Here is a 43,127-nt window from a genome sequence, read left to right as displayed (position 1 = left end):
AAATGAAGCTACAATAAAAAAATATATTCAAGAACAAGAAAAACATGATATAGCACTAGATAAATTGAGTGTGAAAGAATATGAGGATCCCTTTAGGGATAATAGCAAGTAATACAAATGCCTCTTTAAGAGGCTAGTGACGAGTCAAAAGCAATAAGGCTTGAACAAAGTGAAAGCCAGTGTCTTTAGGCGCTGGCTAGTTATTTGGGCTTATAGCCCTGGACCAAACCACCCGTTTGACGGGGGTGGTTATGATTTCCAAAATGTGAGATGGGAATACAAAAAAGAAGCCATAGGCTTCAATTTTTAATCTGGACTTAAGCTTCTTTTTGAGCAAGTAAATCACGGATTTGAACAAGTAATTCTTCTTGAGTAGGACCAGCGATAACTTCTTCCTCTTCTTCAACTTTACGGTAGCTCATAGCTTTGTTTGCAGCTTTGACAACGAAGAATAGCGTAGTACCAACAATTAAGAAGTTGATAACTGCAGCGAGAAAGCTTCCGTATTTAACACCATTCCATGCTAATTGAGCAATGTTTGAAACACCAGCAGCTTTTAATACTGGGTTTAAAATAAGTGGTGTAATCACATCAGCAACTAAAGAGTCAATGATAGTTTTGAATGCAGCACCAATAACAACGGCTACAGCTAAATCTAAAACATTGCCTTTAAACAAAAATTCTTTCAATTCTTTGATCATTTGAATTCCCCTTTTCATATTTAACTTATCATAACATAAGTTTAATGAAATTGACAACCAATTTAACTGTGTTTTTAAAATTTACAAAAATTCTTTCAAATGGTATAATAAAAATAATATTATAATGGGATTTTTGTGGGGAGGTGACGATTTGGCAATTGACAAAGAAATGATTTCCCAAATAAAAAATAGTCTCAATATTGTTGATATTATAGGAGAAGTTGTCAGTCTTTCACGTTCTGGTAAGCATTATTTAGGGTTATGCCCTTTTCACAAAGAAAAGACCCCTTCATTTAATGTAATAGAAGATAGACAATTTTTTCATTGCTTTGGCTGTGGTAAGTCAGGTGATGTCTTTAAATTTATTGAAGAGTATCGGCAGGTTCCCTTTTTAGAAAGTGTTGAGATCTTAGCAGATAGAGCAGGGATTGTTGTTGATATTGCACCTCAAAGGCAAGAGTATAGCCCTCGAATCTCTGCACATCAGAAACTAATTGCAATTCATGAAGATGCCTTAAAGTTTTATCATGCTGTACTAATGACAACCACTGTTGGACAAGAAGCTCGACAATACCTTTATCAAAGAGGGATGACCGATGAGCTTTTGGAGCATTTTAATATTGGGCTTGCTCCTGATGAGAGCAATTTCCTTTTTCAAAGTTTGTCAAAAAAATATAGTGAAGAAGAATTAGCTGCTTCGGGCTTATTTAATTTATCAGAGAAGTCCAATACGATTTATGACGCTTTTCGAAACCGTATTATGTTTCCTTTAACAGATGACAGAGGAAATACGATTGCTTTTTCAGGTCGCATATGGTCAAAAAAAGATCAAGAAGCACCAGTCGCCAAGTATAAGAATTCAAGAGCAACCGTTCTGTTTAATAAGTCTCTTGAATTTTACCATTTAGATAAAGCAAAACCAGTCATCGCAAAAACACATGAAGTATTTTTGATGGAAGGATTCATGGATGTTATAGCAGCTTATCGAGCTGGGTTTGAAAATGCGATAGCTTCGATGGGAACAGCATTAACAATTGAGCATGTTAACCGTCTTAAGAAAATAACGAAAAAGGTTGTTATTACTTATGATGGGGATAGTGCGGGACAAAATGCCATTGCTAAATCTTTGGAACTGTTAAGAGACTTTCAAGTTGAAATTGTCAGGATTCCAAATCAAATGGATCCAGATGAATTTATCCAACGCCATTCTGAAAAAGATCTAGCTGATTTGCTGAGTCATTCTAGAATTAGTAGTACTGAATTTTTTATTGATTATCTGTTACCTGAAAATATGGATAATTTGCAGTCACAAATCGCATACGTGGAAAAGATTGCAAAGATCATTGCTGTAGATCCATCTATCACAGCACAAAATTCCTACATTAATCGGGTATCTGATTTGCTTCCTGATTTTGATTATTTTCAAGTGGAACAGTCTGTAAATAGCTATCGCATTCAGAAAAGACAAGAGCGACAAGGTCAACTGTTGACTAATGAACCGACTGTGGTTTCACTTCCCATCAGTAAAAGTATCACAGCACTTGTTCGAACGGAGAATCAAATCTTACATCGCATGATGCATCATGATTATTTATTAAATGAATTCAGAACAAAAGAGGATTTCTATTTTGACACACCTAGCTTAGAGGAGATTTATCAGCTCCTAAAAAGAAATGGTGAAATAAGTCCTTTTGATTTATCGCAATTTTCAGAGGAAGTCAATCAAGCATATTATCGTGTTTTAGAAGAGAATCTTCCAGAAGAAGTTGCGCCCAGTGAAATGGACGATTTAATGATGAAGCGCCAGCGATTGCTTAGTGAAAGAGATATTCACAAACAAGGAAAACAAGTTAGAGAGTCTAGCAATAAGGGTGATCACAAATTAGCCTTAGAAGTCTTGGAAAATCTAATAGCACAAAAACGAAACATGGAATAGAGGAAAAAATGGCTAAAGAAAACGATATAACAACTTTTAGTGTTCAAGTTGCAGATTTTATTCGTAATCATAAAAAAGAGGGATCTGCAGTTGATGACGAAATTACAGAAAAACTAGTAATTCCCTTCGTTTTAGATGCTGATCAAATTGATGATTTATTAGAACGCCTTACAGATGGCGGTATATCTATTACAGATAAAGAAGGCAATCCTTCATCAAAATATATTGTTGAAGAGCCAAAGCCGGAAGAATTAACAGATGAACAGTTAATTGGAAGTAATTCAGCTAAAGTTAATGACCCAGTTCGTATGTACTTGAAAGAAATTGGGGTTGTTCCACTTTTAACAAGTGAAGAAGAAAAAGAATTAGCTGTGGCTGTTGACCAAGGTGATTTAGAAGCTAAACAACGTCTTGCTGAGGCTAATTTACGTTTGGTAGTGTCAATTGCAAAACGTTATGTAGGCCGTGGTATGCAATTCTTGGATTTAATTCAAGAAGGTAATATGGGACTTATGAAGGCTGTTGATAAGTTTGACTACTCTAAAGGATTTAAATTTTCAACTTATGCCACTTGGTGGATTCGCCAAGCCATTACACGTGCAATTGCTGACCAGGCAAGAACGATTCGTATACCGGTCCACATGGTTGAAACAATCAATAAATTAGTCCGTGAGCAACGTAACCTCTTGCAAGAATTAGGTCAAGATCCAACACCAGAGCAGATAGCTGAACGTATGGAAATGACACCTGACAAAGTGCGTGAAATCTTGAAAATTGCTCAGGAGCCGGTATCTCTTGAAACACCAATTGGTGAAGAAGATGATAGTCACCTTGGAGATTTTATTGAAGATGAAGTAATTGAAAATCCTGTAGATTACACAACTCGTGTTGTATTACGTGAACAATTAGATGAGGTATTAGATACCCTAACTGACCGTGAAGAAAATGTTTTACGTTTACGCTTTGGTTTAGACGATGGTAAAATGCGTACATTGGAAGATGTTGGTAAAGTTTTCAATGTCACAAGAGAACGTATCCGTCAAATCGAAGCAAAAGCCTTACGAAAACTACGCCACCCAAGCAGAAGCAAACAATTAAGAGACTTTATTGAGGATTAAAAAGATCCGGAGGACCTTTTTAACGGCGAGCTAGAAATAAAAAACGAGCCTTAGTGTCTAGTGTGGTGTTCTAACTGCTCCCTTGAAACAAAAAAGGAGCGCAGGTCCGAGGGATCTTTTTAATGGCGAGTCATAAACTAATAGTCGTTTTATTATCACTTTTAGTGATAGTGCCAACGATGATGACAACTAAACTATAATAATTGAAGAAGGTCAAATGACCTTCTTCAATTATTGCTAATATAGATAGTATAAAAGGAGTGGAATTTGCTATGGCAGATGACAAAAAATATACTGATGAACAAGTCGCAAAGATCAAAGATCGTATTTTAGAAGCTTTAGAAATGGTAATTGACCCAGAATTAGGGATTGATATTGTTAATCTTGGCTTGATTTATGAAATTCATTTTGAAGATAATGGTCATACTCAAATTGATATGACTTTGACAACAATGGGGTGTCCCTTGGCAGATCTACTAACTGATCAAATTCATGATGTTATGAAGGATGTGCCAGAAGTTACTAAAGTAGAAGTGAAACTTGTTTGGTATCCTGCATGGTCAGTTGAAAAAATGAGTCGCTATGCTCGAATTGCGCTAGGAATACGATAAAAAGGATAAAAGGGATGAAAAATCCCTTTTTTTATTGTAAAATGAGGTATAATGAAAAAGTTTGTAATCAATCATCAAGTCAAAGGAGAAAATAAATGATTTTAATTACAGGTAGTAATGGACAACTCGGGACAGAGCTTCGTTATTTATTAGACGAAAGAAATGAAGAGTATGTTGCTGTTGATGTCGCTGAGATGGATATTACAAATCCCCAAAAAGTAGATGATGTTTTCTCACAAGTGAAACCTACTTTAGTTTATCATTGCGCAGCTTATACAGCTGTTGATGCTGCAGAGGATGAAGGAAAAAAACTCAACCAATTAATTAATGTTGATGGAACAAAAAATATTGCAAAAGCTTGTCAAAATCATAATGCTACTTTAGTTTATATTTCAACTGACTATGTTTTTGATGGCGAAAAACCTGTTGGGGAAGAGTGGTTAGAAACTGATGTTCCTGATCCTAAAACAGAATATGGAAGAACAAAACGATTAGGTGAAGAAGCAGTTGAAAGATATGCTGATAAATTCTATATCATTAGAACTGCTTGGGTATTTGGGAACTATGGTAAAAATTTCGTTTTCACAATGCAAGATTTAGCAAAAAAACATCCAAAATTGACTGTTGTAAATGATCAGCATGGTCGACCGACTTGGACGCGTACATTAGCTGAATTCATGACTTACTTAGCTGAGAATAATAAAGACTTTGGGTATTACCATTTATCAAATGATGCTAACGAAGATACAACTTGGTATGATTTCGCTAAAGAAATTTTAAAAGACACTGATGTTGAAGTTTCTCCTGTGGACTCATCAGCATTTCCGGCAAAGGCAAAACGCCCTCTTAATTCCACAATGAATTTAGATAAAGCAAAAGCAACTGGATTTGTGATACCAACCTGGCAGGATGCCTTGAAAGAGTTTTATAAACAAGAAAAAAAATAACAATTACCTTAAGCTAAAGTGCTCTACTTTGGCTTTTTTTCTATTGTTAAAGTTTAGCTATTGCTTGTCTTTTATGCTATAATAAACATTGATATTATTTAGAATGGGGCATTGTGGCATGCAAAATGTTTTTATTATTGGAAGTCGTGGATTACCTGCAAAATACGGGGGCTTTGAGACTTTTGTTGATCAGTTAATCACACATCAAATAACAAATGACATTAAATACCATGTCGCTTGCTTGAGCGATTCTAAGCATCAGGAGCATTTTGATTATAAAGGGGCAGATTGTTTCTATATCAAAGCTCCTAAACTAGGGCCAGCACGTGTTATTGCTTATGATATGATGGCTATTACGTATGCCTTATCATATATAGACAAGCATCAGATTGAAAAACCTATTTTTTATTTGTTGGGCAATACCATAGGTGGCTTTATGGGTCCGTTAGTAAAAAAAATTCGCGATCGTAATGGGGTTTTCTATATTAATCCTGACGGTCTTGAATGGAAAAGGTCAAAATGGCCATTACCAGTAAGATGGTATTTGAAGTATGCTGAAAAGCAAATGACGCGATTAGCAGATTTAGTGATTTCAGACAATAGTGGTATTGAAAAGTATATTAATGATAGCTATTCATGGGCTAAAACTAAATTTATTGCTTATGGGACAGATACGACATCTTCTGAATTAGTCTTTGAAGATGAGCTTGTGCGAGATTACTTTTATCAGTTTGATTTTAATGAAAAAGGCTATTATCTTGTTCTTGGTCGCTTTGTTCCTGAAAATAATTACGAAACCATTATTAAAGAATTTATGGCTTCACATACTGAACGTGACTTGATTATCATTTGTAATAATGAAGGTAGTGCCTATTATGATACCTTAATCAAAAAAACTGGCTGTAATAAAGACGAGCGTGTTAAATTCATTGGTACACAATATGACAGACAACTTGTTAATTATATCAGGGAAAATGCATTTGCCTATATTCATGGTCATGAGGTTGGTGGAACCAACCCTGGCTTATTAGAGGCGCTAGCTCACACAAATCTCAATTTGGTATTAGGAGTCGACTTTAATAAATCAGTTGCTAGAACCAGTGCACTTTATTGGACAAAAAAGGCAAACGATTTATCACAATTAATTGATAGTGTTGATGACAGATCTAACTATGATTCACTTGGACAAGAAGCAAAAAAAGTGATTCAAGAGCATTATACATGGGAAAAAATAGTAGGGGAATACGAGGCTTTATTTTTAGATGAAAATTAATATTCTAATGTCTACATACAATGGGGAGAAGTATTTAGCGCAACAAATCGAAAGTATTCAAAAGCAAACTATTACTGACTGGAAGCTATTGATAAGAGATGATGGCTCAACAGATAACACCCCTCAAATTATCAAGGAATTTGTAGACAAAGATTCTCGAATTATCTTCATTAATGAGAATAATAGAGAAAATTTTGGGGTTATCAAAAACTTTTACACGTTAGTTAAGTATGAAGTGGCGGATTTTTATTTTTTTAGTGACCAAGATGATTATTGGTTACCTAATAAGTTGGAAGTCACCTTGAACGAAGCAAGTAACTATGATCCTCAATTACCTTTACTAGTGTATACCGATTTATCTATTGTTGATGGTGATTTACATGTTATTCGTGACAGTATGATTAGATTTCAATCCTATCAAGCAAATACAAGTTTAGTATCAGAACTAACTGAAAATACTGTAACTGGTGGAACAGCCCTTATTAATGATAGCTTAGCTAAGCTATGGACAGTTTTCGATGATTTATTGATGCATGATTGGTATTTGGCTTTAATTGCAGCAGCTAAGGGGAATTTAGTTTACCTGGATACACCAACTGAGTTGTATCGTCAGCATGAAAATAACGTTCTTGGTGCAAGGACTTGGACTAAACGTATGAAAAGTTGGACTAGTCCAAGCAAATCTTTAAAAAAGTATTGGTGGCTTATCACTTCCAGCCAACAACAAGCAAGACATTTGCTTGAATTAGATTTAAATCACCATAATAGAGAATTGGTGGCTTCATATGTTTCATTAGTTGATCAGACATTAAGCAAACGACTAGCGTTAATCAAAAAATTTGGTTACCGAAAAAATAGAGCGTTTCATACATTTGTATTTAGAACACTAATTATTACAAAATTAGGTTATAGGAGAAAGTAAGTGAATTTGTTAAGCAAAGAAAATAGAATTTTATTACGAGAAATGATTAAAACTGATTTTAAACTTCGTTATCAGGGGAGTCTAATTGGTCATTTATGGTCGATATTAAAACCGATGTTATTATTTACAATAATGTATTTAGTATTTGTGCGCTTTTTACGATTTGATGATGGGACACCACATTATGCGATTGGACTGTTAATTGGTATGGTCACTTGGAATTTCTTTACAGAAGCAACAAATATGGGGATGATGTCAATTGTATCTCGTGGGGATCTTCTGAGAAAACTAAATTTTTCTAAAGAAATAATAGTTTTTTCATCTGTTGCAGGAGCAACAATTAACTATTCAATTAATCTTTTAGTTGTTTTTATATTTGCGCTAGTAAATGGTGTTCATATAACAGTTGGTTGGTTAATTATTATCCCATTGGTTTTTGAATTACTTTTGCTATCTACTGGGATTGCTTTTATTTTAGCGACATCCTTTGTTAAGTATCGTGACATAGGTCCTATATGGGAGGTTGTATTACAAGCAGGTATGTATGCTACACCGATTATCTACTCGCTAACTTTTATAATTCAACGTGGTCAAATTACGGTGGCAAAAGTAATGATGCTTAATCCGTTAGCGCAAATCATTCAAGATTTACGTCATTTTATAATTTTTCCAGGTGCAATGCGTGGGTGGGATTTGATTGGTAATAAGACTATTGCTGTAATACCATATATTATTCCGATTTTAATATTTGTTTTCGGGTACATTATTTTTAATAAAAATTCTAAAAAGTTTGCGGAGATTCTTTAATGTCAGATAAAAAAATAGTTGTAAAAGTTGATCATGTTAGTAAATATTTTAAGCTTCCAACTGAGAGTACTCAAAGCCTTCGTACAGCATTAGTTAATCGCTTTAAAGGAATTAAGGGTTACAAGGAACAACAAGTTTTAAAAGATATTGATTTTGAGGTCGAGGAAGGAGATTTCTTTGGTATAGTTGGACGAAATGGTTCAGGAAAATCTACCTTACTTAAAATTATTTCCCAAATCTATGTTCCTGAAAAAGGGAGTGTAACTGTTGATGGGAAAATGGTTTCTTTTATTGAATTAGGAGTAGGCTTTAATCCAGAACTAACAGGTTGTGAAAATGTCTATATGAATGGCGCAATGCTAGGTTTTAATACTGAAGAAATTGATGCAATGTATGATGATATTGTAAATTTTGCAGAATTACATGATTTCATGAATCAAAAGTTAAAAAACTATTCAAGTGGTATGCAAGTTAGATTGGCTTTTTCAGTAGCAATCAAAGCTCAAGGAGATGTTTTAATTCTGGATGAAGTGCTTGCTGTTGGTGATGAAGCTTTCCAACGTAAATGTAATGATTATTTTGTAGAACGAAAAAAAAGTGGCAAAACAACCATTCTTGTTACTCATGATATGGGGGCAGTCAAGAAATATTGCAATAAGGCTATTTTAATTGAAGAAGGATTAATTAAAGCAGCAGGACATCCGGATGAAGTAGCTAATCAATACAGTTTTGATAATGTTATTGTAGCCGGAAAATCATTTGAAAATAAGGATGAAGCTGTTAGTCAGATGATTCAAGATTTTGATGCTAAACTTCTTACACCAGCTCAAATTAGTCCAGATCAAAATATTATCATTGAATTTACTTACAATGTTCTAAAGAATATTGACACGCATATTGCATTATCATTCTTGGACATGGATACAAATTTTGGTGTATATAATGATAATTCTATTGATTTACATACTACAGGAGCTGGTGAAAAAGTGGTTCAATTTACATGTAAATTGAACTATCTAAATCATGCTAAATTGAAATTAACTGCTACTGTTCGCGATTCAGAAAAACATGCTTTAGCTTTTTCTCCAGCAGCCACTGCTCCAATCATTGTCATTAATAGAAAAGTAGACACATCACTCGAAAGTGAGTGGGATGCTAATACAGGAATGCTGAAACGTAGTAGTTCTTGGAAGTAGTTAGTTGGTAACGTTATGAAAAATATTCTATTTATTTCACCAACAGGGACACTTGAAAATGGTGCAGAGATTGCTATTACTAATTTAATGGGTTATTTGAATGAAACAGGCTATAAGGTGTTTAATGTGTTTCCAAAGAATGCTGATGCGACATATCCTGCCTACCTTGAACGTATGGAACAGTTTAATGTTAAGAGTTTTTCTTTGGAAACTCTTAACTGGTGGTGGGAAGAATCACCAGGTGTATTACATGGGAATCATGAAAAACGTTCTATTTTTTATTTGTATAATATAAAACAAATTCGACAAATTATCGTTGAACAAAAGATAGATGTGGTAATTAGCAATACGGTTAATGTTTTTCAGGGGGCTATAGCAGCAGCAGCAGAAAAGACTCCCCACTTGTGGTTGATTCATGAGAATCCAGCAGAAGAATTTGAATATTATAAGGAAAAATTCCAATTTATAGTTTCTCAGTCGAATAAAGTATTTGCAGCTTCAAAAAAATTGAGTGAATCACTAAATAATAGTTTTTCCCCTCTAGAGCCCGTTCAATCATTTATTCCTTATTCAAAGATTAATGACTTTTCTTTACAGCATTCCAACACTAGACGTATTGTTTCAATTGGAAAAATAAATGAAAATAAAAATCAAATGGAACTCTTAATGGCTTATTATCAATTGAATCGTCCAGAGATTCCTTTGATTTTTATTGGAGGTTGGGAAGAAGAAACAAAGTTTGCAATGGATAGCTTTATCCGAGAACATAGTTTGAATTCTGTTCAATTTTTAGGTAACCAGAGAGAACCTTGGCAATATGTTACAGATGCTGATATTTGTGTTTTAAATTCTAAAATGGAAGTATTTAGTCTTTCACTAGTTGAGTCAATTTTGAATGGTATTCCAACAATTTTTTCGAGTAACCCGGGCTACCTTTCAGTTTCTGATTTCTTTGGGTTGTCTTCCTGTTACTCACTTGGAAATGTGGATGAGTTAACGAGTTATATGAGTTGTTTATTAGATAATTTTACAGTTGAAAAAGAAAACTCACTTCAAGTGGCAGTTAAAGCTCGAAAAAGATATCAGCTTGATTTGGTATATAAATCAATTATTGATGAGATAGAGAATGTGGACAAACCTAAATCAAATTTGGATGCAATTAGTTTTCTTTTGGGAGATACAGTTAATGAGGAGATACTTTATCACATTAATCGTAAACAAATAACAATTTATTTTGAGACAAAGTTAAAGACTTTTTGTAACACAAACAGCCAAATATTTGATTTAGATAAAGAGGGTGAAATTACATTTCTAATGCCAAAAGATACTCAAAGAGTTAGAATTGACTTAGGAGAGGATACGGGTATTTATAATAATCTTAAGCTAGTAGCTTTAGAGAAATGTACAGAAATTTTACCTAGGTGGACTAATGGAGTTATTTATCAAGATAACTATGTTTTTTTGAAAACTGATCCACAAATTATTTATGATGTTCGACATTGGAATAGTCAAGAACTATTGTTCAAATATCGTAGTTTGGATATCAATAATTTTGCTAACAATGAAGAAGATGAGAAAAATTTACTTGATATAGTAGAACAAGTACAAAGTCGATTTTTTAGATTTGAGCAATTGAATAATGAAAAACTAGAACTTGAAGAAGCTCTAAAAGCGACAATAGACAGGTACCATTCTGTCATCAGTTCAAGACGTTGGAAAATACTAACAAAAATTATAAATGCCATTAGGAGAAAAACATGAAACGTTTATTATTATATGTTCATTTTAATAAAAATAATAAAATCAGTGATTATATTTATTATCAATTAGAACAAATGAGACCACTTTTTTCAAAAGTTGTCTTTATTTCCAATAGTCAATTATCATCAGTTGAAGTTGATAGTCTTAAAGAAAAACAATTAATTGATTCATTTATTCAACGTGAAAATGTTGGCTATGATTTTGCAGCATGGCATGATGGTATGTGTGCAATTGGATATGATGAAGTTAAATCATTCGATTCTGTTACTTGTATGAATGATACTTGTTTTGGCCCTATTTGGGATATCCAACCATATTATACACAATTTGAAGAAGACTCTACTGTTGATTTTTGGGGAATGACGAACCATAATAAGGTTGATCAAAGAGAAATATTTATTCATGAACATTTACAATCATACTTTATGTCATTTAAAAGAAATTTAGTCGCTTCTGATGTTTTTCAAAACTTTTGGAAGGAAATTGAATCCTATTCTGATGTTCAAAAGGTCATTGACAATTATGAAACCCAGTATACTAAATTATTTACTGATGCGGGTTTTAAATATAGAACAATATTAGATACTGTTCCTATCTCTGATCAATTTTTCCATTCTAATTTTACTATCCATTATCCACACGTTCTTTTAGATAATAAAGTACCATTCATTAAAATAAAAACATTTGATTTATCTCAACATCTATCACCATACTTGCTGAAAGCCCTAGAAGAAAAGTCAAACTATCCCATTAATCTCATTCTTGATCATATGACTGATGTCAGTCAGCCAACTCCAGCTTATTTAATTGATCGAAAGGTATTAACAAAAGTACCTGAAGCTTATTCAAATACTAAAAAAGTTGCTGTTCATTTACATACCTATTATGTTGATCTATTAGAAGAATTTTTGGAACAATTTGAGCACTTTAACTTTAAGTACGATCTGTTTTTAACAACAGATTCACACGAAAAAAAAGTAGAAATTAATAAGATACTTTCATATAAAGGAAAAGTAGCAACTATTTATATCACAGGAAATAAAGGCCGAGATATTATTCCAATGTTGAAATTAAAAGAAATTTTGATGGGATATGACTACGTTGGTCATTTTCATACAAAAAAATCTCCTGAGTACCCACATTGGGTTGGAGATTCATGGAGAAATGAATTATATCAAATGCTAATTCATCAAGCTGATAATATTCTTTCCAATTTTGAGTTAAATCAAAAGCTCGGGATAGTTATCGCTGATATTCCATCATTCTTTAGATATACGAAAATAGTTGATCCATGGAATGAAAATAGGTTTGCTGAGGGTATGAATTCATTATGGAAGAAAATGAATCTTCAACGAGAATTAGATTTTACTAAGTTTGATACTTTTATAATGAGCTATGGAACTTTTATATGGTTTAAAGTTGAAGCTTTAAAACCTCTACTCAATCTTGATATTTCAGAGGAAGAAATTCCATCAGAACCATTACCTCAGCATACAATACTACATTCTATTGAAAGAATTCTTATCTATATGGCTTGGGCAAATGATTACGACTATAGAATATCAAAAAATGATATATATATTACACCATTTGTTGATAATAAAGTATTAAATATTAGACCAGATCTAATGCCAAATACTTATGTCAATTTTGATCATATTGGTGGGATTAAGGGAGCATTGAAATATCTATATCGAGGACCAGGAAGTGCAATAAAATATATAGTAAAGAGAGTGTTTTTTAAAAATAAATGAAAAAAATAGATACTAATAAAATTCTTATTTCTACGTTGATTAAATATAGCTTCACAGTGATTTTATTGCTAATGGTTTTGTTTTCAACTTCGAATAGTAAGGTGTTTTATATAGGTTTAATTGAACTTGGTTTAATTTTTATTATTAGTGAGTTAATATTAGCAGTTAATTTCTATATTGCTAATATTCTCAATGTTATATTATTATTTTTATTCAATATTGAATTAATTATACAAATCTTGGGGAGAACGTATTTGACTAGCAATATGCTTTCAAACCTTGATTCTTTAGAAGCGCTGAAAGGGCATGCGGTATTATATGTTTTTTCAGCTCTCATCACTATAGTTTTTAGCTTGTTACCAGTTGGAAAATATTGTCAAAAATTTAAATATTTAATCTTGACATTTTTTTTACTGCTTTCATTAGAAATTGGTATGATTGTCAATAAAAAAGTAGATACAACACCATTGTTGAATTACTATTCTATTTCAAATAATTATTTTAAAAGGTTCGTCATGTTAGAGAGAATAAAAAAGCATGATATTGTTTCAGTGAATGAAGAATTCAGAAATTTAGATATTACGAATGCTATTAATAAACCTGAAGAACTTTCTGAAAAACCCAATATTATCTTAATTTTTACAGAAGGTCTTTCCGAAAGTATCTTACATGATAAACGAAATTTGATGACCAATCTAGCAAAATACGAAAAAAATAGTATTTCCTTTAGTAATTATTATAATCATACTTTTGCGACATACTTAGGTATAAGAGGACAGTTATATTCGGGATACCAAGCAACAAATTATGAAAAAAATAAATTAATTTCTCTACAAGATATTTTAGCAAATCAAAACTATGATACAACATTTCTGAATACAGAACCCAATAATAAGGACTTTACGAATTATCTAAATGGTATGAATTTTAGAAATGTTATTTCACCTAATAATGTGAGTTCAACAGTTTCAGATAAAAATGCTTATGAGTTTCTTTTTCAAACAATTGAAAAAAAATCCAATCAAAGTAATCCTTTTTTCATAAGTATGTATACATTTGGTACACATTTAAGTCTAGATTCAGAGGATGAACATTTTAAAGATGGTAAGAGTGCTATCTTAAATAAATTTTATAATTTAGATATTCAGTTTAACAATTTTATGAATAAGTTCAATAATTCTAGAATATCTGATAATACAATACTAATTTTCACGACTGATCATGCGACTTATGTTGACAATGATTATATAAAAGCCTTTGGTGCGGACCGTCTCGTTGGCAATTTAGATAAAGTACCATTTTTTATTTATTATAAAGGAGTTAAACCAGAAGTTCGAGATGTTAATGGCCGTAATTCGTTATCTCTAGTTCCTACCATTCTTGATTTTGTTGATATTTCAGAAGAAAATTATTTTTTAGGGGATAGTTTGTTTAATACTCAAAGCAAAAGTAAATTAGATACTGTATTTTCTTCAGAGGGAACTTTTTATTCTACAAAAAATTCCAAAATAGATGTATTGAATCAGAATGATAAGATTAAAGTATCTAACTTAATTGAAAAATATTATCATTTAAAATTAAAAAATAGTAAATGATTATTTGCTATAACGAAAGATTGAATCATGCTTTAAAATTAAAAATGAGATTAGATTGTATAGTTTTGTTAGTTATTGCAAACTCTTCTCAATTAACATATAATAATTAACTGAATAAAAGATTTCTGAAGATTTTAAATTAATCCAATACGTTAATCGAAATATTTTTGTGATTGACCTATTATATTGCTATTCTGAGTAATTTTAATTTTTATTATAACGACTTAGATGAGTAATTTTTAGAACGGTTGACTGTTTTTAATGGAATGTATTAGCTTGGAAATATTTAGTTCTATTAATGCTTGTAAAAAAGGGAGAATATTATGTCTAGGATATTAGTCACAGGTGGAGCTGGGTTTATTGGATCACATACTTGTTTAGAATTATTAGAAAATGGTCATCAAGTTATTGTTGTTGATAATCTTAGTAATGGTCATCAGAAAAGTTTAGATAAGGTACAATCCTTGACTGAGAAAAAACTAACGTTTTATAACGCAGATATTCGAGATTATGAAGTACTAGAGAAAATATTTGAGAAAGAAAAAATAGATGGCGTCATTCACTTTGCAGGATTAAAGGCAGTGGGAGAATCTACTCAAATCCCCTTAACTTATTATGATAATAATGTTTGTGGAACGATTTCTCTTTTAAAGGTGATGCAGAAATTTCATTGTTACAATATTATTTTTAGCTCTTCAGCCACTGTATATGGGGATCCAGAGGTAGTTCCCATCAAGGAAAATTTCCCATTATCTGTAACAAATCCTTATGGACGGACTAAGTTAGTTCTTGAGGACATTTTTAGAGATTTATATAAATCTAATTCAAAATGGACAATTGTTTTATTGCGTTATTTTAATCCTATTGGAGCACATGCTTCAGGAGAGTTAGGTGAGGATCCCTCAGGTATCCCAAATAATCTACTTCCATATATAACCCAAGTGGCTGTTGGAAAATTAGAGGCTGTACAAGTCTTCGGTAATGATTACGAAACCTCAGATGGAACAGGAGTTCGTGATTATATTCATATCGTTGATTTAGCGAAGGGTCATGTAGCTGCACTACAAAAATTTATGTCCTCAGGTGGACTGTACACCTATAATTTAGGTACTGGACAGGGTTATTCTGTTTTAGAAATAATTGAAAATATGTCGAAGATAGTGGGTAAAGATATTCCTTACACAATAGCACCGCGTAGACCAGGAGATATTTCAATATGCTTTGCTGACGTTTCTAGAGCAAAAAACGAATTGGGTTGGGAAGCAAAATATGATATTGGGCGCATGTGTCGTGATGCCTGGAGATGGCAAAGTCAACATCCAAATGGCTTTAACGATTAAGAAAGGAATATATGTTAGAAAAACAACACACCTTTGTCATTTGTGCTTATGGAGAAAGTTCTTTTTTAGAAGACTGTATGCAATCTCTTAAAGCTCAAACATTAAAAACAAAGATAATCTGTTATACATCTACCCCTAATAATCTAATTAAGGGGGTATGTCAAAAATATAATATCCCACTATATTCAAAAGAAGGAGGAGGCATTGGTAAAGACTGGAATAATGCTTTAAGCTTTGTAGATACACAATATGTGACAATAGCGCATCAAGATGATATCTATTTGCCTGATTTTTCTAAATTAACAATGGAAGCTTTTGAAAAAAATAGAGATACAGCTATTACTTATACAGATTACGCAGAATATCGTAACAACAAAGCCGATGCATACACTACTAATTTGAAAATAAAACGCAATATGCTTAAAACATTAAGCCTCATGCCAGGATCAAAATTTTGGAGAAATCGGATATTGGCATTTGGGAATGCTATTTCATGTCCAGCAGTAACCTATAATTTGGCAAAACTTCCTGAATTTAGTTTTAAAGAATCTTTTAGAACTAATTTAGACTGGTATGCTTGGTATGATATTAGTAGTCGATTTAATGGAAGATTTGAGTATGTTGCAGATATTTTAATGTATCACCGTATCCATGATGAATCAGAAACATCAGCAACTATTTCAGAAAATGTTAGAAGTAAAGAAGATTTAGAGATGTATCTATTGTTTTGGCCAAAGTGGATAGCTAGATTATTAATGGTACAATATGAGAAGAGTCAAAAATCAAACTTTGAATAGGAAAAAAATGAAAAATAATACCCTAATAATAATACCAGCATATAATGAAGAAGAGTCAATTGAAAAGGTTGTTTCAAATCTTGAATTGAATTATTCATGCTATGACTATGTCATTATTAATGACGGGTCATCTGATAAGACTTCAGAAATTTGTCATCAGTATGGTTTTAATATTATTGATTTACCTGAAAACTTAGGCTTAACAGCTGCTGTACAGACTGGCTTTAAATATGCGATGAAGTATCAATACGAAAAAGCAGTGCAATTTGATGGAGATGGACAGCATTTACCGGAGTATATAGCTGATTTAAGTCGTACAATTGACGAAGGTTATGATTGTGCTATTGGGTCTCGATTTGTGACTGAAAAAAGGCCTAATTCTTTGAGGATGTTTGGTAATATTTTGTTGAGTTCACTTATTAAATTGACAACAGGTCAAAGTTTAGCGGATCCAACTTCAGGTATGCGAATGTTTAATAAATCTTTAATTCAACATTTTGCGAAAAATATCAATTTCACTCCAGAACCTGATACAATATCTTTTTTAATTCGCAAAGGTTTGAAAGTAAAAGAAGTTCAAGTGAAAATGCAAGATCGTGAAGCAGGTCAATCTTATTTAACCCTATCACGGTCTATAACTTATATGATTCACATGTTTGTTTCTATTATTGTTATTCAAAACTTTAGAAAGGAGAAGTAAGATGACAGTTGGAATTCAGTTAATTCTTGCTTTAGTTTCTATAGCGACAGCATTTGTAATATTACGAAGCATACGAAAGTCTAACTTACAAATTGAAGAAAGTTTCTTTTGGTTATTATTTTCCTTAGTGTTACTCATTTTTGCAATATTACCTAATCTTATTATTATTTTAGCAGAAGCAGTAGGCTTTCAATCTCCGGCAAATTTTGTATTTTTGATAATTATCTTTATGCTAGTTGTTAACCAATACCGTTTAACAAAAAAAGTTTCAAAAAATGAAGTGAAATTAAAAAATCTTATTCAATATATTGCATTATTTAATAAGGAAAATGAGAAAAATGATGACTAAAATAAGTAACTATCAAAGAACATTTTTTTGGAATATGATGGGAAGTCTTTCAAGTGCTGTAATTTCAGTTGTACTCTTGATAGTAGTAACTCGGTTTTTACCCTCATTAGATTCAGATCGTTATGTTTTTGCTTACTCGCTTGCCAATTTATTGGTAGTGATTGGCTTATTTCAAGTTAGGAATTTTCAAGCAACTGATATTGGAGAAAAATATTCATTTACTGAATATTTTTTCTCTCGTATAGTTTCTTGTGCTTTGATGATAATTGCTGTTATTATTTATTTGGTTTTAAGTCATTACGATTCAGATAAAGTGCAGGTAATTTTTTATGTGACTCTCTATCGTTTATCGGACGCTATATCGGATCTTTTTCAAGGATTATTTCAACAACATGAAAGATTAGATATCGCTGGGAAATCACTCACATTTCGAAATAGTATTATTTTTCTTATCTTTGCACTGACTGTTACTTTTAGTAAAGATCTTCTACTAGGTCTTAAACTATTATGTCTCAGTTCATATTTATTTATTGTTTTATATGACTTTGGTTATTCTCTTACCTTTGAAACTATAAAGATTTCTAATTTACTTAAGAAAAATACAGTAATGAATGCTTTTCAATTAATGCGAGAAAGTCTTCCCTTGTTTATTAATGGTTTTTTAATTATTTATATTTATAATCAAGCCAAATATTCCCTTGAAACAATGACCAATATTGGAAAAATTGCCCAAGGGTCACAGACAATTTTTAATATTCTATTTATGCCAGCTTTCGTTATGAATTTAATGATGCTCTTTTTTAGACCTGTTATCACGGAGATGGCAATAGCAATTACAAAAAAACATAACAAAGTATTGATAACATTACAAAAGCGACTCTTTATAAATCTTTTTATTTTGAGTCTTTTAATCCTACTTGTTAGCTTTGTATTGGGGATTCCTTTTTTAAATTTATTATATGGTGTAGAGTTGGAGAACTATCACATTTCATTTATGTTAATTATGTTAGCTGGATCGATAGGGAGTTTTGCAACAGCTATTGATAATATTATGACTGCCATGAGACAACAAAAATTATTATTATTTCCTTATTTTGGCGCATTTATTTTTTCACTGCTCGTTACCAATTATTTGGTTACACAGTTACAAATATTTGGCGCTTCACTAAGTTTTGTTTTGACAATGTTAGTGTGGTTAATATTGTCGCTTGTCACTTTCCAATTGGTAAAAAGGAGAAATAATGCAATTATTTAATAATTTTTTTAAAACGAAAGATCCCTTACATACAAAGGTATTAGGTATTTTAGCGACCTTATTATTTATTTTAGGTATTTCTTCTGTCTTTGTTAGACAACCAACTAGCTGGTATGATGAAGAGATTCACTATGTTCGTAGCATACAGATTGCCAATGGTGATATTTTAAGAACTATTAAGGGAAATCCAACTAAATACGGTGGTAATATTTCGGTGCATCAAAATGAGTTTGTGGATCAGGCGTTCAGAAATAAGTTGTTTGATAAAAAGATCCAGTCTATTGACCTAAATTGGGAAGATAATTATAATCGTCTAAGTTATACTGAAAAAATGGTTTATAGGATAAGTGTGACGGCAGTTAACTATATGCCTTTCCAATATTTTCCTTTTGTAAGTGTCGCTTATCTTAATCACTATCTCAAATTTAATGTTGCTACTGAATTTATAGCAATGAAAATCGCTGGTTTTCTTGTTTCCTTCACTCTTATCTTACTAGCTGTCAGAAAATTACCATTTGGGAAAATGACTTTATTGTTAATAACATTAGCACCTCCCTATTTTTTGAGTATTTCGAGTATTACTGCTGACAGTTTTGTATTCGGAATTATTCCTCTCTTTTTAGCTTATACATTTGCTATTTTTTATCAAGTTATTAACGGTGAAAGAATTTCTAATAAAGAATTAGCAATCTATAGTTGTGTTGCTTTAGCATTAACGCTAGCTAAGCCACCGGCATGTTTGCTAGTTTCACTCATTTTATTTATAATATTTTTTGGCTATAGAAGTAAATCAGTTTCTATTAAACAGATAATCTATTTGCTATTTCTTATTCTTTCATTGGCCTTTATTACTTTGTTATGGCTTTATATTGTTAGAGATGTAGATGGGCGTGCTTATTTTGGTGTCGTAGCAGACACAGGTAAACAGATTTCATTTATTCAGCATCAACCTTTTAGAGCATTTCGTATCTTCTTTAAGGAAATATCGAATTATAATTTTTTAAGTATGCAACTTGGCTATGCAGATCAACCATATTATATGTTATTGCCAATTTTACCATCATTTTTTTATCTAGTCGCTATTTTTACAAGTATCTTTATTGGAGAAGAAAGTTTACAAGAAAGTTGCAAAAAAATACCAGTTTTTTTATTTAATAGCTATAAAATTATCCTATTTTTGATTATTCTGTTAATAACTTTTGCTATACTTTACTTACAATTTAACCCTGTTGCTTCAGACACTATTGGTGGGGTTCAACCAAGGTATTTTTTACCATATTGGATGCTTGTTGTCTCTATTTTCCCTACAAAAATAACTTTGAGTAAATCTTATGTAATAGGGACTGTACTTGCAGGTTGCGTTCCAATTCTTTATTATATTATTTTTATGTTTTATCAATTATAAGGATTATCATCATGAAAAAATCATCCCAATCTAAGCCGTATTTTCTCTTTGCTGGAGCAATTTTGACAAGTTTTATAGTTGCACATACAACTTCAGTGAGTGCTGATACTTCATATAGTACAACTCAGCCATTAGTCGCGTCTAATTCAACGTCACAAGTACAATTAGCAAATAATGGAAGTAGTAATATAACTTCAACTACTACTGGGGTTAGCTCGCTACAAAGTGAAGCAACTAGTGGGCATACTCAAAGTCCATCTAGCACTGTAAATGAAGCGACACTTGTAACAGATTCATCAACACCGCAAGAGAAATCTTCCGTAGGCTCAACAACTTTGGGGCAAGCCAATCAAGTTAGCATAGCAACTAGTCAATACAATACATTAGCTCTATCCTCAACTTCCCCAGTTGTTATGACAAAACCTGTTGTTAATTATTCGTCACATGTTAAAAATATTGGTTGGCAAGCACCAGTTACAGATAGTATGACTAGTGGCACCACTGGCAAAGCACTTCAAGTAGAGGCAATTAATATTTCGCTAGATCAACTGACTTATGGAAATATATCTTACTCGACATTTGTAACAGGTAAAGGTTGGCAAGTGCCTTCAACTGCTGGTCAAATTAATGGGACGACTGGTCAGGCAAGAGCTATTCAAGCTATTCAACTTAATTTAACTGGTGAATTGGCATCCTATTATGATATTTATTATAGAGCACATATTTCCGATTACGGTTGGCTTGATTGGGCGAAGAATGGACAAAAGGCTGGAAGTGAAGGACTCTCTGCTAATCTTGAAGCTTATGAAGTGAAGATTTTAGAGAAGACCACAGCTGTCATTCTACCATCAAAAAACTATTTTATTTCGAATAGTAAACCAATCTTGTCTTATCAAACTCACGTAGAGACAATTGGTTGGCAAACACCAGTCTCAGAAGGGCAGTTAGCTGGAACAACTGGTCAGGCCAAACAAGTTGAAGCTATCAAATTCTTTTTAGACACAACTGAATACGGAGATATTTTGTATAGGGCGCATGTTCAAAATGAGGGTTGGCAAAATTATGTTTCTAGTGGCTCTCTAAGTGGTACGACTGGCAAAGCAGAACAAATTGAAGCTATTCAAATTAAATTGACGGGTTCTTTAGCTGACAGGTATAGCGTTAAATACCGTGTTCACGTTCAAGATATTGGTTGGCAAACTTGGGTTTATGATGATAATGTAGCTGGAACAGTAGGGCTATCAAAGCAAATTGAAGCAATTGAAGTTTACCTTGTGGATAGAGTTACAAAACCAGTAGGTCTTTCCGCTTCACAGGGTAACTATTCAGTTATTAATAAAGTTATTTATTTGGATGCTGGACATGGTGGCTATGATCCAGGCGCAAGCTACTTCAATCAAAATGAAAAAACCTTAAATCTTCAGATGCAATCTTTAGTTAAGTCAAAATTAGAGGCTGCAGGTTACAAGGTTGTGACAACAAGAACCGAGGATACGTTTGTTGATTTACTGCCAAGATCAGAAAAAGCAAATCAATCATTAGCAGATATATTTGTAAGCATTCACTTCAATGCCTCGCCATCAAGTGCTGCAAATGGAATTGAAACTTATTATTATGAGTATTATGAGGATTATCCATCTCGGATTAATGATAGTTATCATAATGATCCAGAGTGCTTATCACGGAGTTCAGATTTAGCAAATGCTATTCAGATTGCTACTGTCTTAAAAACTGGCGCAAAAAATAATGGGGTTCTTAGAAATACGTTTGCTGTCCTTAGGGAAACAACAGCACCAGCCGTGCTTCTTGAATTAGGGTATATGTCAAACCAAACTGAGTTCCAAAGAATTAACGCAAGTGCCTACCAAGAGAAGTTAGCACAAGGTGTCGTATCAGGAATTCTATCTTATTATAAAACTTACTCTGTCTAGGATTAAGGTTTTAAAAAGCTTAATTAGGTAAAGCTATTTTAAGCTTTTTTTGATATAATAGAATGGAAAAAGTTATGAGGTGAAATATGCAATATCAAACATTGTTAGACAGATTTATAAAATATGTCAAAGTAAATACACGGAGTAATCCTGATTCTACCACCACACCAAGTACAGAAACTCAAGTTGCTTTTGCTTTAAATGTTCTTAAACCTGAAATGGAAGCAATCGGCTTAAGTGATGTTCATTACATCAAAGAAAATGGCTATCTTGTAGGGACATTACCAGCAACTAGTGACAAATTAACACGTAAAATTGGCTTTATTGCTCACATGGATACAGCAGATTTTAATGCTGAAAATGTTAACCCGCAAATTATTAAAGATTATCAAGGTGGAGAGATTAAACTTGGTCAATCAGGTTATGCACTGGTTCCAGATGAATTTCCAAATTTAACGAATTATATTGGCCAAACATTGATAACTACAGACGGGACTACTTTACTTGGTTCAGATGATAAGTCTGGCATTGCTGAAATCATGACAGCTGTTGAGTATTTAGTTGCTCATCCAACTATTGAACATTGTGAAATTCGTGTAGCCTTTGGGCCAGATGAAGAAATTGGTGTTGGTGCAGATAAATTTGATGTCGAAGACTTTGATGTTGATTTTGCCTACACCGTAGATGGTGGCCCGCTTGGTGAATTGCAATATGAAACCTTCAGCGCGGCAGCCTTAGATCTCAAATTTATGGGTCGTAACGTCCATCCTGGTACAGCCAAAGGACAAATGGTTAATGCTTTGCAATTGGCCATTGATTTTCATAATCAATTGCCAGAGGCAGATAGACCTGAAAAAACAGATGGTTACCAAGGCTTTTATCACTTACATGGGATGTCTGGAAGTGTTGAAGAAGCTGAAAGTTCGTATATCATTAGAGATTTTGAAGACGCTGCTTTTGAAGCAAGAAAAGCTGAAGTACAAGCAATTGCTGATAGAATGAACCAAGAGCTTGGAGCAGAGCGAGTAATTCTTACCTTGACTGATCAATACTATAATATGAAAAAAGTCATTGAAAAGGACATGACACCAATTACTTTGGCTCAAACAGTAATGGAAAAATTATCAATTACACCTATTATTGAACCAATTCGTGGTGGAACAGATGGCTCGAAAATTTCCTTTATGGGAATTCCGACGCCAAACCTTTTTGCAGGTGGTGAAAATATGCATGGTCGTTTTGAGTTTGTCAGTCTCCAAACCATGGAACAAGCGGTAGATGTGATTATTGGGATTGTGCAAGAGGCATAGTTGCCATACATAAAATGGAGGTAGATAATGATAAAAATTTTTGGAAAGATTAGATATCATTGGCAGCCAGAGTTATCCTTTTCTATTATTTATTGGTCCATAGCTTTTGTACCAATATTTATTGGTCTGTCACTCTTGTATGAGCAGACAAATATTCCTAGTCAAGTTTTTGTCCTGTTTGCTATATTTATTATCTTAGTTGGAATTGGATTACATCGATACTTTATCATAGATGATAAAGGGGGAGTGCTAAGGATTGTATCTTTAAAACTAATGGGTCCCCATCGAATTCACATCGTAGATATAAAAAAAATAGAAGTGACTAAATCAACAATTACTATTTTTGCGCGTGGGAAACAACACTTATTTTATATGCGTAAATGGCCAAAAAAATATTTCTTGGATGATTTAGTTGTTAACCCTAATTTTAAAGGTGAAGTCATTTTAGTAGATAACTTTATCAACTTGGATTACTTCGAATTTTATAAGGATGACAAAAAGCCTCTTACTGGATTGTAAGGGCTTTGGTTGGACATGATTTTACAGCTAAAATGGTGTCCTTATCTTGAGAATCAATTTCAAGCTGATGGCTATCAGAGCTTGAAATTTTGACGATACCATCATCATGGTAGTCAAAGATAGGTGAGTAGGTTTGGCAAAGCCCACAGGCAATGCATTTTTCGGGAATAATAGATACTTTCATAGTATTATTTTAATATGAATTTGTTAATTTAACAAGGGGGATAAACATGGCTAAAGAACCATGGGATGAAAAAATAGTAAAAGATTCGAGAGAGTCAAGAACGCGGCATGCAAGAAATGCATTACTTAGCACACCTTGGTTAACTGCTCTTTTGAGTGTTTTCTTCGTTATTATTGTTGCTATTCTATTTGTTTTTTTCTATACATCAAATAGTGGTGGAAATAAACAAAATGATACTGTTGGTTTTTATGGGGCATCAACAGCAAAATCTAGTAAAAATACAACAAGTACTAACAAAGAAAATAACAGTAAAACTACGAAAGAATCAACATCATCAACTAGTACAGGTGCTAGTTCTTCGAGTTCTAGTTCGAGCTCAAGCGCAGCAGGTCAAACAATTGTTGTACAACCAGGAGAAGGAGCCGCATCAATTGCTGCTAGAGCTGGTATAAGTATCGCAGAGCTTCAGGCCTTAAATCCTGATCATATGACACAGGGATACTGGTATGCTAATCCCGGTGATGCCGTTATTATTAAGTAGTCAAAGAGGAAATTATGAAAGCCATTAGAATTGCAATTGATGGCCCAGCTTCAAGTGGAAAAAGTACTGTAGCCAAGATTATTGCAAAAAATCTTGGCTATACTTATTTGGATACTGGTGCTATGTATCGATGTGCGACTTATATCGCATTAAAAAATAACTACACTGAAAAAAATGTCAATCTCATCCTAGATAAGCTTGCCATAACACCAATTTCATTTAAGAAAGCCGAAGATGGTAGTCAAAAAGTATTTCTTGGGAACCAAGATGTGACGTTAGATATCAGACAAAATGATGTGACAAACAATGTATCTTGGGTCTCTGCTATTTCTGAAATTCGTGAAGAATTAGTAAAGCAACAAAGACGAATCGCAGAAGCTGGAGCCATTATTATGGATGGACGTGATATTGGAACAGTTGTTCTCCCTGATGCGGAGTTGAAGATATTTTTAATTGCATCTGTTGATGAGCGTGCTCAGAGACGTTATAAAGAAAACATTGAAAAAGGTATTGAAACGGATCTCGTTTTATTGAAAGAAGAGATTGAAGCAAGAGATTATAAAGATAGTCATCGCAAAGTTTCACCACTGAAAGCAGCACAGGATGCTATTGTTTTTGATACAACTGGAATCGGTATAGCGGGGGTTGTTGAATTTATTCAAGAAAAAGCTAAAAAAGTAATTGACATGTAATAACTACTATGATATCATAGTAACAATGAGAAAAGCAGAAGTGAGAGCTTCTCGCCTTGCGACTTAGGTTGTCTGGCCCTACATGTCAAATCCTTTTGGATATAATGTGTGCGGGCCTGATTTATCAGGCTCGCTTTCGTTTTTCTCTAAAAAAATAAAGAGGTGAAGATCATAGCTAAAAAAGATCTATTCATTAATGACGAGATTCGCGTTCGTGAAGTTCGTCTAGTTGGTCTAGAAGGTGAACAATTAGGTATTAAACCATTGTCTGAAGCTCAAGCACTTGCTGATTCTTCAAATGTTGATTTGGTTTTAATCCAGCCACAAGCTGTTCCTCCGGTTGCCAAGATTATGGACTATGGAAAGTTCAAATTTGAGTATCAAAAGAAACAGAAAGAACAACGCAAAAAACAAAGCGTTGTTACCGTTAAAGAAGTACGTCTTAGTCCTGTTATTGATAAAGGTGACTTTGAAACAAAACTTCGTAACGGCCGTAAGTTCCTTGAAAAAGGAAACAAGGTTAAAGTTTCTATCCGCTTCAAAGGGCGTATGATTACTCATAAAGAGATTGGTGCAAAGGTTCTAGCTGAATTTGCTGAAGCAACTCAAGATATTTCTATAATTGAGCAAAGAGCAAAAATGGATGGTCGCCAAATGTTTATGCAACTTGCACCGATTACCGACAAGAAATAATTGTCATTGTTATATACTAAGTTAAGAGGAGAATACTAAAATGCCAAAACAAAAAACTCACCGCGCATCAGCTAAACGTTTTAAACGTACAGGTTCTGGTGGTTTGAAACGCTTCCGCGCCTTCACATCACACCGTTTCCACGGAAAAACTAAAAAACAACGTCGTCATCTTCGTAAAGCTACAATGGTAAGTTCAGGAGATTTCAAACGTATTAAAGCAATGCTTACTGGTCTTAAATAAGATACCCGTAGCATTTACTAGATTTATTAGAATTATTTGGAGGAAATATAAATGGCTCGTGTTAAAGGTGGAGTTGTTGCACGTAAACGTCGTAAACGTGTATTAAAATTAGCAAAAGGTTACTATGGAGCAAAACATATCTTGTTCCGTACTGCAAAAGAACAAGTAATGAATTCTTATTACTATGCATACCGTGACCGTCGTCAAAAGAAACGTGACTTCCGTAAATTATGGATTACACGTATCAACGCAGCTGCTCGTATGAATGGTTTGTCTTACTCACAATTAATGCATGGTTTAAAACTTGCTGAAATTGAAGTTAACCGTAAAATGCTTGCTGATTTAGCAGTTAATGATGCTGCTGGATTTACAGCTCTTGCTGATGCAGCAAAAAACAAACTTGGTAAATAAAACACTTTAAAACTGATAGCGTGCTATCAGTTTTTTTGTATTTCTTTCTATAGAATGAATAATTGAATAAGAGACAAAATCAATCGTTCAATTCTTAATTAAAATTGGACTTGTATCCAATTTGTTTTTACTATCGACTGTTCGTGAAAGGAAGGTTTCAGCCTCAGAGGTTAACACCGTAAATCGTTTCACAAATAAAGAAATTTATGAAGAATCAGGGCCTAAAGATTTATCAGCTAATTTAACCGGAAGACAATTAATGGTATTTTATCAAAAAACTTAGGGTATCTTTATTATTTATAATAGATAAGAAAGTTATATAAAGAATAAGAAATGAAAGGTAGGTAACTTGAAACAGCCTATTTGCTCTCCAGAACATGATTAATTAGGCTTAAGGCAATTGATTTTGTCATTGCTCTAAACTAAAAACAGAATGATGCTAATCATTCTGTTTTTAGTTTAGTATTGTCTTTTTCTGAGGTTGCATTCTCGTTACTAGATGAAGAAGTTGGTGTTGGGATGTCAGTACCTACTGCACCATCAGGATATAAATCTAAGTAAGAAGGAGCTTTAAATAAGTCTAGACTTGATTTCCCATCTCGTTTATCATAGAGACTTGTTGATTTATTACCGAGTTTTTTCTCAATTGCTTTCATTTGCTTTAATTGTTTTGTATAAACAAATTTAGAAATATCAACTGTTTTTAAGCCATTTTTCTTGTCAAAACGTAATAAATCACCTGTTTGTACAGCATCACTGACAGATAATTGTTTGGTAATGGCTTCGCGTATCTGTTTAGTCTTTTCAAGAGTTACTTCATCTGGATTAGTGATTTCCTCACCTGTTTTAGTGTTATATAAACGGCCACTATAATTTGTAAAATCAGGTGTCATGTATGTTCCGCTAGTTCTTTGGGCAACAATTTGTTTATTTTGAGGTGATAGTAAGTCTTGACCTAATTGGACATATTTTTTCGTATCAATTCCTAAAACATGCAATAAAGTAGGTAGAGCATCAATTTCCCCACCAAAGGTTTGTTTAACCCCACCATCTTTAAAACCAGGAATATGAATCATATAAGGAACACGCTGTAACATAGCATTATCATACTCTGACCAAGTTTCAGGATTTTTACCAAGTAATTTGGCTAAGCTGGTGTTACGAGAGTTTGAAATACCATAATGATCTCCATATAATACAATGATAGAATTATCGTAAAGACCAGAAGCTTTTAAGTAATCAAAGAAGGATTTAACGGAAGCATCCAAATAGTTTGCGGTTGCAAAATAACCATTGATTGTTTCGTCGTCAGTCTTAGCTAATGGGAAACCTTCTTCCTTTTTTTCCCCTTTTAAGCTGGTGTATGGGTAATGATTACTTACTGTAATAAATTTAGTATAGAAGGGCTGTTGCATTCTTTCCAAGTAAGGAATAGAGTCTTTGAACATGTATTTATCATTAAGACCGTATTGGAAAGAATTGCTTTTGTTTTGCTTTTGGAAGTAATTAGAATCAAAGAAATAATTGTAACCCCATTGTTTGTAAGCATTGTTTCTATTCCAGAAAGTACCTACATTACCATGAAAAACAGCACTTGAATAGCCACCGTTTTGGGCTAAAATATTTGGTGCGGCAAATTGAGTATTGTCCCCACCATAGTTAACCATAAATGAGCCACTATTTAGTCCAAAGAGGGAATTTTCCATCATTGTTTCTGCATCAGATGTTTTACCTGCTTTTACTTGGTGGAAAAAATTGGAGAAGGAAAGTGTTGAATTGGAGTGGTAAAGTGAATTTAAAAAAGGTGTGACTTCGTATTCTTTATTTTCTGATTTTAATTTATAGTCAATGACAAATTGTTGGAAACTTTCAAGGTGAATAACGATAACATTCTTACCTTTAGCAATTCCAAAATATTTTGAATCTGGAGCGGCATAGTGCTCACCAACATATTTTTTGACATTAACCAATTCTTTAGCAGTAGCACCATTTCGCTCTTTTTGAGCCTGATAAGTTTGATTACCACTGTAGATGGTAAACGCAGGTAGTCCTAATGCTCTAACGACATATGTGTTAGAAAAACCACGTGTTAATAGTTCAGGCCTATCAATTTCAGCCATGAATAAATTAATAGAGGCAAAGAGTAATGATAAAGCTGAAATAGCAAAAGATGCTCTTTTGTTAAAAGGACGATTATCAAGGCGTATTTTTTTTCTTGAAAAGAGATAACCTAACATTATGAAATCAATAATGAAGACAATATCCCAAATACGAAGTAAGTTTAAGGCAGAATCTCCTAGTCCAGCAGAAACTTTACTGGAGGCTAACATAGCACTTACAGTGATGAAGTCGGAAAATTCTCGGTAATAAATAGCATTAGCTATGAGAAGCAAATTCAATGCGATATAAATTATCCAAGAAACACTATAAAAGGCTTTTGTATTTTTTATATAAAGAGAGCATCCAATTAATAATAAAGCTAAGGGAATTGGATTTATTATCGTTAGGAGAACCTGGTAAAAATTACCAAGATCTAAACTAAAGTCGGTATTGTAGGCCCAAAGTGTTTTGAGCCAATAAATGAAAACAAGGATAATAATGAATCCCAGTCGCGTGCTTATAAAATTTGATAAAAGTGTTTTAAATTTATTCACAGTAAGAACTTCCTCGTTTATTTTCCACGATTTAAATTTTCAGTAGAATAATGTAATAAAGCATAGCTATGCTAGCTAAAATTTTTCTTAAACCTTATGGTTTACGTACCAAACAATATAGTACACTAGTAGGCTTAAGATATGCTTAACTTAAAAATTTAAATAGTCATTTTTTACTAAGCATGAAATCTCAAATTAAATTATAACAAAAAATAGAGTCTTATGCTCATCCTAAGTTCAAATTTAGTATGAATTTTAGTGATAATTTGTTATAATATAGATTATGAATAAACTCTATATTAATTCTTTTGTTGAAAAGAAGTTAGCAACAGGAGTGCAATTGCTAGATGAAAAAGATTTTTCATCTATAAATGGACGGGATCAATTGGTAACTTTATATAGTAAGTCGAATCGTAAAATTGGTATTGCCTACCTATCCAAGCAAAATAAAGGTATTGGATGGTTTTTAGGTAAGGGTCTAGATCAGTTAAGTTCGACTTATTTTGAACAACTGCTAAAAAATGCCAAAGAAAAAAGATCAAACTATTACAAAACAGATGAAACGACAGCCTATCGTGTTTTTAATCAAGAAGGAGATCAATTTGGTGGTCTAACTATCGATATTTATGCTGACTATGCTCTTTTTTCTTGGTATAATTTATTTGTTTATCAGCATAAGGATTTGATAATAACAGCTTTTCAGAAAATTTTTCCTGAAATTCGTGGTACCTATGAAAAAATTCGTTTTAAAGGATTGGATTATGAATCGAATCATTTATATGGTGAGTTAGCTCCAGATACTTTTATCATTAAGGAGAACTCTATTAATTACGAGATTTTTCTTAATGATGGATTAATGACTGGTATTTTTCTAGATCAGCATGCTGTTAGATTAGGTTTAGCAACAGGACAAGCAACTGGCAAGTCTGTCTTAAATTTGTTTTCTTATACTGCTGCCTTTTCTGTAGCAGCAGCAGTTGGTGGAGCTAAAGAAACAACTTCCGTTGATTTGGCTAAACGCTCTAGAGAATTGTCATTAGCTCACTTTAATGCGAATGCTATTAGCACTGAAAACCATCATTTTCTTGTGATGGATGTTTTTGATTATTTTAGATATGCTAAGCGAAAAGGCTTAAATTTTGATATAATAGTGATTGACCCACCAAGTTTTGCTAGAAATAAGAAACAGACTTTTTCAGTTGCAAAAGATTATCATAAGTTAATTGCAGGAGCTTTAGAAGTATTAAATCCTAAGGGTCAGATTATTGCATCGACAAATGCATCTAATCTGAGTGTAGAGCAATTCAAAAAACAGATACTTAAAGGATTTGGAAATAGAAAGCCATTAACAATGAGCTTACAACAACTTCCTAAAGATTTTACAGTTAATCAATCAGATGAAAGAAGTAATTATTTAAAGGTATTTACAATAAAGGTACGAGAATGAAAATAGTAGCTCCAATAATGCCAAGTAGTTTTGAAGAGGCGCGTGAAATAGATGTCTCTAAGTTTGATGGTGCAGATTTAATTGAATGGCGCGCAGATTTTCTTCCTAAAGAGGAAATTATGACCGTCGCGCCTGCTATTTTTGAAAAATTTTCTGGTCGAGAAATTATTTTTACTTTACGGACGAGTCGTGAAGGCGGCAAGATTGATCTTGAAAATCAAGATTACATTGATTTAATTAAAGAAATTAATGCGATCTATAATCCAGATTTTATTGATTTTGAGTATTTTTCACATAAGGAAGTTTTTAACCAATTACTTGATTTCCCAAATTTGGTATTATCCTATCATAATTTTGAGGAAACACCAGAAAATTTAATGGAATCTTTTTCAGAAATGACAAAATTAGCACCACGTGTTGTGAAGATTGCTGTTATGCCCAAAAGTGAACAAGATGTTCTGGACTTAATGAACTATACTAGAGGATTTAAAGCATTAAATCCTGAGCAAACTTTTGCAACAATGTCTATGGGGAAATTAGGAAGACTTTCTCGTTTGGCTGGTGATGTTATTGGATCATCTTGGACATTTGTTTCAATGGATCAGCTAAGTGCACCAGGTCAGGTTTCTTTATCAGATATGAAAAAAGTAAGAAGTATTTTAGAAGCCGATAATTAAGTGAATCAAGAGCGTTATTCTAGTTATTAAACTAAAATAATGCTTTTTTAGTGAAAGGAGGAGTATGCGATACTTAACAGCAGGAGAATCTCATGGCAGCCAATTAACTGCAATACTTGAGGGGGTGCCCTCAGGTTTAACACTCAGTGAAGGGATGATTAATCAGGAGTTAAAAAGAAGACAAGGTGGTTATGGACGTGGCGCAAGAATGTCTATTGAAAATGATCACGTCATTATATCTTCAGGTGTTAGGCATGGACGGACTACAGGTGCTCCTATAACCTTAACGGTTCAGAATAAAGACCATCAAAAGTGGCTTGATATCATGGCAATAACTGAGGTTGATGACAAGATCAAGTTGAAACGCCGAGTCAAGCATCCAAGACCAGGACATGCTGACCTAGTAGGTGGGATTAAATATGGCTTTGCAGATTTAAGGGATGCATTGGAGAGGTCATCAGCTCGTGAAACGACGATGCGAGTTGCAGTGGGAGCTATCGCAAAACAAATTCTAACAGAGTTAGATATTGCTCTTATGAATCACATTCTTGTTTTTGGAGGTAAAAAGATTGATATTCCCTCATCACTTACTTTTTGTGATTTGCAACAGGCTGCTAGAGAATCTGACTTGTCTATTGTCAATAAAGAACAAGAAGATGAGATTAGAGTCTATATTGATCAGGTCAAGAAAGAGGGCAATACAATTGGTGGTGTTGTTGAGACGATTGTTACGGGGATTCCTGCAGGATTAGGATCATATGTCCAATGGGATAAAAAGTTAGATGGGAAATTAGCTCAGGCTGTTTTATCAATTAACGCCTTTAAAGGGGTGGAATTTGGTCTGGGGTTCGATATGGCTAATCTAAAAGGTTCTGAGGTTATGGACCCAATTCAATGGTCTAAAGAAACAGGCTATCGTCGTCAGTCAAATCATTTAGGCGGTTTTGAAGGAGGGATAACAAATGGAGAAGACCTCATCATAAAGGGTGTTATGAAGCCTATACCGACTTTATACAAGCCCTTAATGTCTGTAGATATTGATAGCCATGAGCCATATAAAGCAACTGTAGAACGATCTGATCCGACAGCATTACCAGCTGCAGGTGTTGTAATGGAACATGTTGTTGCCACGGTCTTAGCCACTGAAATATTAGAACACTTTACTTCTGATACCATGGACCAATTGAAAGTAGCTTTCAATGACTATAAAGATTATGTTGACAGTTATTAAAAGACAAAGGTATCATAGATATGATATGATTAAGACAATATAACTAAAAGGAGAATACGAATGTCACAAGAAATATATGACTATGCTAATAAAATTGAAAGAGCTTTAAGAGCACTTCCTGAGTATAAAAAAGTAGAATCAGCAAAAGATGCTATCAAAGGAGACAGCGATGCGAATAGCCTTTTTGATGACTTTATTCAAATGCAAGAAAAAATTCAATCAATGATGCAATCAGGTCAAATGCCGAGTCCTGAAGAACAGACTGCTATTCAAGAATTAAGCCAAAAAATAGAAGCAAATAACTTATTAAAAGCTTATTTTGATGCCCAACAAGCATTGTCTGTTTATGTGACTGATTTAGAACGTATTATTTTCACACCACTTAAAGATTTACTTTAAGCTAATCTGCTCAAAAAACTTAGAATCTCTAATGATTCTAAGTTTTTTTCTGCAATTTTATTTGTTGAGGCGAATTTTGAAATATGTTACATTATTATCAGAAAGTAATTAGGTATGTATTATGAAAACATATGATTATATTGTTATTGGTGGTGGCAGTGCTGGAATTGCGTCAGCAAATAGAGCGGCCAGTCACGGTACTAAAGTGTTATTGATTGAGGCTTCAGAGATTGGTGGTACTTGTGTTAATCTTGGCTGTGTTCCTAAAAAAGTGATGTGGTATGGCGCACAAGTCGCAGATACCATTCAAACCTATGCCCTTGATTATGGGTTCACATTATCATCTATTGACTTTGATTTTGCAACTTTAAAAGCTAATAGGCAAGCCTATATTGAGCGTATACATCAATCTTATCAAAGAGGTTTTAAAGCAACAGGTGTTGAACAAATCTATGCTTACGCAAACTTCATTGATGCCCATACCATTCAAGCAGGTGGGGAAACCTATACAGCACCTCACATTCTGATTGCGACGGGTGGTCATCCAATTATTCCTAAAGATATTCCAGGAGCTGAATTAGGGATAACTTCTGATGGCTTCTTTGCCTTAGATAGGATTCCTAAACGAACTGCCATTATTGGTGCTGGCTATATTGCTGTGGAAATTGCTGGCGTTCTGAATGCACTTGGTTCTGAAACACACTTACTTGTTCGTCATGATCGTCCACTAAGGACCTTTGATAAAGATATTGTTTCTAGTTTGGTGGAAGAAATGGCAGAGTCTGGTATAGAACTTCATCGGGAAACAGAGGTAGCAAGCTTATATAAAAACGATGACAAGTCGATTTTATTGACGAAGAAAGATGGTAGTCAATTAGTCGTTGATCAAGTTATCTGGGCAATTGGTCGCAAACCTAATACAAGTGGATTTGGTTTAGAAAATACGGGCGTAGCATTAAATGATAAAGGCTTTATCAAAACGGATGCCTATGAAAACACTTCAGTTGACGGTGTTTATGCTGTAGGGGATATCAATGGTAAATTAGCCTTAACGCCAGTTGCAGTTGCCGCTGGACGACGCTTATCAGAAAGACTCTTTAATGGTAAGGCTGACGAAAAATTAGATTATTCGACGGTTCCAACAGTTATTTTCAGCCACCCTGCAATGGGCTCAGTTGGTTTGACAGAAGATGAAGCTAAAGATACCTTTGGACAAGAAAACATTAAGGTTTATCAGTCTAGTTTTACTTCTATGTATACAGCTGTCACTGACCATCGTCAAATTTGCAAGATGAAATTAGTGACCCAAGGGGAAGATGAAAAAATAGTTGGACTTCATGGTATAGGTTACGGCGTTGATGAAATGATTCAAGGGTTTGCTGTTGCTATCAAAATGGGCGCGACCAAAGCTGACTTTGACAATACAGTAGCCATTCATCCAACAGGTTCAGAAGAATTTGTCACGATGAGATAGAAAAAAGCCGGTCAAGATTGATCGGCTTTTAAGGTGTTTGTTTGTAACCAATAGTTGCGGACTTGAGAAATAAAATAGAGTGAGCCTGTAACGACGTAGAGATCGCTAGTGGATTGACTAGCAGTCAACCAAGTTCTAAAATCAGCCACCCGTAAGTATTTTTCAGGATAGCTTTCTAATTGCTCAGCTTCAGGAAAATCAAAATGGGTAACAGAAATCTCAAAATCAGCCAAGATATCGAGTAATTCAACTAACGGTTTGCGATGCAGACCAGCAAAAAGAATATGAATTTTTCGGTGACTAAAATTAGTTACAAGTAATTCTTTTAATTTTAAGATAGAGTCTTGATTATGCGCTCCATCTAAAATGAGATTGTCCGTCAAAAATTCTGTTCGCCCTGGCCATTTTACCTGAGCTAAGGTTTGAGGAATCATGTCAGACTGTATCTTAGGGAATTCTTTTTGTAATAGCAGAGCTGTCATGATTGCTAAACTTGCATTGTCCTGTTGGTGCTGACCAAGCAGTTGAAGAGAAAGGCCCTTTATAGATTGATTATGCCAGTGAAAATCAAAGTGATTGTTGTAAGAATCAATGGAGAAGGCTTTGCCTAAGGCATAAAGTTTACTTCGGTGATTAGTGACTTCTTGTTCAAAAATTTGGCTTGCGCTAGCATCCAATCTGCCCAAAATCACATACTCATGACCTTTTATCACACCAGCCTTATGCTGTGCGATACTTTTTATTGTCTGACCAAGTTTTTCTTGGTGGTCAAGACTTATTGAGGGACACACAACAGCTAGGGCTTGAAAGACATTAGTGGCATCACTTTTTCCCCCAATTCCTGCTTCAATGATGGCAAGATCAACAGGGGCTATATTAGCAAAATAAATGAACATCAAAAGCGTAACAACTTCAAATTCTGTCGGGCGGTTCCACTGTGTCTTTAGAGGGAGTTCTTGAATGAGAGGTTTTAAGAGTTGAACAGCTTGAATTAAAGCTTTATCAGGAATGTCATGACTGTCAATGGCGATGCGTTCGTTGAATCGCGTAATAAAGGGTGAGGTGAAACTTCCTGTTTTATAGCCGGCTTGAGAAAAGAGACTTCTCAGATAAGCAGTAACGGAGCCTTTTCCATTAGTTCCAACAACATGGATAGCAGGAAATTTTGTTTGCGGGTTACCTAGCTCTTGCAAGAGCCAATGCATTAAGTCTAAGTCAACCTTGCGACCATTGGCTTTAAAACTATGAATCCAATTGATTGCTTCTTGAATGGTCATCAGCAGCCTCCTTTTATTACAAAATTGACAAAAGTCAAGTCTGAGCAGCTACTCAGACTTGGTGATTATTGTGAGCTGGTACTTGTATTAGTTTCACTTGGAACCGTTGCTTGACTAGACGGAGAGGATTGGTGATTGTCAGAATTACCAGTTGTTGTAGTATTAGATTGGTTTGTTTCAATTGAACTACTTGGGAGAGTTGGACTTGGATTATTAGGTTGTTCAGTAGTACTAGATTGTTTACTGGTTTCTTTCTCAATTATTTTAACAATTGTTGAGCTAGAATCTTGTGAATTTTTATCTTTTGAGTTGGCATCTTGAGGATGTAAGGTTCTTGTAATCGTAATAGTAGCAACAATTATTGATAAAATCCCCCCAACTAGTGCAATCGTTTTTTGAAGAGCAGACAAACCAGTAGCGATATGTTTGGTAGGGACAGATTTTTTATTGGGATTTTTATTTTTGCGAGAATAATTTGATGACATCATAACTCCTTATATTTAATAAATTTTAGTTTCTAACAAGTCAAGTAACTTTAAAATTAAAAAGTTCACTTAATAGTATAAGCTTCAAAAAATACTACGTCAACCATTTACAGTGATGTGAGTCACTTAAAATATGGAGTAAATTTTTCTTTAATTGGCTGGTTCTGTTATTTAGCGTATTTTGTGTTAAAATAGAGACATTGATTATTTTAGGAAGTGACGCATGATATATTTTGATAATGCTGCAACGACAATGCCTGATCCTCAAGCTCTAAGAACTTATCAGGAAGTTGCAAGTAAAATTTATGGTAATCCCTCTAGTCTACACCAGCTTGGTACAAATGCTAGTCGTATTTTACAAGCCTCGCGTAAACAAATTGCGGATTTATTAGCTTGTAGTGAACAAGAGATTGTATTTACCTCGGGCGGAACGGAGAGTGATAATTGGGCATTAAAAGGCTTGGCTTTTGAAAAAGCTAACTTTGGCAAGCACATTATTATTTCAGCTATTGAGCATCCCGCTGTTAGTGAAAGTGCAAAATGGCTAGAAGAACAAGGCTTCTCTATTTCACGTGTACCTGTAACTAAAGAGGGGATTGTTGACGTCAATCAGTTAGCATCTTTAATTCGCAAAGATACCATTTTAGTATCCATTATGGCTGTGAATAATGAAATTGGTTCTATTCAACCTATCAAAGCTATTTCAGAACTATTAGCTGATAAGCCAGGCATTGCCTTTCACGTCGATGCTGTTCAGGCAATTGGTAAGCTACCAACCCAAGAGTTCCTGACTGACCGTGTCGATTTTGCCTCTTTTTCTGGGCATAAGTTTCATGCAGTTCGTGGTGTAGGGTTTCTTTATATCAAATCTGGAAAAAGACTTAGTCCATTATTAAATGGTGGCGGTCAGGAAAAAGGGCTACGGTCAACAACTGAAAATCTTCCTGCGATTGCCAGTATGGCCAAGGCGCTCCGTCTTGTAAAAGAGCATGAAGAAGTGACTATTAAGAAAATTTCAGTCATGAAAAAGGTCTTATTTGAGGCTATTTCGGACTATGAAGATGTTACTATGTTTTCAGGTATTGATGAATTCGTACCAAATATTCTTACTTTTGGAATAAAAGGTGTCCGTGGAGAAGTTTTAGTCCATGCATTTGAGAATCATGATATTTACATTTCGACAACTAGTGCCTGCTCTTCAAAGGCTGGAAAACCAGCGGGGACTTTAATTGCTATGGGAGTTCCGTTACAGTCTGCTCAGACTGCAGTTCGCATCAGTTTAGATGATGATAATGATATGGGGCAGGTTGAACAATTTTTAACTATCTTTAAACAGATTTATGATAAAACACAGAAAGTTAGATAATATGCAATACTCAGAAATTATGGTTAGACATGGCGAATTGTCAACCAAAGGAAAAAATCGCATGCGCTTTATTAACAAATTAAAGCGTAATATTCAGGATGTTCTTTCCATCTATCCAGAAATTAAGGTTCATTCTGATAGAGATAGAACACACGTCTTTTTAAATGGAACAGCATATGAGCCGGTAATTGAAGCATTAAAGCATGTTTTTGGAATTCAAGCACTTTCTCCTGTCTACAAAGTGGAAAAGAGTGTGCCAGTACTCATTGAATCCGTTCAGCAAATTATGACAGGTCTTTATTTTGAGGGCATGACCTTCAAAATTTCTGGTAAGCGCAGCGATCACAATTTTGAATTAGACAGTACTGAATTAAATCGAACTTTAGGTGGTGCTGTTTTTGAGGTTTTACCAAATATTCAAGCGCAAATGAAAAAACCAGATGTTAATTTGAAAGTTGAGATTCGTGATGAAGCAGCTTATATTTCATATGAAGACATTAAAGGTGCTGGTGGCCTTCCAGTAGGTACATCAGGAAAAGGGATGCTGATGCTTTCTGGAGGTATTGATTCCCCAGTTGCTGGCTACTTAGCATTGAAACGTGGTGTCGAAATTGAGGCAGTTCACTTTGCTAGTCCGCCTTATACAAGTCCTGGTGCTTTGAAAAAAGCACAAGAGTTAACACGTCGCCTAGTGAGATTTGGTGGCAATATTCAATTTATTGAAGTGCCGTTCACAGAAATCCAAGAGGAAATTAAAGATAAAGCTCCAGAAGCTTACCTGATGACCTTAACGCGTCGTTTTATGATGCGGATTACAGATGCCATCCGTGCCAGTCGTAGTGGCTTAGTTATTATTAATGGTGAAAGCCTTGGACAAGTTGCAAGTCAGACCTTGGAAAGCATGCAAGCCATTAATGCTGTAACATCAACTCCAGTCATTAGACCAGTTGTTACAATGGATAAATTAGAAATTATTGATATTGCACAAGCCATTGATACCTTTGATATTTCAATTCAACCATTTGAAGATTGTTGTACAATTTTTGCGCCAGATCGTCCTAAAACTAACCCTAAGTTAAAAAATGTTGAAAAGTATGAAGAACGTTTTGATATTGAAGGATTAGTTGCGCGTGCAGTAGCCGGCATTAGAGTTACTGAAATTGGACCAGAGCAAACAAGTGATGAAATGTCTGATTTGATTGATGTTCTTTTATAACATGAAAAAGTAATCTTTTTTACGAAAGGATTGCTTTTCTTCTATCTATGAAAGGGATTTCGAATATGATATACTATTGGGGTAAAGAGGTGGTGATGTAATGGATCAAAACAAGCTGATACGTAAACTTATTTATTATGTTTTAGTAGTAATTGTGTCGATATTAATTTTTGGTTTAATTTACGATTTTTTGAGTTTTAGGAAACATGATACACAGTCCTCAACTAAAGAATCTAAGACAAAAACAGCCCAAATTGTTGCAAATGGAGATATCCTTATCCACGATGGCTTATATATGAGTGCTGAAACACAAGCTGGTCATTATGATTTCAATCCTTATTTTGAATTTGTCAAAGAGCGTATTAGCCGTGCAGATTTAGCTATCGGTGATTACGAAGGAACAATTAGTCCGGACTATCCACTTGCCGGCTATCCTTTATTTAATGCGCCAAGAGAAATCGCTAGTGCAATAAAGGAAACTGGCTATGACGTTGTTGATTTAGCACATAACCATATTTTAGACTCTGGCTTAGCCGGTGCAATTAATACAAAAAACACATTTAAAAAACTTGGCATTGATAGTATCGGGATATACAGCAAGGACCGATCAAAGGAAAATTTTCTGATCAAAAATGTGAATGGCATCAAAATAGCTATTTTAGGTTATTCGTACGGTTATAATGGGATGGAAGCCAACTTAACAAAAACAGAGTATGACAAACATATGTCTGATTTTGATGAAAAGAAAATAAAAGCTGACATTCAAAAGGCTGAAAAGATAGCAGATATTACAATAGTCATGCCACAAGATGGTGTTGAATATGCATTACAGCCAACCGATAAACAAAAAGAACTGTATCAAAATATGGTGACATGGGGGGCGGATATTATTTTTGGAGGACACCCACATGTCGTAGAACCTGCTCAAGTTATCAAAAAAGGTAAAGATAAAAAGTTTATTATATATTCTATGGGTAATTTTATATCCAATCAGCGTTTAGAAACTGTAGATGACATATGGACTGAACGTGGTCTTTTAATGGATGTTACAATTAGTAAAACTGGAAAGAAAACAACAATAAAAACCGTTAAAGCTCATCCGACAATGGTAATTGCAAAAGAACGAGGTGTTGTTGGTAAAGACGGATATGAGTTATATAATTATCGAACCTTAGTTTTAGAGGATTTTATTAAGGGAGGAAAATATCGGAAAAAAATTGATAAGGTGACACAAGAAAAAGTAGACGTTGCTTATAAAGAAATGGTTGATCATGTTAATTTGAAATGGTAAATTATTTAATAAAAAAATCTCAAAATACTTGCTAAATAATAATGGTATTGCTATAATAGTAATGTTGACTAAGTGCACATCCTGTGCAACCGCACGAAAATCGTATATAAGTAGATAACTATCTCACGATAACTGGCGAGTCTTCACAGAGGGAAACCTCACAACAAATTTATAGGAGGTGCATCATGAGCACATACGCAATCATCAAAACTGGTGGAAAACAAGTTAAAGTTGAAGTAGGTCAAGCTATCTATGTTGAGAAAATCAACGCTGAAGCTGGAGCAGAAGTAACATTTAACGAAGTTGTTCTTGTCGGTGGTGACAAAACTGTAGTTGGTACTCCAGTTGTTGAAGGAGCTACTGTAGTTGGAACTGTTGAAAAACAAGGAAAACAAAAGAAAGTTGTAACTTTCAAGTATAAACCTAAAAAAGGTAGCCACCGTAAACAAGGTCATCGTCAACCTTACACTAAAGTTGTCATCAACGCAATCAACGCTTAATTTTATGTCATGATAAAAGCAATTTTTACTCGTCAAAAGGATGGTTCATTGAGCAGTGCAACACTGACAGGCCACGCTGGCAGTGGTGAATTTGGCTTTGATATCGTTTGCGCTTCGGTTAGTACACTTGCAATTAACTTTATTAATTCGCTGGAGGTTCTTGCTGATATTCAAGCAGATATAAAAATGAATAACGTTGAAGGTGGATATATGAAAATTTCTATTCCACATGACAATCAGGAGAAAGTTCAACTGTTATTTGAATCTTTTCTTCTGGGAATGACTACCTTGTCTGAAGACTCTTCTGAGTTTGTGAAGACAAAAGTCATCTAAATTTATATAAGAGAGGAAACAACATTATGTTAAAAATGAATCTTGCTAACTTGCAACTTTTCGCCCACAAAAAAGGTGGAGGTTCTACATCAAATGGTCGTGACTCACAAGCAAAACGTCTTGGAGCTAAAGCTGCTGATGGTCAAACTGTATCAGGTGGATCAATTCTTTTCCGTCAACGCGGAACTCATATCTACCCAGGTGTGAACGTTGGTCGTGGTGGAGACGATACACTTTTTGCAAAAGTTGAAGGTGTTGTACGTTTTGAACGTAAAGGTCGTGACAAACGTCAAGTATCTGTATACCCAGTTGCTAAATAATGCATACTAAATAGAAAAGTCTTCTGTCTAACAGAGGCTTTTTTCTTTAGTAATCTAATGTGTCTGTGATAGTGAAAATGGTGACTAATAAAGAGATTGCTAACGTTAATAATGATATCATCTACTAAAGCGTTAGTTATTTAGTCAAAACAAAAAGTCTCTAATATCATGTTTACGCTAGTAAGACTAATGACCCTTTTTTTGATATAATAGGGTAATTAGATAAAGGAACAGTATAAATGAACATTCAACAATTACGTTATGTAGTAGCTATAGCAAATAACGGAACTTTTCGTGAAGCTGCTAATAAATTATATGTTAGTCAACCCAGTTTATCTGTCTCTATTCGAGATCTAGAAGAAGAACTGGGGTTTCAAATCTTTACAAGAACGAGTACTGGTACGGTTTTAACAAGTCAAGGATTGATGTTTTACGAAAAAGCGTTAGAAGTTGTCAAATCTTTTGATAGCTTTGAAAAACAATTTTCACAGTCTGATTTGGATCAAAATGAATTTTCTGTAGCTAGTCAGCATTATGATTTTCTAGCACCATTAATGACAACTTTTGCAACTGAAGCTAAAGACCATAAAGTATTACGGATTTTCGAGACAACGACAATTAAAATTCTAGATGAGGTTGCTCAAGGGGATAGTGAAATAGGAATTATTTATTTGAATGCTCAGAATCGTAAGGGACTATTTCAACGAATGGAAAAGCTGAGCTTAGAATACGTCAATATCATTCCATTTCAAACTCATATTTATATCAGAAAAGACCATCCTTTGGCAGGCTTTGCTAATTTAAAGTTAGAAGATTTAAATGGCTTTCCAGTTGTCAAATTTACCCAAGAAAAAGATGACTATTTGTACTATTCTGAGAATTTTGTTAATGCTAATCAAACAAATTTGATTTATAATGTTACAGACAGAGCTACATTAAATGGCATTTTAGAACGCACAGATGCATTTGCGACTGGTTCTGGATTTTTAGATCAAAGTAGTGTGAATGGGATCAAGGTCATTCCTTTGGTTAATCATATTGAAAATGAAATGATTTATATCAAACGCAAAGATAAGAATCTTTCTTCTACAGCATTACGTTTTGTTGGGTTATTACAAGACTATTTTAAACAAGAAAAAGAAAGTTAAGGAAATGAAGTGGTTCAAATTAATTGTAGGCAGTCTAGTCCTCATCCTACTGGATCAACTAAGTAAGTGGTGGATTGTCGAACATATTCCTCTTGGAGAAATAAAGGCACTAATTCCAGGAGTGATTAGTCTTACCTATTTACAAAATAGAGGTGCAGCTTTTTCAATACTTCAAGAGCAACATTGGTTTTTTATTCTTATGACTCTCCTTGTTGTTGGAGGTATTTTGTTCTATTACCATAAACAGTCCCAAATGATAGCAGTAAAACAAGTAGCATTAGTTTTAATTTTGTCTGGCGCACTTGGAAATTTTATTGACC

The 43,127-nt window shown here is 33.9% G+C and carries 43 protein-coding genes, 1 pseudogene and 2 other annotated features (1 of these 46 only partly in view); of the genes and pseudogenes, 39 read left to right on the top strand and 5 right to left on the bottom strand.

Going from position 1 to position 43,127, the window contains the following annotated elements:
* A pseudogene (locus ACVRZD_RS07175) lies at window positions 1-112 on the top strand (IS200/IS605 family transposase); the annotation flags it as partial.
* A gap of 205 nt (window positions 113-317) precedes the next feature.
* Here ACVRZD_RS07175 and mscL read toward each other — a convergent pair.
* Entirely contained in the window at window positions 318-701 is a 384-nt protein-coding gene (mscL, locus tag ACVRZD_RS07170) for a large conductance mechanosensitive channel protein MscL (RefSeq protein ID WP_037625853.1), read from the bottom strand.
* Window positions 702-825: 124 nt separating this feature from the next.
* Here mscL and dnaG point away from each other — a divergent pair, with 124 nt between their 5' ends.
* From dnaG to ACVRZD_RS07070, 20 genes are all read left to right on the top strand, one after another.
* Window positions 826-2,637, top strand: a complete 1,812-nt coding sequence (gene dnaG, locus ACVRZD_RS07165) for a DNA primase (protein ID WP_037625851.1) — start codon at window positions 826-828, stop codon at window positions 2,635-2,637.
* 8 nt (window positions 2,638-2,645) lie between these two features.
* Window positions 2,646-3,755: an RNA polymerase sigma factor RpoD gene (gene rpoD / locus ACVRZD_RS07160; protein ID WP_447450388.1), complete on the top strand. Its 1,110-nt coding sequence runs from the start codon at window positions 2,646-2,648 to the stop codon at window positions 3,753-3,755.
* Between the two features lie 272 nt (window positions 3,756-4,027).
* Window positions 4,028-4,366: a metal-sulfur cluster assembly factor gene (locus tag ACVRZD_RS07155; RefSeq protein WP_037625849.1), complete on the top strand. Its 339-nt coding sequence runs from the start codon at window positions 4,028-4,030 to the stop codon at window positions 4,364-4,366.
* Between the two features lie 95 nt (window positions 4,367-4,461).
* Complete coding sequence (gene rfbD / locus ACVRZD_RS07150) at window positions 4,462-5,313, top strand: dTDP-4-dehydrorhamnose reductase (RefSeq protein ID WP_447450387.1); 852 nt, start codon at window positions 4,462-4,464, stop codon at window positions 5,311-5,313.
* A 118-nt stretch (window positions 5,314-5,431) separates the two neighbouring features.
* Window positions 5,432-6,586 (top strand): beta 1-4 rhamnosyltransferase Cps2T, encoded by a 1,155-nt coding sequence (gene cps2T / locus ACVRZD_RS07145; RefSeq protein ID WP_447450389.1) that lies wholly within the window; start codon window positions 5,432-5,434, stop codon window positions 6,584-6,586.
* A complete protein-coding gene (locus ACVRZD_RS07140) occupies window positions 6,576-7,508 on the top strand; it encodes a glycosyltransferase family 2 protein (protein WP_037625847.1) in 933 nt (310 codons plus the stop codon). The genes cps2T and ACVRZD_RS07140 overlap by 11 nt, the downstream gene beginning before the upstream one ends.
* Window positions 7,509-8,315, top strand: coding sequence for an ABC transporter permease (locus ACVRZD_RS07135; RefSeq protein ID WP_037625844.1), 807 nt, complete (start codon window positions 7,509-7,511; stop codon window positions 8,313-8,315).
* Window positions 8,315-9,511 carry an ABC transporter ATP-binding protein gene (locus tag ACVRZD_RS07130; protein WP_037625842.1) on the top strand — a complete coding sequence of 399 codons (1,197 nt, stop codon included), beginning with the start codon at window positions 8,315-8,317 and terminating at the stop codon, window positions 9,509-9,511. Before ACVRZD_RS07135 ends, ACVRZD_RS07130 begins: the two co-directional genes overlap by 1 nt.
* A 15-nt stretch (window positions 9,512-9,526) precedes the next feature.
* Window positions 9,527-11,272, top strand: coding sequence for a glycosyltransferase (locus tag ACVRZD_RS07125; RefSeq protein ID WP_037625840.1), 1,746 nt, complete (start codon window positions 9,527-9,529; stop codon window positions 11,270-11,272).
* Window positions 11,269-13,026: a rhamnan synthesis F family protein gene (locus tag ACVRZD_RS07120; RefSeq protein WP_447450386.1), complete on the top strand. Its 1,758-nt coding sequence runs from the start codon at window positions 11,269-11,271 to the stop codon at window positions 13,024-13,026. Before ACVRZD_RS07125 ends, ACVRZD_RS07120 begins: the two co-directional genes overlap by 4 nt.
* Window positions 13,023-14,621: a sulfatase-like hydrolase/transferase gene (locus ACVRZD_RS07115; protein WP_037625838.1), complete on the top strand. Its 1,599-nt coding sequence runs from the start codon at window positions 13,023-13,025 to the stop codon at window positions 14,619-14,621. The genes ACVRZD_RS07120 and ACVRZD_RS07115 overlap by 4 nt, the downstream gene beginning before the upstream one ends.
* Before the next feature lie 320 nt (window positions 14,622-14,941).
* The gene (gene galE / locus ACVRZD_RS07110) at window positions 14,942-15,961 is read left to right on the top strand and encodes a UDP-glucose 4-epimerase GalE (RefSeq protein ID WP_230588943.1); all 1,020 of its coding nucleotides are present in this window, start codon (window positions 14,942-14,944) and stop codon (window positions 15,959-15,961) included.
* 11 nt (window positions 15,962-15,972) lie between these two features.
* On the top strand, window positions 15,973-16,758 hold the full coding sequence (locus ACVRZD_RS07105) for a glycosyltransferase family A protein (RefSeq protein ID WP_447450385.1): 786 nt from the start codon (window positions 15,973-15,975) through the stop codon (window positions 16,756-16,758).
* A 7-nt stretch (window positions 16,759-16,765) separates the two neighbouring features.
* Entirely contained in the window at window positions 16,766-17,458 is a 693-nt protein-coding gene (locus tag ACVRZD_RS07100; protein WP_037625834.1) for a glycosyltransferase family 2 protein, read from the top strand.
* 1 nt (window position 17,459) lies between these two features.
* Window positions 17,460-17,807, top strand: a complete 348-nt coding sequence (locus tag ACVRZD_RS07095) for a DUF2304 domain-containing protein (protein WP_037625833.1) — start codon at window positions 17,460-17,462, stop codon at window positions 17,805-17,807.
* Entirely contained in the window at window positions 17,797-19,062 is a 1,266-nt protein-coding gene (locus tag ACVRZD_RS07090; RefSeq protein ID WP_037625831.1) for a lipopolysaccharide biosynthesis protein, read from the top strand. Before ACVRZD_RS07095 ends, ACVRZD_RS07090 begins: the two co-directional genes overlap by 11 nt.
* Window positions 19,049-20,467 carry a DUF2142 domain-containing protein gene (locus ACVRZD_RS07085; RefSeq protein WP_037625829.1) on the top strand — a complete coding sequence of 473 codons (1,419 nt, stop codon included), beginning with the start codon at window positions 19,049-19,051 and terminating at the stop codon, window positions 20,465-20,467. The genes ACVRZD_RS07090 and ACVRZD_RS07085 overlap by 14 nt, the downstream gene beginning before the upstream one ends.
* 11 nt (window positions 20,468-20,478) lie before the next feature.
* A complete protein-coding gene (locus tag ACVRZD_RS07080) occupies window positions 20,479-22,398 on the top strand; it encodes an N-acetylmuramoyl-L-alanine amidase (protein ID WP_037625826.1) in 1,920 nt (639 codons plus the stop codon).
* Window positions 22,399-22,484: 86 nt separating this feature from the next.
* The gene (gene pepT / locus ACVRZD_RS07075) at window positions 22,485-23,708 is read left to right on the top strand and encodes a peptidase T (RefSeq protein ID WP_447450384.1); all 1,224 of its coding nucleotides are present in this window, start codon (window positions 22,485-22,487) and stop codon (window positions 23,706-23,708) included.
* A gap of 27 nt (window positions 23,709-23,735) precedes the next feature.
* Window positions 23,736-24,227 carry an EbsA family protein gene (locus tag ACVRZD_RS07070; RefSeq protein ID WP_037625824.1) on the top strand — a complete coding sequence of 164 codons (492 nt, stop codon included), beginning with the start codon at window positions 23,736-23,738 and terminating at the stop codon, window positions 24,225-24,227.
* On the opposite strand, the gene ACVRZD_RS07065 is transcribed toward ACVRZD_RS07070, so the two are convergent.
* Window positions 24,214-24,411, bottom strand: a complete 198-nt coding sequence (locus tag ACVRZD_RS07065; RefSeq protein ID WP_037625822.1) for a ferredoxin — start codon at window positions 24,409-24,411, stop codon at window positions 24,214-24,216. The genes ACVRZD_RS07070 and ACVRZD_RS07065 overlap by 14 nt on opposite strands.
* Before the next feature lie 46 nt (window positions 24,412-24,457).
* Between ACVRZD_RS07065 and ACVRZD_RS07060 the strand changes: the two genes are divergently transcribed.
* The 5 genes from ACVRZD_RS07060 to rplT all read left to right on the top strand — a co-directional run bounded on the left by ACVRZD_RS07060 (window position 24,458) and on the right by rplT (window position 26,989).
* Window positions 24,458-24,952, top strand: a complete 495-nt coding sequence (locus ACVRZD_RS07060; protein WP_037625820.1) for an SAG1386/EF1546 family surface-associated protein — start codon at window positions 24,458-24,460, stop codon at window positions 24,950-24,952.
* Window positions 24,953-24,966: 14 nt separating this feature from the next.
* On the top strand, window positions 24,967-25,644 hold the full coding sequence (cmk, locus tag ACVRZD_RS07055) for a (d)CMP kinase (protein WP_037625818.1): 678 nt from the start codon (window positions 24,967-24,969) through the stop codon (window positions 25,642-25,644).
* 26 nt (window positions 25,645-25,670) lie between these two features.
* Window positions 25,671-25,792 (top strand) — a sequence feature (ribosomal protein L20 leader region).
* Between the two features lie 14 nt (window positions 25,793-25,806).
* Complete coding sequence (infC, locus tag ACVRZD_RS07050) at window positions 25,807-26,337, top strand: translation initiation factor IF-3 (RefSeq protein WP_037625815.1); 531 nt, start codon at window positions 25,807-25,809, stop codon at window positions 26,335-26,337.
* Window positions 26,338-26,377: 40 nt separating this feature from the next.
* Window positions 26,378-26,578, top strand: coding sequence for a 50S ribosomal protein L35 (gene rpmI, locus ACVRZD_RS07045; RefSeq protein WP_003099936.1), 201 nt, complete (start codon window positions 26,378-26,380; stop codon window positions 26,576-26,578).
* Window positions 26,579-26,629: 51 nt separating this feature from the next.
* Window positions 26,630-26,989, top strand: coding sequence for a 50S ribosomal protein L20 (rplT, locus tag ACVRZD_RS07040; RefSeq protein WP_037625813.1), 360 nt, complete (start codon window positions 26,630-26,632; stop codon window positions 26,987-26,989).
* A 443-nt stretch (window positions 26,990-27,432) separates the two neighbouring features.
* Here the strand turns inward: rplT and ACVRZD_RS07035 are convergent, their stop codons facing one another.
* Window positions 27,433-29,643: an LTA synthase family protein gene (locus ACVRZD_RS07035; protein ID WP_037625811.1), complete on the bottom strand. Its 2,211-nt coding sequence runs from the start codon at window positions 29,641-29,643 to the stop codon at window positions 27,433-27,435.
* 283 nt (window positions 29,644-29,926) lie between these two features.
* Here ACVRZD_RS07035 and ACVRZD_RS07030 point away from each other — a divergent pair, with 283 nt between their 5' ends.
* The 5 genes from ACVRZD_RS07030 to gorA all read left to right on the top strand — a co-directional run bounded on the left by ACVRZD_RS07030 (window position 29,927) and on the right by gorA (window position 34,871).
* Window positions 29,927-31,090 (top strand): class I SAM-dependent rRNA methyltransferase, encoded by a 1,164-nt coding sequence (locus ACVRZD_RS07030; RefSeq protein WP_037625808.1) that lies wholly within the window; start codon window positions 29,927-29,929, stop codon window positions 31,088-31,090.
* Window positions 31,087-31,767 (top strand): type I 3-dehydroquinate dehydratase, encoded by a 681-nt coding sequence (aroD, locus tag ACVRZD_RS07025; protein ID WP_037625807.1) that lies wholly within the window; start codon window positions 31,087-31,089, stop codon window positions 31,765-31,767. The genes ACVRZD_RS07030 and aroD overlap by 4 nt, the downstream gene beginning before the upstream one ends.
* A 64-nt stretch (window positions 31,768-31,831) precedes the next feature.
* The gene (gene aroC / locus ACVRZD_RS07020; protein WP_447450383.1) at window positions 31,832-32,998 is read left to right on the top strand and encodes a chorismate synthase; all 1,167 of its coding nucleotides are present in this window, start codon (window positions 31,832-31,834) and stop codon (window positions 32,996-32,998) included.
* A 60-nt stretch (window positions 32,999-33,058) separates the two neighbouring features.
* Window positions 33,059-33,397: a YlbF/YmcA family competence regulator gene (locus ACVRZD_RS07015; RefSeq protein WP_037625806.1), complete on the top strand. Its 339-nt coding sequence runs from the start codon at window positions 33,059-33,061 to the stop codon at window positions 33,395-33,397.
* Window positions 33,398-33,515: 118 nt separating this feature from the next.
* Window positions 33,516-34,871, top strand: coding sequence for a glutathione-disulfide reductase (gene gorA / locus ACVRZD_RS07010; RefSeq protein ID WP_198777472.1), 1,356 nt, complete (start codon window positions 33,516-33,518; stop codon window positions 34,869-34,871).
* 11 nt (window positions 34,872-34,882) lie between these two features.
* Here gorA and ACVRZD_RS07005 read toward each other — a convergent pair whose 3' ends face one another.
* A complete protein-coding gene (locus ACVRZD_RS07005) occupies window positions 34,883-36,148 on the bottom strand; it encodes a bifunctional folylpolyglutamate synthase/dihydrofolate synthase (protein ID WP_037625803.1) in 1,266 nt (421 codons plus the stop codon).
* A 65-nt stretch (window positions 36,149-36,213) separates the two neighbouring features.
* Entirely contained in the window at window positions 36,214-36,633 is a 420-nt protein-coding gene (locus ACVRZD_RS07000) for a DUF6556 family protein (protein WP_037625801.1), read from the bottom strand.
* Window positions 36,634-36,856: 223 nt separating this feature from the next.
* Between ACVRZD_RS07000 and ACVRZD_RS06995 the strand changes: the two genes are divergently transcribed.
* The 8 genes from ACVRZD_RS06995 to lspA all read left to right on the top strand — a co-directional run.
* Window positions 36,857-37,999 carry a cysteine desulfurase family protein gene (locus ACVRZD_RS06995; protein ID WP_447450382.1) on the top strand — a complete coding sequence of 381 codons (1,143 nt, stop codon included), beginning with the start codon at window positions 36,857-36,859 and terminating at the stop codon, window positions 37,997-37,999.
* A gap of 1 nt (window position 38,000) precedes the next feature.
* Entirely contained in the window at window positions 38,001-39,215 is a 1,215-nt protein-coding gene (gene thiI / locus ACVRZD_RS06990; protein ID WP_037625859.1) for a tRNA uracil 4-sulfurtransferase ThiI, read from the top strand.
* A gap of 100 nt (window positions 39,216-39,315) precedes the next feature.
* Complete coding sequence (locus ACVRZD_RS06985) at window positions 39,316-40,506, top strand: CapA family protein (RefSeq protein WP_037625799.1); 1,191 nt, start codon at window positions 39,316-39,318, stop codon at window positions 40,504-40,506.
* Window positions 40,507-40,583: 77 nt separating this feature from the next.
* Window positions 40,584-40,659, top strand: a sequence feature (ribosomal protein L21 leader region).
* Between the two features lie 32 nt (window positions 40,660-40,691).
* Window positions 40,692-41,006 carry a 50S ribosomal protein L21 gene (gene rplU / locus ACVRZD_RS06980; RefSeq protein ID WP_037594814.1) on the top strand — a complete coding sequence of 105 codons (315 nt, stop codon included), beginning with the start codon at window positions 40,692-40,694 and terminating at the stop codon, window positions 41,004-41,006.
* 9 nt (window positions 41,007-41,015) lie between these two features.
* Window positions 41,016-41,339 carry a ribosomal-processing cysteine protease Prp gene (locus ACVRZD_RS06975; RefSeq protein WP_037625797.1) on the top strand — a complete coding sequence of 108 codons (324 nt, stop codon included), beginning with the start codon at window positions 41,016-41,018 and terminating at the stop codon, window positions 41,337-41,339.
* Window positions 41,340-41,365: 26 nt separating this feature from the next.
* The gene (gene rpmA, locus ACVRZD_RS06970) at window positions 41,366-41,659 is read left to right on the top strand and encodes a 50S ribosomal protein L27 (RefSeq protein WP_003082817.1); all 294 of its coding nucleotides are present in this window, start codon (window positions 41,366-41,368) and stop codon (window positions 41,657-41,659) included.
* A 239-nt stretch (window positions 41,660-41,898) separates the two neighbouring features.
* The gene (locus tag ACVRZD_RS06965) at window positions 41,899-42,807 is read left to right on the top strand and encodes a LysR family transcriptional regulator (RefSeq protein ID WP_037625794.1); all 909 of its coding nucleotides are present in this window, start codon (window positions 41,899-41,901) and stop codon (window positions 42,805-42,807) included.
* Window positions 42,808-42,811: 4 nt separating this feature from the next.
* Window positions 42,812-43,127 carry the 5' portion of a signal peptidase II gene (gene lspA, locus ACVRZD_RS06960; protein WP_037625793.1) on the top strand. The gene runs 140 nt beyond the window's last position, so 316 of the gene's 456 nt are visible here — the first part of the coding sequence; its start codon is at window positions 42,812-42,814; the stop codon falls past the right edge of the window.

The organism is Streptococcus hongkongensis, assembly GCF_053206145.1.
Note: the sequence above shows the minus strand (reverse complement) of the source record. Positions and strands in the feature narration are given on the sequence as shown.

Bases quoted from the DNA above. Each gene is read 5' to 3' on its own strand.
- mscL (WP_037625853.1), bottom strand. From the start codon at position 701: ATGATCAAAGAATTGAAAGAATTTTTGTTTAAAGGCAATGTTTTAGAT.
- ACVRZD_RS06995 (WP_447450382.1), top strand. From the start codon at position 36,857: ATGATATATTTTGATAATGCTGCAACGACAATGCCTGATCCTCAAGCT.
- pepT (WP_447450384.1), top strand. From the start codon at position 22,485: ATGCAATATCAAACATTGTTAGACAGATTTATAAAATATGTCAAAGTA.
- dnaG (WP_037625851.1), top strand. From the start codon at position 826: ATGGGATTTTTGTGGGGAGGTGACGATTTGGCAATTGACAAAGAAATG.
- ACVRZD_RS07100 (WP_037625834.1), top strand. From the start codon at position 16,766: ATGAAAAATAATACCCTAATAATAATACCAGCATATAATGAAGAAGAG.
- cps2T (WP_447450389.1), top strand. From the start codon at position 5,432: ATGCAAAATGTTTTTATTATTGGAAGTCGTGGATTACCTGCAAAATAC.
- ACVRZD_RS07065 (WP_037625822.1), bottom strand. From the start codon at position 24,411: ATGAAAGTATCTATTATTCCCGAAAAATGCATTGCCTGTGGGCTTTGC.
- ACVRZD_RS07090 (WP_037625831.1), top strand. From the start codon at position 17,797: ATGATGACTAAAATAAGTAACTATCAAAGAACATTTTTTTGGAATATG.
- aroC (WP_447450383.1), top strand. From the start codon at position 31,832: ATGCGATACTTAACAGCAGGAGAATCTCATGGCAGCCAATTAACTGCA.
- ACVRZD_RS06975 (WP_037625797.1), top strand. From the start codon at position 41,016: ATGATAAAAGCAATTTTTACTCGTCAAAAGGATGGTTCATTGAGCAGT.
- rplT (WP_037625813.1), top strand. From the start codon at position 26,630: ATGGCTCGTGTTAAAGGTGGAGTTGTTGCACGTAAACGTCGTAAACGT.
- ACVRZD_RS06965 (WP_037625794.1), top strand. From the start codon at position 41,899: ATGAACATTCAACAATTACGTTATGTAGTAGCTATAGCAAATAACGGA.
- rpmI (WP_003099936.1), top strand. From the start codon at position 26,378: ATGCCAAAACAAAAAACTCACCGCGCATCAGCTAAACGTTTTAAACGT.
- ACVRZD_RS07130 (WP_037625842.1), top strand. From the start codon at position 8,315: ATGTCAGATAAAAAAATAGTTGTAAAAGTTGATCATGTTAGTAAATAT.
- ACVRZD_RS07080 (WP_037625826.1), top strand. From the start codon at position 20,479: ATGAAAAAATCATCCCAATCTAAGCCGTATTTTCTCTTTGCTGGAGCA.
- ACVRZD_RS07000 (WP_037625801.1), bottom strand. From the start codon at position 36,633: ATGTCATCAAATTATTCTCGCAAAAATAAAAATCCCAATAAAAAATCT.
- ACVRZD_RS07015 (WP_037625806.1), top strand. From the start codon at position 33,059: ATGTCACAAGAAATATATGACTATGCTAATAAAATTGAAAGAGCTTTA.
- ACVRZD_RS07060 (WP_037625820.1), top strand. From the start codon at position 24,458: ATGGCTAAAGAACCATGGGATGAAAAAATAGTAAAAGATTCGAGAGAG.
- ACVRZD_RS07030 (WP_037625808.1), top strand. From the start codon at position 29,927: ATGAATAAACTCTATATTAATTCTTTTGTTGAAAAGAAGTTAGCAACA.
- ACVRZD_RS07085 (WP_037625829.1), top strand. From the start codon at position 19,049: ATGCAATTATTTAATAATTTTTTTAAAACGAAAGATCCCTTACATACA.
- rplU (WP_037594814.1), top strand. From the start codon at position 40,692: ATGAGCACATACGCAATCATCAAAACTGGTGGAAAACAAGTTAAAGTT.
- ACVRZD_RS07125 (WP_037625840.1), top strand. From the start codon at position 9,527: ATGAAAAATATTCTATTTATTTCACCAACAGGGACACTTGAAAATGGT.
- rpmA (WP_003082817.1), top strand. From the start codon at position 41,366: ATGTTAAAAATGAATCTTGCTAACTTGCAACTTTTCGCCCACAAAAAA.
- ACVRZD_RS07070 (WP_037625824.1), top strand. From the start codon at position 23,736: ATGATAAAAATTTTTGGAAAGATTAGATATCATTGGCAGCCAGAGTTA.
- ACVRZD_RS07120 (WP_447450386.1), top strand. From the start codon at position 11,269: ATGAAACGTTTATTATTATATGTTCATTTTAATAAAAATAATAAAATC.
- ACVRZD_RS07155 (WP_037625849.1), top strand. From the start codon at position 4,028: ATGGCAGATGACAAAAAATATACTGATGAACAAGTCGCAAAGATCAAA.
- rfbD (WP_447450387.1), top strand. From the start codon at position 4,462: ATGATTTTAATTACAGGTAGTAATGGACAACTCGGGACAGAGCTTCGT.
- rpoD (WP_447450388.1), top strand. From the start codon at position 2,646: ATGGCTAAAGAAAACGATATAACAACTTTTAGTGTTCAAGTTGCAGAT.
- ACVRZD_RS07115 (WP_037625838.1), top strand. From the start codon at position 13,023: ATGAAAAAAATAGATACTAATAAAATTCTTATTTCTACGTTGATTAAA.
- ACVRZD_RS07095 (WP_037625833.1), top strand. From the start codon at position 17,460: ATGACAGTTGGAATTCAGTTAATTCTTGCTTTAGTTTCTATAGCGACA.
- ACVRZD_RS07140 (WP_037625847.1), top strand. From the start codon at position 6,576: ATGAAAATTAATATTCTAATGTCTACATACAATGGGGAGAAGTATTTA.
- cmk (WP_037625818.1), top strand. From the start codon at position 24,967: ATGAAAGCCATTAGAATTGCAATTGATGGCCCAGCTTCAAGTGGAAAA.
- ACVRZD_RS07005 (WP_037625803.1), bottom strand. From the start codon at position 36,148: ATGACCATTCAAGAAGCAATCAATTGGATTCATAGTTTTAAAGCCAAT.
- ACVRZD_RS06985 (WP_037625799.1), top strand. From the start codon at position 39,316: ATGGATCAAAACAAGCTGATACGTAAACTTATTTATTATGTTTTAGTA.
- ACVRZD_RS07105 (WP_447450385.1), top strand. From the start codon at position 15,973: ATGTTAGAAAAACAACACACCTTTGTCATTTGTGCTTATGGAGAAAGT.
- aroD (WP_037625807.1), top strand. From the start codon at position 31,087: ATGAAAATAGTAGCTCCAATAATGCCAAGTAGTTTTGAAGAGGCGCGT.
- thiI (WP_037625859.1), top strand. From the start codon at position 38,001: ATGCAATACTCAGAAATTATGGTTAGACATGGCGAATTGTCAACCAAA.